This is a genomic window from Rheinheimera sp. B2H12, from assembly GCF_059620065.1.
Map to the genome: position 1 here is coordinate 2,880,723 of NZ_CM184363.1, position 57,671 is coordinate 2,938,393.

Annotated in this window: 40 protein-coding genes and 1 riboswitch (2 of these 41 cut by a window edge); of the genes, 17 read left to right on the plus strand and 23 right to left on the minus strand. The window is 49.7% G+C overall.

What is annotated here, in order from left to right; translation table 11 throughout:
* The 7 genes from AC53GJ_RS12465 to AC53GJ_RS12495 all read right to left on the minus strand — a co-directional run.
* A protein-coding gene (locus tag AC53GJ_RS12465) for an Ig-like domain-containing protein (RefSeq protein ID WP_496728027.1) crosses the window boundary here: on the minus strand, positions 1–5,837 show its 5' portion. 3,850 nt of this gene lie to the left of the window's left edge; the window shows 5,837 of its 9,687 coding nt (coding positions 1–5,837); the start codon lies at positions 5,835–5,837; its stop codon lies beyond the left edge, outside the window.
* A 243-nt stretch (positions 5,838–6,080) separates the two neighbouring features.
* Entirely contained in the window at positions 6,081–6,548 is a 468-nt protein-coding gene (locus AC53GJ_RS12470; RefSeq protein WP_496728028.1) for a hypothetical protein, read from the minus strand.
* A 6-nt stretch (positions 6,549–6,554) separates the two neighbouring features.
* Entirely contained in the window at positions 6,555–7,670 is a 1,116-nt protein-coding gene (locus tag AC53GJ_RS12475) for a hypothetical protein (RefSeq protein WP_496728029.1), read from the minus strand.
* Positions 7,670–11,095 (minus strand): carboxypeptidase regulatory-like domain-containing protein, encoded by a 3,426-nt coding sequence (locus AC53GJ_RS12480; protein WP_496728030.1) that lies wholly within the window; start codon positions 11,093–11,095, stop codon positions 7,670–7,672. Before AC53GJ_RS12480 ends, AC53GJ_RS12475 begins: the two co-directional genes overlap by 1 nt.
* Before the next feature lie 267 nt (positions 11,096–11,362).
* Positions 11,363–12,004 carry a hypothetical protein gene (locus tag AC53GJ_RS12485; protein ID WP_496728031.1) on the minus strand — a complete coding sequence of 214 codons (642 nt, stop codon included), beginning with the start codon at positions 12,002–12,004 and terminating at the stop codon, positions 11,363–11,365.
* A 762-nt stretch (positions 12,005–12,766) separates the two neighbouring features.
* The gene (locus tag AC53GJ_RS12490; protein ID WP_496728032.1) at positions 12,767–13,978 is read right to left on the minus strand and encodes a hypothetical protein; all 1,212 of its coding nucleotides are present in this window, start codon (positions 13,976–13,978) and stop codon (positions 12,767–12,769) included.
* Positions 13,932–17,123, minus strand: coding sequence for a carboxypeptidase-like regulatory domain-containing protein (locus AC53GJ_RS12495; protein ID WP_496728033.1), 3,192 nt, complete (start codon positions 17,121–17,123; stop codon positions 13,932–13,934). The genes AC53GJ_RS12490 and AC53GJ_RS12495 overlap by 47 nt, the downstream gene beginning before the upstream one ends.
* 624 nt (positions 17,124–17,747) lie before the next feature.
* Between AC53GJ_RS12495 and AC53GJ_RS12500 the strand changes: the two genes are divergently transcribed.
* The gene (locus AC53GJ_RS12500) at positions 17,748–18,317 is read left to right on the plus strand and encodes a YceI family protein (protein ID WP_496728034.1); all 570 of its coding nucleotides are present in this window, start codon (positions 17,748–17,750) and stop codon (positions 18,315–18,317) included.
* Between the two features lie 46 nt (positions 18,318–18,363).
* On the opposite strand, the gene AC53GJ_RS12505 is transcribed toward AC53GJ_RS12500, so the two are convergent.
* The 5 genes from AC53GJ_RS12505 to AC53GJ_RS12525 all read right to left on the minus strand — a co-directional run bounded on the left by AC53GJ_RS12505 (position 18,364) and on the right by AC53GJ_RS12525 (position 26,025).
* Positions 18,364–19,713 carry a YjiH family protein gene (locus AC53GJ_RS12505; RefSeq protein WP_496728035.1) on the minus strand — a complete coding sequence of 450 codons (1,350 nt, stop codon included), beginning with the start codon at positions 19,711–19,713 and terminating at the stop codon, positions 18,364–18,366.
* A gap of 157 nt (positions 19,714–19,870) precedes the next feature.
* Complete coding sequence (locus tag AC53GJ_RS12510; protein WP_496728036.1) at positions 19,871–20,170, minus strand: PilZ domain-containing protein; 300 nt, start codon at positions 20,168–20,170, stop codon at positions 19,871–19,873.
* A gap of 121 nt (positions 20,171–20,291) precedes the next feature.
* On the minus strand, positions 20,292–24,179 hold the full coding sequence (gene hrpA / locus AC53GJ_RS12515) for an ATP-dependent RNA helicase HrpA (protein WP_496728037.1): 3,888 nt from the start codon (positions 24,177–24,179) through the stop codon (positions 20,292–20,294).
* Between the two features lie 168 nt (positions 24,180–24,347).
* Positions 24,348–24,767, minus strand: a complete 420-nt coding sequence (locus AC53GJ_RS12520) for a CBS domain-containing protein (RefSeq protein ID WP_496728038.1) — start codon at positions 24,765–24,767, stop codon at positions 24,348–24,350.
* 145 nt (positions 24,768–24,912) lie between these two features.
* Positions 24,913–26,025, minus strand: a complete 1,113-nt coding sequence (locus AC53GJ_RS12525; protein WP_496728039.1) for an isoaspartyl peptidase/L-asparaginase family protein — start codon at positions 26,023–26,025, stop codon at positions 24,913–24,915.
* Positions 26,026–26,243: 218 nt separating this feature from the next.
* On the opposite strand from AC53GJ_RS12525, the gene AC53GJ_RS12530 reads away from it, so the two are divergent.
* Positions 26,244–26,480 carry an HP1242/YdcH family protein gene (locus AC53GJ_RS12530; RefSeq protein ID WP_496728040.1) on the plus strand — a complete coding sequence of 79 codons (237 nt, stop codon included), beginning with the start codon at positions 26,244–26,246 and terminating at the stop codon, positions 26,478–26,480.
* A gap of 16 nt (positions 26,481–26,496) precedes the next feature.
* Here AC53GJ_RS12530 and AC53GJ_RS12535 read toward each other — a convergent pair whose 3' ends face one another.
* Entirely contained in the window at positions 26,497–27,459 is a 963-nt protein-coding gene (locus AC53GJ_RS12535) for an endonuclease (protein ID WP_496728041.1), read from the minus strand.
* Between the two features lie 158 nt (positions 27,460–27,617).
* Between AC53GJ_RS12535 and sbcB the strand changes: the two genes are divergently transcribed.
* The 13 genes from sbcB (at position 27,618) to AC53GJ_RS12600 (ending at position 40,625) form a co-directional block, all read left to right on the plus strand.
* On the plus strand, positions 27,618–29,045 hold the full coding sequence (gene sbcB / locus AC53GJ_RS12540) for an exodeoxyribonuclease I (RefSeq protein WP_496728042.1): 1,428 nt from the start codon (positions 27,618–27,620) through the stop codon (positions 29,043–29,045).
* A 212-nt stretch (positions 29,046–29,257) separates the two neighbouring features.
* Positions 29,258–30,106 carry a hypothetical protein gene (locus AC53GJ_RS12545; protein WP_496728043.1) on the plus strand — a complete coding sequence of 283 codons (849 nt, stop codon included), beginning with the start codon at positions 29,258–29,260 and terminating at the stop codon, positions 30,104–30,106.
* Between the two features lie 248 nt (positions 30,107–30,354).
* Entirely contained in the window at positions 30,355–31,227 is an 873-nt protein-coding gene (locus tag AC53GJ_RS12550; RefSeq protein ID WP_496728044.1) for an HprK-related kinase A, read from the plus strand.
* Positions 31,227–32,366: a nucleotidyltransferase family protein gene (locus AC53GJ_RS12555; RefSeq protein WP_496728045.1), complete on the plus strand. Its 1,140-nt coding sequence runs from the start codon at positions 31,227–31,229 to the stop codon at positions 32,364–32,366. Before AC53GJ_RS12550 ends, AC53GJ_RS12555 begins: the two co-directional genes overlap by 1 nt.
* 82 nt (positions 32,367–32,448) lie before the next feature.
* Positions 32,449–32,550: riboswitch (TPP riboswitch) on the plus strand.
* Between the two features lie 169 nt (positions 32,551–32,719).
* Complete coding sequence (gene thiC / locus AC53GJ_RS12560) at positions 32,720–34,555, plus strand: phosphomethylpyrimidine synthase ThiC (protein WP_496728046.1); 1,836 nt, start codon at positions 32,720–32,722, stop codon at positions 34,553–34,555.
* The gene (thiE, locus tag AC53GJ_RS12565; protein WP_496728047.1) at positions 34,555–36,168 is read left to right on the plus strand and encodes a thiamine phosphate synthase; all 1,614 of its coding nucleotides are present in this window, start codon (positions 34,555–34,557) and stop codon (positions 36,166–36,168) included. The genes thiC and thiE overlap by 1 nt, the downstream gene beginning before the upstream one ends.
* Positions 36,155–36,973 (plus strand): HesA/MoeB/ThiF family protein, encoded by an 819-nt coding sequence (locus AC53GJ_RS12570; protein ID WP_496728048.1) that lies wholly within the window; start codon positions 36,155–36,157, stop codon positions 36,971–36,973. Before thiE ends, AC53GJ_RS12570 begins: the two co-directional genes overlap by 14 nt.
* Positions 36,963–37,178 carry a sulfur carrier protein ThiS gene (gene thiS, locus AC53GJ_RS12575; RefSeq protein ID WP_496728049.1) on the plus strand — a complete coding sequence of 72 codons (216 nt, stop codon included), beginning with the start codon at positions 36,963–36,965 and terminating at the stop codon, positions 37,176–37,178. The genes AC53GJ_RS12570 and thiS overlap by 11 nt, the downstream gene beginning before the upstream one ends.
* Before the next feature lies 1 nt (position 37,179).
* Positions 37,180–37,950 carry a thiazole synthase gene (locus tag AC53GJ_RS12580; RefSeq protein WP_496728050.1) on the plus strand — a complete coding sequence of 257 codons (771 nt, stop codon included), beginning with the start codon at positions 37,180–37,182 and terminating at the stop codon, positions 37,948–37,950.
* The gene (gene thiH, locus AC53GJ_RS12585) at positions 37,947–39,074 is read left to right on the plus strand and encodes a 2-iminoacetate synthase ThiH (RefSeq protein WP_496728051.1); all 1,128 of its coding nucleotides are present in this window, start codon (positions 37,947–37,949) and stop codon (positions 39,072–39,074) included. The genes AC53GJ_RS12580 and thiH overlap by 4 nt, the downstream gene beginning before the upstream one ends.
* Positions 39,075–39,442: 368 nt before the next feature.
* Entirely contained in the window at positions 39,443–39,814 is a 372-nt protein-coding gene (locus AC53GJ_RS12590; protein WP_496728052.1) for a hypothetical protein, read from the plus strand.
* 53 nt (positions 39,815–39,867) lie between these two features.
* A complete protein-coding gene (locus AC53GJ_RS12595) occupies positions 39,868–40,218 on the plus strand; it encodes a hypothetical protein (protein WP_496728053.1) in 351 nt (116 codons plus the stop codon).
* A 26-nt stretch (positions 40,219–40,244) separates the two neighbouring features.
* Complete coding sequence (locus tag AC53GJ_RS12600) at positions 40,245–40,625, plus strand: hypothetical protein (protein ID WP_496728054.1); 381 nt, start codon at positions 40,245–40,247, stop codon at positions 40,623–40,625.
* Positions 40,626–40,724: 99 nt separating this feature from the next.
* Here the strand turns inward: AC53GJ_RS12600 and AC53GJ_RS12605 are convergent, their stop codons facing one another.
* Positions 40,725–42,806, minus strand: a complete 2,082-nt coding sequence (locus AC53GJ_RS12605) for a hypothetical protein (protein ID WP_496732795.1) — start codon at positions 42,804–42,806, stop codon at positions 40,725–40,727.
* A gap of 532 nt (positions 42,807–43,338) precedes the next feature.
* Positions 43,339–43,725 carry a YebG family protein gene (locus tag AC53GJ_RS12610; protein WP_496728055.1) on the minus strand — a complete coding sequence of 129 codons (387 nt, stop codon included), beginning with the start codon at positions 43,723–43,725 and terminating at the stop codon, positions 43,339–43,341.
* 189 nt (positions 43,726–43,914) lie between these two features.
* Between AC53GJ_RS12610 and AC53GJ_RS12615 the strand changes: the two genes are divergently transcribed.
* Both AC53GJ_RS12615 and AC53GJ_RS12620 read left to right on the plus strand, forming a co-directional pair.
* The gene (locus AC53GJ_RS12615; RefSeq protein WP_496728056.1) at positions 43,915–45,201 is read left to right on the plus strand and encodes an anti-phage deoxyguanosine triphosphatase; all 1,287 of its coding nucleotides are present in this window, start codon (positions 43,915–43,917) and stop codon (positions 45,199–45,201) included.
* A gap of 33 nt (positions 45,202–45,234) precedes the next feature.
* A complete protein-coding gene (locus AC53GJ_RS12620; protein ID WP_496728057.1) occupies positions 45,235–46,278 on the plus strand; it encodes a patatin-like phospholipase family protein in 1,044 nt (347 codons plus the stop codon).
* Positions 46,279–46,358: 80 nt separating this feature from the next.
* On the opposite strand, the gene AC53GJ_RS12625 is transcribed toward AC53GJ_RS12620, so the two are convergent.
* The 8 genes from AC53GJ_RS12625 to prpF all read right to left on the minus strand — a co-directional run.
* Entirely contained in the window at positions 46,359–47,819 is a 1,461-nt protein-coding gene (locus tag AC53GJ_RS12625; protein WP_496728058.1) for an aminoacyl-histidine dipeptidase, read from the minus strand.
* A gap of 141 nt (positions 47,820–47,960) precedes the next feature.
* Positions 47,961–50,300: a TonB-dependent receptor domain-containing protein gene (locus tag AC53GJ_RS12630; RefSeq protein WP_496728059.1), complete on the minus strand. Its 2,340-nt coding sequence runs from the start codon at positions 50,298–50,300 to the stop codon at positions 47,961–47,963.
* A 299-nt stretch (positions 50,301–50,599) separates the two neighbouring features.
* Positions 50,600–53,719 (minus strand): efflux RND transporter permease subunit, encoded by a 3,120-nt coding sequence (locus AC53GJ_RS12635; protein ID WP_496728060.1) that lies wholly within the window; start codon positions 53,717–53,719, stop codon positions 50,600–50,602.
* A gap of 3 nt (positions 53,720–53,722) precedes the next feature.
* Positions 53,723–54,877 carry an efflux RND transporter periplasmic adaptor subunit gene (locus tag AC53GJ_RS12640; protein WP_496728061.1) on the minus strand — a complete coding sequence of 385 codons (1,155 nt, stop codon included), beginning with the start codon at positions 54,875–54,877 and terminating at the stop codon, positions 53,723–53,725.
* 136 nt (positions 54,878–55,013) lie between these two features.
* A complete protein-coding gene (locus AC53GJ_RS12645) occupies positions 55,014–56,231 on the minus strand; it encodes a glycerophosphodiester phosphodiesterase family protein (RefSeq protein WP_496728062.1) in 1,218 nt (405 codons plus the stop codon).
* Positions 56,232–56,357: 126 nt separating this feature from the next.
* Positions 56,358–56,864 (minus strand): GNAT family N-acetyltransferase, encoded by a 507-nt coding sequence (locus AC53GJ_RS12650; RefSeq protein WP_496728063.1) that lies wholly within the window; start codon positions 56,862–56,864, stop codon positions 56,358–56,360.
* A gap of 50 nt (positions 56,865–56,914) precedes the next feature.
* Positions 56,915–57,313: a hypothetical protein gene (locus AC53GJ_RS12655; protein ID WP_496728064.1), complete on the minus strand. Its 399-nt coding sequence runs from the start codon at positions 57,311–57,313 to the stop codon at positions 56,915–56,917.
* A 119-nt stretch (positions 57,314–57,432) separates the two neighbouring features.
* Positions 57,433–57,671, minus strand: partial view of a 2-methylaconitate cis-trans isomerase PrpF gene (gene prpF / locus AC53GJ_RS12660; RefSeq protein WP_496728066.1) — the end only. Its footprint extends 946 nt past the window's final position; 239 of the gene's 1,185 nt are visible here — the last part of the coding sequence; its start codon lies beyond the right edge, outside the window — the gene reads right to left on this strand; its stop codon occupies positions 57,433–57,435.

Below are 57,671 nucleotides of genomic sequence, written 5' to 3' on the forward strand. Positions count from 1 at the left end.
GGATTGATTGATAATAATTGCGGCGCTGCCACATCCAAACCACCAAGGGTCCGATAACTCAGCGCTGCACTGCGTAGTGGATGACCCGCTGCATCACGGATACTGCTAAAAGATTCAGTCACCACTGTGTCCGCCTGCTGTAATCCCGTTTTACGCCAGCGCAACTCGCGGTTACCAACCAGGAATTGGATCTCATCGGCTGCCGCCACATCTGTCCACAGCGGGTTCACCGGCTCGTCAAAACGAGCGTGCACTTCCACATTACGAGGCACTTGCTGCTGGCCATCAGCCGGACTGCTGGCTTGCAGCGTCGGTTGTTGATCGTCGACCACCAGTTGCGCCGCAGTATTGAAATAGCTGTAGGTTTCGCCGCCGATGGCATCACCATCCACATCTTTCAAGCCAGTCAACACCCGCAGGTAGTAATTACGGCTGACACTCAGCGGTTGTGTTGGTTTAACGGAGACCCGGCGACCATCGGCACTGAGTATGATATCAGCCGGTACCACTGCCCCGGAGTAATCCGGTCTGAGTTGCACTGTATTGGCATTGACGGTACGACCATCCAGTGGCTGGTCAAACACTAAATCCAGCTGCGGATTACTGATTTCGAGCACTGAGCCCCAAGCCGGGAAATAATTTTGCAGCACAGGTGCACGGCCCGGCACAGACGCCTGACTGCTGCCCGTGGTAAAGCTGCCCCGATAGCTGTACAGCAAATTGTCGTTGCGGTCGCGTAACTGTTCAGGGATAAAGACTTCAATCAGCGCATTGGCTGGTAGCGGTGATTGCGGTTCAAACACCAAGGCTTGATTTTCCGCATCAAGGGTCGTGCGCCCGCGAAGTGCGATACCATTGGCCGCGACATACAGGCTGCCATCAGTGATACTGCCTGCCAACTCCTTGTTAGCATACAGATAAATTTTCTCAGGAGGCAATACATTACCGGCACCATTCAGTGGACTTTGCCGTGCGATTGACGGACGCTGCGTATCATTATTGATAACGGCGGTTTGGAAAGTAAACACGGTATTGGCCAACCTGTTCCCCGCTAGATCCATCAGGTTATTGGTCAACACCACACTGACGGATTTGGCGGATGGTAAGGTACTTTCCAGCGTCAGGATACGGTTATCACTGCTGCGATAAATCGACGGATTTACCCGGTTGCCATCTATAAACAACATTAAATTGTTATTATTGATGGTATTTTCCCGCATGGATTCAGAAAAGGTCAGTACAATAGGTGTATGGGGCCCTATATCCATCTGACCATTGCCCGGCGTTGCCAGCACTAAGCTCGGTGCCGTGCTATCTTGCCGGCTGCTGACACGGAAATTACGCGTGGTATTATTCATCTGATTACCGGCGATATCAGTCAAACCATACAGATAAACAGTAATTTGCGCCTCGGACGGATAACCCTGCAGCGGCGTAAATGTCAGTTGACTGCCTTCAACTTGCCATGCACCAGCAATTTGACCCGACACACCTGACGCAGTCACCTGCAGATTTGTCAGCAATACGGGATCAATCAACTCACTAAACTGCAGCACAATCGCGCTATCCGGATCAACATTACTACTCTGATGGGCAGGTGACATGCTAACTAAAGCTGGCTTGATGCTATCCGGGGTAACTTGATCGCTGGTCTGAAATTGTAGTTGCTGCCGGTTCATCGCGTTGCCGCTATTGTCACAAAGGCCATCAAGTATCAGTTGGTACTGGCGGCTGGCTGCCATGCCTGGCACGGTGAATGTGACCTGGCGCCGATCAGCGCTCAGACTGAAATTGACCTGCTGCACTTCACCGTTACTGCTGAGGCTAATGGTATTAGTATTGAGACATAGCGGATTGAGCGGCTCATCAAATTGGATTAACAATCGGCCATTCACTGGAATGGCGACAGCACCATCAGTGAAACTTTGCGCACGGATCTGGGGTGCCGCTTGATCCGGTAATCCAGCAGTGGTGAAACTCATGGTATGGTTACGAACGGCATTACCCGCTACATCATAGAAGGTTTGATTGTAACTGGTATAAACTGCATAACGCTGATTGGCTTTGAGTTGTTGCTGTGGCGTGATAGTCGCCACTTTGCCATCGGCACTGAATTGCAACTGAAAGGCGACATCCCGGTTTTCATTTTCGTTGTATAAGCGAATGGCGCTGCCAAATACACTGGCAACATCAATGGCTTCAGAAAAGACCAACTGGATTTTTGCTTGTAAGCCAACCTGCGTTGCACCACTGACAGGCGTGACAGTACTGACAGATGCAACAGTGGTATCCTGTTGCTGACCGGTACGGAACTGGATCAGTTTTTCCTGTGCCAGCACATTGCCCGTTAAATCAGTCACTGCGCCGATGTGAAGCACATAATCAGTGTCCGGTTGTAATGGCGCCAGAGGTGTTAAAGTTAACAACCTATTACTATTGCTGATGCTGCGATTGGCAGGGACTTCGACCCCATCTTGCAACAAACGCAACTGACGCATGGATAAAACATTTAATGGTTCGTCAAACAGCGCTTGAAATCTGCTATTCAGCGCCAGCTCAGTCGCACCTGCTGGGATGGATTGGGCAATTAATTGGGGTCCCCGACCATCTGCGGCAAAGTTGGTGGTGAAATAGTAGTAATTGGCATACATTTCGTTTTGGAATAAATCACGGATGCCACTGACATAAAGCTGATGCTGCCGACCTGCCACAAATGCACTGGAAGGTACAAAATGCACTGATAAGTTATCCTCACTGACCGATAAAGTTCCATCGATCCGCTGGCCTGTGGTGTTATCCGTCAGATAGATCCGAGTTGCATTCACCGAATCAGGATTAATCGGCTCGCTCATCAATAGCGTCAGCAACGCATTCAGTGGCACATCGGTGGCCCCAGCTTGCGGCGTAATAGCACTGACGGTTGGCCTGACCGTATCTTCATAATTACCCGTGGTGTAACTAAATTGATAAGGTTGCGCCAACAGATTGCCCGCATTGTCACGCACGCCTGCCACTGTGACTTGATACTGAGTAAAATCCTGCAACAAGGAAGCAGGGGTAAAATAGAGTTCACGCCCTGCTTTTTGTAATCTGATACTGCCTGCAATGGCCAAAGCACCTTGCTGTTTTAAAGTAACGACGCCATCGACGACGGACTTACGTTGTAATGGCTCGTTAAATAAAATCGCAATCCCCTGATTCTCAGGGATATTGACGCTGTCATTGGTCGGATTGGTTGATTCCACCACCGGCGCTGTCACATCAGGATCAAGCGGGTTGGTGCCTTGGGCTAACTCGGTGGCATCTGCGATACCGTCATCATCGGTATCTTTTTTCAGTGGATTGGTACCAATGGCCACTTCACGACCGTCTGACAATCCATCCGCATCAGTGTCCGGATTGTTTGGATCAGTCCCATGCCTGTCTGCCTCATCATCATTACCCAGACCATCCGCATCTTTATCTGGCTGCACATTGAGCCGGACTTGGCTAGATAATGTTGAATTGCCCCCCAAATCCCAGGCACGCAGCTGCACATTAACAAAACGTTTTTCACCAGGTACCTGCCACGGATACACATAAGGTGCTGAAGTATCACTGCCGAGCAGCACTCCATCGATAAGAAAATCGACCTGCCGTACCGCGACATCATCGTTGGCGGTAGCACTGAGCAACACATTCTGCCGTTCGACCACCACATCGCCCTGTGCTGGCGCCTTTAACTCAACTTCGGGTGAAACTCCGGCGGTGTCATTGAGCATCCGATACTGAGCGATAAACAATTTAGTATTGCCGGATGTGCCGTAATCCTGACCAACTACAAAAGATTCTTCGGTGATGTAGGCGTAAGAACCATCCAGTGCAATACCAGTACCGGCATAATCACCAAACCGGCTTAAATCAATAGTACCCTGAAAGACAGGCTGCTCCGGATCTTCAATATTGACGTAAGCCGTGACATTCGGGAAAAGTTGTTCAGCAAAAAATGCCAGTCCATTGGTCAGGGCCACATCCCGTGGCACGATAGCAGCGTCACCACCTGTCACCCGCGGCTGAGCCGGATTGGTTAAATCAACCACCCGATAACCATTACTGTAAGCCGCGACATAAGCATAAGAACCATCAAAAGCGACATCTTTCACCTGACCAAGGTTGACACTGCCCAAGCGGGCTGGAGCCAGTTTATCTGAGACATCAACCGAGACCAAGGCTGAACCTGCCACCACCACCAGCAGATTACTGTCCCCATCCAGTCCATACGCAGTACCCAGCCCCGTCAGATTGCTGGCAGAAACAGGCTCGGACGGATTGGTCACATCAACGATTTCAATCCCGGCGCTACCATTGGCCAGATAAGCATAATGCCCAGCCAGTTGCAGATCCTGCGTCACCCCGTCCGTATCCAGCGCCGACAACAACACAGGTGCAGCCGGCGTTGCGACGTTGATGACTTTCAGACCTTTGTCACCATCGGCAACATAGGCCAAATCGCCCCGCACTTTGACATCAATGGCCACCCCATCAGTGTCTAATTGACCGACAATCTGCGGTGCTCTTCGATTACTGACATCAATAATCTGCAAACCGGCCTGACCCGCTGCTACATAGGCATAATCACCAGCGACATCAACATTGTTGGCATATCCCGGGATGTTAATGGCAGCCAATGCACTGGGCGAAAAGCTTTCGACCACCACCGCCAGTGCCACACTGATATCACCATTGCGAATAGTGACGACCGCATTACCACTCTGTCCGCCAAAAATTTTACCATCTTCAGTCCCAAAACTAATGACAGATAAATCGCTGGAGCTATAACGGGTGCCACGGCTGGAAGATGTGACATCAAGCTGTGAGCCATCAAGCAAAGTCGCAGTCACTTTCAACTGGGTGCTGACTTCGGTATCGACCCCGCTAAATGTCAGTAACACCGTCGGTGGCGTCACCCGCAATGCCCGCACAGCTTTGCGATAATCGACACTGCCGGCATTATTTGGATCGGTCTGGGTCAAAATTTCGACCTGGTCATTCAGGCCATCGCCATCCGTATCCGCCAACACTGGATTGGTCTGGTACTCATTAAGCTCTTTAAAGTCGCTGATCCCATCTAAGTCAGTATCAGCAGTGCTTGGGTTGGTGCCAGCATTAAACTCCGCCAGGTTCGACAAGCCATCTTTATCTTTGTCTTCAAAAGCATCAACCGGATCGGCCGGATTCAAGCCATTAGCCAACTCCCATTCGTCCGGTAAACCATCGCCGTCCTTGTCGCCTGCAGTTTTTACCTGCACCCGCAAAGTTGCTAAAACACCATCTTTACGTGCATTGATAAAAGCGACGCCATTACCACGACTGGTCAGCAGCCCATCAGGGCTGACAGTCACAACCTGAGGATTGGTGGTGGCATAGTTCATCCCGGCACTGGCAGAACTGACGTCCCTAGTCTGGCCGTCTTTATAACTGGCCTGTACTTGTAACTGCTGAGTTTTGCCGATGCTGGCAAATTCCAGCAATAAGTTACCGGCAAAATTGATTTCAGTCGGAATTTTTTCCGGTTCGATAAAGTTGATGGCTCCAACATCGGTTATTTGATTGTTGGCCAAGGTAAAATAATCACTTTGGCCAGAAATGGTACTGCCATCATCTAATAAACAGGTGGCTCTGGCCCGGATCCTGCCCATGTTGACAGGCACGTTGGGCAAAGCCCAACCACCATCTTTACTGACCTGAATGGTTCGGTTCAGGATATTGACGACACACTTTTCATTCAGCTCAACTGCGGCCTGCACTGAATAACTTAGCGTCAATAATGAAACAACCAATAAAGTGATGTTTTTCATAATGCATAATCCATTTTGCTAATTTTAAAGGCTACATTACTCAATTTGTGCCCCCCTAACGACGACAGGATCAGCAAAACAATTGAATAAACGCCAAAGTTGACTCTATTTGGAATAGACTGCGCGAAAAAATTTTTGCAGAAAATTCGCCACAACTTTCATCACGTCATTACAGAGTCGGCAAAGAAAAAATGTGCGAGTAACGGATGTTTGAATCCATAAAACTCGCCATTGCGTGCTTAATTAGATATGTTTTTCAATCTCACTAACATCAATTTTTTTATTTAACGAAACCAATAATTTTATTATTTTTATATCAGTTACAGACTCAAGCCTCGGCACCAAAAAATACGCATCAGATGTATGCAAATAAAAATCAAAATAATGCTCCTGAGAAGATTTTATTACCGACATCGATATTTTGGTAATATCAGACAAATTAAAAGTCTTTAGTACACCATTAACCATAAACTCTGCTTTGAAATCATCAATAAAAACAGAATTTACCTTGTCTCGTTTTTTATAAAAAACTGACAACATGTAACAAAAAGCAAAAGCGATCCCAGGTAATAAATAAAAAAAATAACTCACTGGTCGATTTTGCGAGATTATAAAAATAATTAAAAAAAACATCAGAGAAACTGCAAAAGCCATATTTAGATACTTTTTAGCTATATTTTTATCATCTTCAATAATCGATAGATAAATCACGTCTTGTTAGCTCTTTATTTTATGCAACAAATGCAGTGCAAAATCTTGTTCCAACAGCAGCTCAGCAGCCCCATCACCGTAATAAGCCCAATCAATTAAATACTTCCCTTGCTGGGAAACTGGCAACATAATTAATCGTCGCTGTTTTGAACTTAACACGGTTTGCAATAAAAACACGGTGAGACCTTTATCCTGAAACTTACCAATTACAGTGGCATTTTTTAACTGTTGCAAATCTGCAATAAAAGCGGCTGGCACCTGGTAGAAACGTTCAGGTTTAGCAGACAAGTTCACCGCAGGGATCCCACTCCCTTCGGTTAAATTGGTGGCACAGTCGGAGATAATTTGTTGATACTTTTGTTGCATGGCTATTGATTGATGCTGATCCACATCAAACTCAGCTATTTTCGTCAGACAAGCCAGATTTGGCGCACCAAGTTGCTGCTTCAGATATCTGAGCGCATCTGGTTGACTGTCGATGAACTGAGACTGTTGCTTTCTAACATAAACCTGTAGTGGATCTTGCTGATTACCTGGCGCAGATATCACAAAATCTGCCGTTAGATTGGCACAGGAAGATTGCTTCTGGCCAGTTCTGATATAACTCATAAAACGCGACACTAAATCGACTTTGGCAGCTGACTTATCAAACATTGTGCTGTGCCGGCAACTTGTCATTGTTTCACAGTAAAAAGCGTCCAACAGCAGGCTCTGTTGACCTTGCTGGACATAACTGGTCCAGAACAGCAGATAATTACCCCATCGATAAGCTGATTTGATATCCCAGCGTTCAATTTTACTCAGCGCATCAACCAGACTACGACTTTTGCTCAGTCGCAGTGTGACTTCGGCAGCAGAACCGTCTTTACTGGCATATTGCTGTTGGATCTGGTCGTTGACAGCATTTGTTTTGGCCGCAGCAACCAAATTCGCGATGGCTTTGTGGCCAACGGCAATTTGCTGAGCTGTCGCTTCAGTCATTGCGACCCGCAAAAAACCATCATCGGTATAATCAACACAAGCCTGATCCGCCATAACAGGCATTGCTACACTGAACAATGCTGTAGACAAAGCTGTTAGCCAACATCTATGTAACACGGTTTTTATGCTTTCAACACTCATTACCAGCTCCCGCCCGGATGCAGTTGCATTTGTTCTGTCCAACTGACTGAATATGATTTAAACAATATCTCAAAGCTGCCTGATGCAGTGACCTGCGCGTAGACAGGATTTAATTTAAGAATAAGTAGTCCTGAAGCACCACACTGTGCACCGGATGAAAACGTACCGTTAATAGAACCAGCTAAATTAATACCGGCAAAACCTTTAAAACCGATGGACACTAAGGTCACGCCTTTCTTGCACTTTTCATCTGTTGGGTCTTCACATGAGACAAATTTCATGCTGCCCTGTAATTGCGGCCCCAGATTGGCAGAAAATGAACTTCCAAGGCTGAACGAGCCACAATTTTCTCCCGGGCAATCTATCGCAGTATAATTAACGCTGCCACCTGCATTGATGTTGATATCTGCACCAAGGGCAGATACAAAGAAATCAGCCTTAACGGCATAACCACCGATGACTTTTGGCGGCAGCTCTTTAATGGCCCCCCATGGTACAGTCGCTTTCACTGTACCTTTTACCCCGGCACGGCCATTAAACTTTTTATATGATTTTGCTTCGACCGGATTTTCACAATCCTTACAGCAAGCTTCACCGACCTCCATATTGACCATTAGCTCTGGTGTCAGCTTCGCCTGAAACCAAGGTACAGCGTCAAATTTACGTGAGAAGCCAGTAATTGCATCAATGACAAACTGCGGCGCTGTATTTGAAAAGGTTTGTTTAATTGGACTCGCATCACAATCTGGTCTTTTGCAAACGCCTTTCACGCAACGCAAACAAGATTGTTTCGCAGAACCATCACCACAGGCATTATTTTCTTTAGCAGGTTTTAATTGCTTGTTGTTGCATTCATTACATTTGGCATCTTCTTCACTGATGTCACTGTTACTTTCGACATCAGTCACAGCACCTTGCATACAGCCAGGTTTTTTACAATCGCCTTCAACCGGATCCTTAGCTGGAGCATCACTATCATCAGGAATGGAACCACCACAAGTGGCAGTTTTACAGTCTTCCGGCTGTTGAACTTTCAAGGGCTTTTGATTCTGACCCGGATCTGGCTGACAACTGGTGCCAATACATTTCTGACATTCGGGACAATTTGCTGCAGTGCCTGAACCACCAGGTTGCGATCCACAATGCCAGCCCGCTTTCACAACTCCAACACCTGGATTAGTTTTGATCACAGTCGCGTCTTCAGAAACGGTACCAAGACCGATCGCAACAAACTCTTCCAAATCATGATCATAAGAGTACATTTCAACCTGGGCACCGGCAGCATGGCCATCGACATTGGGCAGGGTTAACCGCGCTGGTGCATCAAACATCGTTCCCGTCGGCTGGATGGTCACAATAAATTGCGGTTGCATCCCATTCGGTGGCGCCATTGGCACTGCAGAGGCATTCACCGCCGTTACCGAGATATACCCTTCCCGTGCTCCATCCGGAAAAGTGACTGAATCCTTAGCAATTTCTAATTTAAAACCAGGATATTTCGCCAGCGTCAACACGACATCCTCTTTTCCGGCGTATACAGCTTCCTTGGTATTGAGTTTCACCATATAAATTGGGGCAGGTAACGGGTTATCGACCCCGGCAATTGTCACTAACCGGAAGCTCAGGCTTGGGAATTCGCCAGCAACGCCAGCAGTTGAGCCGTCGGCTATTAAGTGCACCGGACCCACGGGTACAGAGGTCAGCACAAAGCGGCCGGTAGCATCGGTCCGAGCTTGCCGACTACTGTTTTCCAGGTACATCGTCACTCCCGGGATAGGATTGTCTTGATTATCCAGCACCACACCACTGATTTTAGTCAGACCTGGATCGGCAGCGACAAAAGCACTGGCAGAAAATCCTGCCAGAATTTGTGGTTCTGCCGTATGGTTTACCAAGGTTGCCTGAATTTTTTGCGCATCTAAGCCTTCAAGATCTCCCAACACATAACGCACTGTCGCCCGACCATCGCTATCCGTTGCTACTTCAATACTTTGTTGATTATTTTCAAACTTGCCGTTCCCGCTGACAGTCTCAAATTTGACTCTCGCTCCAGCCACCACATTAGCTCCGGCATCCGTCACCACCGCCACCAACGGCGCTGGCAGCACCTGCCCCACCACGCCACGTTGATTATTGCCCGAGTTAATACTGAGCTTATCGCCCTGAGTGGTGGTCGCTGACGCCGAAAACACCACATCCCCTTCAATCCCTACCGCCGCAACTTTGACTTTATTATTCGCCACCCCGGTGCGCAGGCCAACTTTAAACCTGGTACTCACCACACCCTGTGCATCCGACGTCAGCACCACTGCCCGACCTTCTGTCGCACTGCCCACGGCCACCACACCTGAATCTTGCAGCACCCGGAACACCACCGCTTCCCCTGCCAGCGCCACACCCTGGCTATCCACCACTTTGACCACCAGCGGCTGTGGCAACACCGTATTGATGGCCGCACTTTGGTCTTGCCCCGACACCAGCTCTAACCTTTTACCCACCGCTTGCTGATACACCAGACTGAATTCTTTGCGCTCGGTATTGCCCACCTGATCCGAGGCCACTATCCGGATCAGATTGCTCCCCGCAACCAGCGGCACATTTCGGGCGGCATAACTGCGATTTTTCACTTCCGCCTCGACGCCATTGACCCGCACCTGCGCCTGGCTGGCTTCAATAGTGCCGCGTACAATATCGTTCACCAACCCTGTAATGGTCACTTCTGGCTGATACACCACCTGGCCTTCAGTGTGCGATTCCAGCGTGACATAAGGCGGTGTTAAATCCAGCGACACTGAGACTGTGTCTGTGACTTGCTCTGTGCCAAGACTGGCACTGGCGATGATGGTGTTGTAGCCTTCTGTGACTGTCACTTCGGTACTGAACTGCCCGGATTGATGTGCCACCTGGTTGCCATTGACCACCAGCACCGCATCCGCTTTGTTAATAGTACCTTTGACCAGAACCGGTGAATGCCCCAGCGTCACTAAGGAAAGCGGCGAGGTGATTTTCACCTTCAGTGCATTATCATTACAATCTGGATAATTACCGGCACCATTGCTACAGCCTGGCTGCGCTTGTTCAGGCTGTGGCCTGAACTGGAAGACCTGACTGCCACCGAGGATGGTCAGCGTCAGGCTGACACTGCTGTTGACCGCCAGACTTTGTCCTGTGGCCACCAGCAGTTGATAAGGTCCATCGTTGGTTACACCGGCTTGGTCTTTGAGTTGCACTGTTGGCGTTAAGTTTTGCAGCACCAACCGGATTGGACCGGTTAATGCTGTGGCACTGGTGTTTTTGACCGTTACTTTGACAGTCGCATCCGGCGAGCGGCGGCTTCGCACTGGATTATCAACCTGCACGCTGACTTGATCGCTGATATTGAGCCAACTGGTTGGCTCAGTTGCCGCCGCTGTGGCTGGCCACAATAAGCAACTACAAAGCAAATAGCTCAGCAGCGCACAACTCGGCAAAAAACAGCGAAGCCCTAAACGAAACCCTAAACTTGGTTGGGTTGGCTGCGGCCAAAACCACGATAAAAATCGCGCAACACCAGGGGTCAATCCGGCGCGGGAAATCACATTATCCATCACTGCACCTACAGTAAAAGCTTCCAGTAAAAGCTGCTTGGTCGCACCGTCCCTGGTACTGCTACTGCAAGGTGCGATATCACTTAATTAAAAAATCCGTTGGTATTACAATACTCGCGGTCGTTGCCGTAATCTGAACAGCCACAACAAAGCAGGTAACATTAAAAACATCACAGCAGGAGCCGCAACCTGTTGCTGCCTGCTTTCAAAAGCTAAATTATCCAATGCAAACATATTATTGAAACCATCATTTTCATCGGATAGCTCAAAAGAAATAATAATGTCGTGACCTGCCAACGCAGAAATATCCAACTGCAAACGCTGCGGACTGGCTTTCGCAATCAAGTTGCTGAAAATCAGATCTGATGCCTGACCGGCAGCACTGTACAACGCCAGACTCAAAGAGTCAGTAAACAGGCCGGAACCGCTTTCAGTATCATCCTGACTACGACCGGCTAACATCAAATCAAAAGATAAAAACTGCGTCAATAAAGGTACCGCAATGGCATTACTAAAAGTAAAAAGGCCATTTTCATCGTCGCCCTGCATCAAGACAGCACTTAAAGCGTCAACACCGCTGCCGGTCGATAAAATCGCTTGCCCCTGCACAAACTGTAAACTACCAGAGCCACTTAAATCGACCCAATTGGTAGCACCGGCAGAAAAATCTGCATTCATGATGCCAGCAGATACCGGTAACTGAATGCCTGACAACAGGGCTAGGGTGAAAATTAATTTTTTCAACATACGGCATCCTTTCTCTGATCCTGTGTGAATTAAGCAAACCGCATCGGCTGGTTTGCCGTTGCCCTGTTGCCACTGATCACTTTTTAACCAAGCAAAGGTAGCAAATCAACCGACATAATCAAGGTCAGCGACATGACAATTTTAAGAATTTTCCATTCGACAGCTGCATCGTTTCCATCATCACTTCATGAAAAAGTGACAAATTGAAATTTTGCTTAGATAACGGTTCCAATGAGGAGAGCACTCAAAGGTTGGAACTCAATACGGTTTGAGCGATCGGAGCAGTCGCCAAACAAAAGCTTCACGCAACCGCATTGAGCATGAACAATCTGCAAAGCAGTCGTTGTCATCCTGTTGCCAGGCGAGCAATTGCCGCTTGCGCAGGCTGAAGTAACTCGGATCCATGCCATGCTGTTTTGCAAATGCAGTCTGCGTTAAACCGCTGGTTTTGTGCTGTTCAAGCAGCGCCCGAGCTAAATCAGCGCCAGCCATGGTTCGGATGTTCTGCGGTTCATAAAAAAACCTGCTTGGTGAATGATGCAAACAGGCATGGTGGTTTAGCTAACTGGGGAATATGGGGTTGGTGTTACGCTTACTATCAGACAAACGCAGCCAAATCATCCTCATAACAAACATCTCCAGCTGCGCAGCAATCGCATGGCCATCCGCATTCGCTAACATAATCGCGTTGGCGCATCAAATATCGTCCCTGTCGGCCGAATGGTTACAATAACAATATAGAATTAATATAAAATCATTCAGCTAAATACTTGGCTTATGAAGTGAACGATCACAGCTGAAATTATTTTCAAGGGGTAACTTAAAGAAAGAAAACTTCATGTCTGATTTATAATTAGCGATATGATTATAAACAATAGCCAAATATAAAACATTAGAGAACTGAACCGCTTGTAAATCATAAACAAGTTGCCGTCCGTCACTATCAAACAAGGCAATATTATCTTTTGAATTATTGATTTGCAGCAGCAACCGATCAGAACCTTTACCCTCGACATAACTGGCGAGTTCAATGGTATTTCCACAGCTAAAGTCAGCAATCACCGGCCCTTGTAAGCTTAATTCATTGCTGCGGACGGTTTTGGTCTGCGCATTGGATAACAAAAACTGTTTAGTTTTGTAACCATTCGCAGTTGTTTTTTCAGCCACCACGGCATAATTTGGCCAGCCAAGACTACGGATTGTCATTTTTGCAACCGAATCAAGGGCGGTTTGTTCGAATATCAGTTCAAGCCCTTGTGCTTTAATTTGAAACATGGCAGATAACAAGGCTTGACCTTTACTGCTATTCAATAATATCACTGGGTTTGGGCTGGACTGCAGCGCAGTAACGGCCGTAATTACCTGATCTGCTAACTGCAACCACTGCAATTGACCTTTACTGGCATTGATATTCTGGCGATACAATTGCAACCCCCCCTCTTTCGCAGCAGCATAAATACACTGCTCGGCAGCACAACTGGCATGGGTTGGTTCAAATTCAGTTTTGATGGCTGAAGCGACAGTAAATGTGTGTTTTAATGCATCATATCGATACAGCTGAATATCAGACCCGGTTGCAATCGGGATCACGACGTCCCCCGCCTGGGTTATAGTAAAATCACCGGCCACCAGATGTGCCGCAGCAATGTCACCAACCTGGAGCGACTCAGAGATTTTGCCATTTCGAAAAGCCAATAGCTTAAAAGAATAATCGGCCTGCCCATGATGATTAACTCGCAGCAACGCATAATAACCATCCGCAATGACATTGAACTTTTCAATTTTAACAGCATAACCTTTATAACTTTGTTGAAATACTTGGATTGTTTTTAATTGTTGGGAAGCCGCAAGGTTACAGCAATAACCACAGGATAATACAAACAATAAAACTACCTTTAAAAGATTCAATTTAGTTCTCCGACACTCATTATTTTTTCGGGCAACAATCGCAATGCTGTGTTTGACGCTCTTCATAAGCTGACCGCCCTGCGGCTCTTAGCACAACGTCATACATGATATTGACGGCAGTACCACATTTACGCTGTTCGGTAAAATACTCATCGCAAAGTGGCTGATTAAACATATCAGTCCGGCCAATCAAATGTGCCGGGCAATCCTGAGGATAGCCGCGTTGACATTCCAGACCACCCGCCGCCACCAGCGCATCGTCACACACAGTCCGGTCAGAGCCGCAGGTCTGGTAACACAGATCGTGTTTGTTACAGGATAAGGTCACTTGTGCATGATCTCGCCAACCGATGCCGGGTTGTGGCCGACCCCAGGTAGGTAGACTGACATAAAATTCAAAATCCTCGGCCAAGGCAGTTTCGATATAGTTACTTTCCAGATCTTGAATGCCTGGCCCGGAACAACCATCAATCGGATGTATTAACGTCTCATCCTGCACTCTGTTAGGGCACTGGGCGAGCAATTTAGCATATTCAGCCTGTTTCACCGGCACTGGCTGGCCTTCAAAGCAACATTCGCTGTTGTCCTTGGTTCTGCCGTTAGCTTGATTGGTCAGTTGACCGCTACGGCATTGTTTGCATTTTTCATCTTCTGGTTTAATGTCTTTATCATCATTTTCTTTCGCCAGATCCGGCACCATGCCATCGCAACCCGGCTTTTTACAATCGCCCTTGATGCGGTCTGTTTTCGGCACATCTGCACTATTTTCTTTTGGTCCGCCACAGGTGGCTGTTTGACAGTCTTCCGGCGTTTGCGCTTTTAACGGCACATCTTTTTGCGCCGGATCATTGACACAAGTGGTGCCATCACATTTAAAACAGGTTGGACATTGGGCCGCTGTGCCTGAGCCGCCCGGCTGAGAACCACAATGCCAGCCCGCTTTCACCACCCCAACGCCCGGGTTTGACCGGATTGTCGTGCCATCTTCACTGACCGTACCTAAACCTATGGCAACAAATTCTTCTAAGTCATGATCATACGAGTACATTTCCACCTGCGCACCTATCGCATGGCCATCCACATTCGGTAACGACAACCGAGCTGGTGCATCAAACATCGTACCCGTCGGCTGGATGGTCACAATAAATTGCGGTTGCATCCCATTCGGTGGCGCCATTGGCACTGCAGAGGCATTCACCGCTGTAACCGAGATATACCCCTCCCGTGCTCCATCCGGAAAGGTCACTGAATCCTTGGCAATTTCCAATTGAAAACCCGGATATTTCGTAAGCCTCAGCACCACATCTTCCTTGCCTGCGTACACTGCTTCTTTGGTGTTCAGTTTCACCATATAAATCGGCGCCGCTAACGGGTTATCTACCCCGGCAATGGTCACCAGCCGGAAACTCAGGCTTGGGAACTCGCCGGCAACAGTCGCTGTGGAACCATCTGCCACCAGATGAACCGGCCCCACCGGTACTGAGTTGATGACAAAACGGCCCTGCTCATTACTTTGCGCTTTGCGACTGGTCCCTTCAAGATACAGCGTCACGCCAGGCAACGGATTGTCCTGATTATCCAACACCACACCACTCACTGACGTCTGCCCGGCATCTGCCAGCCTGAACGCCGTCGCATTAAACCCTGCCAGCACGGGCTGCGTCCCTGCTGCATCCAATAAAGTCGCACGGATATGCTGCGCATCTAAGCCTTCAAGATCTCCCAACACATAACGCACTGTCGCCCGACCATCGCTATCCGTTGCTACTTCAATACTTTGTTGATTATTTTCAAACTTGCCGTTCCCGCTGACAGTCTCAAATTTGACTCTCGCTCCAGCCACCACATTAGCCCCGGCATCCGTCACCACCGCCACCAACGGCGCTGGCAGCACCTGCCCCACCACGCCACGTTGATTATTGCCCGAGTTAATACTGAGCTTATCGCCCTGAGTGGTGGTCGCTGACGCCGAAAACACCACATCCCCTTCAATCCCTACCGCCGCAACTTTGACTTTATTATTCGCCACCCCGGTGCGCAGGCCAACTTTAAACCTGGTACTCACCACACCCTGTGCATCCGACGTCAGCACCACTGCCCGACCTTCTGTCGCACTGCCCACGGCCACCACACCTGAATCTTGCAGCACCCGGAACACCACCGCTTCCCCTGCCAGCGCCACACCCTGGCTATCCACCACTTTGACCACCAGCGGCTGTGGCAACACCGTATTGATGGCCGCACTTTGGTCTTGCCCCGACACCAGCTCTAACCTTTTACCCACCGCTTGCTGATACACCAGACTGAATTCTTTGCGCTCGGTATTGCCCACCTGATCCGAGGCCACTATCCGGATCAGATTGCTCCCCGCAACCAGCGGCACATTTCGGGCGGCATAACTGCGATTTTTCACTTCCGCCTCGACGCCATTGACCCGCACCTGCGCCTGGCTGGCTTCAATAGTGCCGCGTACAATATCGTTCACCAACCCTGTAATGGTCACTTCTGGCTGATACACCACCTGGCCTTCAGTGTGCGATTCCAGCGTGACATAAGGCGGCGTTAAATCCAGCGACACTGAGACTGTGTCTGTGACTTGCTCTGTGCCAAGACTGGCACTGGCGATGATGGTGTTGTAGCCTTCTGTGACTGTCACTTCAGTGCTGAACTGCCCGGATTGATGTGCCACCTGATTGCCATTGACCACCAGCACCGCATCCGCTTTGTTAATAGTACCTTTGACCAGAACCGGTGAATGCCCCAGCGTCACTAAGGAAAGCGGCGAGGTGATTTTCACCTTCAGTGCATTATCATTACAATCTGGATAATTACCGGCTCCATTGCTACAGCCTGGCTGCGCTTGTTCTGGCTGTGGTCTGAACTGGAAGACCTGACTGCCACCGAGGATAGTCAGCGTCAGGCTGACACTGCTGTTGACCGCCAGACTTTGTCCTGTGGCCACCAGCAGTTGATAAGGTCCATCGTTGGTTACACCGGCTTGGTCTTTGAGTTGCACCGTTGGCGTTAAGTTTTGCAGCACCAACCGGATTGGACCGGTTAACGCTGTGGCACTGGTGTTTTTGACCGTTACTTTGACAGTCGCATCCGGCGAGCGGCGGCTTCGCACTGGATTATCAACCTGCACGCTGACTTGATCGCTGATATTGAGCCAACTGGCTGGCTCAGTTGCCGCCGCTGTGGCTGGCCACAATAAGCAACTACAAAGCAAATAGCTCAGCAGCGCACAACTCGGCAAAAAACAGCGAAGCCCTAAACGAAGTCCTAAACTTGGTTGGGCTGGCTGCGGCCAAAACCACGATAAAAATCGCGCAACACCAGGGGTCAATCCGGCGCGGGAAATCACATTATCCATCACTGCACCTACAGTAAAAGCTTCCAGTAAAAGCTGCTTGGTCGCACCGTCCCTGGTACTGCTACTGCAAGGTGCAGAAACCTGCGAAGAAATGTGCATCATATCAGGTACAACACATCGTCTAAACTTTTCAAAACAATGGCCAGAACTTTGATCCTCACGCTTAATAGCGCAAGCTTCTGCATCAACCGCCTGCCACGCTGAACGCTTTTGACCCATGAAAGTTAGCAAAGCATCACCCCCTGTCAAGCACGCAGCAACAACAATTTGCCACTGCCGTCAGGTCGCACCGGCAAACATACTGCAGAGTGAACCCCGGCGGGGTTGACTGAATAGATCTGCAGGGTTTCAAAGCAAAACTTTGCTACTCCCCTTCACAGCGGGAAATAATACTAGTTGTGGCCCTAAAGCTTGGTTATGATAACCATCGTTGAAAATAATTGTCATTTAACAGGAGTTTATATGCGTATTCTCGTTGCAGCGCTGGGCCTTAGTGCCGCTTTTACTGCTCAGGCCAACTGGCAGCTTGATCCGGCCAATTCACAACTGCGTTTTGTTTCAGTGAAAAATTCAGTGGTGGCTGAGGTACACAGCCTGAAACAATTATCAGGACAATGGGCCAATGATGGCAAAGTCAGCATCAGCATCCCGGTGACATCTGTTGACACCCTGATCCCAATCCGCAATGAGCGGATACTGGAGCATGTGTTTCAGGCGGCAAAATTTCCAAATATCACCGCAACGACCACTATTGAACCGAAATTACTGGCCGATTTGATGGTCGGTGCATCGATGCAACACAACACCGAACTCGCGCTGACCTTGTTAGATCAAACACAAACGCTACCGGTGCAACTGACGCTGACGAAACTGGCCGATGGTAAAATTCAAGCCAGCACCCTAGCCCCGGTGATAGTCAATAGTGCCAGTTTTAAGCTTGATGGCGGTGTACACAAATTGCAGGAACTGGCCAAGCTGAATGATATCAGCCTGTTGGTGCCAGTCACTTTCAGTGTGGAATTTAAACGTTAAGCAGCTTTTAGTGGTGTGGGGTCGTCGCCGACCCCATTTTTACTTATTAAAACAACCAGTGCGCCATCAAAGCAATCACCGGCAGGGTGATCAAAGTCCGCAGAATAAAAATCAGTAATAAATCCCAAAAGTTAACCGGAATTTTGCTGCCAAGCAACAAGGCCCCCACTTCAGACATATAAATCAGTTGGGTCACTGACAAAGCTGCGATGACAAAACGCGTCATCTCAGATGGGATCGCAGTCACCAGAATTGAAGGCACAAACATATCCGCAAAGCCAACCATAATGGCCTTGGATGCTTCATCGGCAAATGGGATCTGCAGCAATTCCAGTAATGGCACAAATGGCGCCCCCAACCAGCCAAACAGCGGGGTATATTCGGCGACTATTAAGGCAAAAGTACCCACCGCCATAATCACCGGCAGCACGCCAAACACCATATCCAAGGCGTTATGCACACCTTCTTTCAGCGTCTGCCCCAAACCCGGCGCCTGACTGGCCCGATGCAGACCATGCTGACAAGCCCGCCGCCAGACCGAATGCTGATCAAACTGACCGCCTTCTGCCTGCATCTGATCTATCCCAGTGATATAGGTATCCTTTTTCCGGCTCAGTGGCGGTAAATAGGGCAACACAATAGCCGCCACAACACCAGCCAGACAGATAGTGCCGTAAAACTGCACAAACATATGCTCCAGCTTGACCTGGCCCAGCACCACCAGACAGAAAGTAACTGAAACGGCAGAGAAAGTCGTGCCAATCACTGCCGCTTCGCGGGCCGTGTAATAACCAGCTTCATATTGTTTACTGGTCAGCAAAATGCCAACACTACCATCACCGAGCCAGGACGCGATACAATCCACCGCTGAGCGACCTGGCAACCGAAACACTGGCCGCATAATTTTGGTCATCAAGGTGCCCACCAGCTCGAGCAAACCAAAATTGAGCAGCAAGGGCAGTAACAAACCGGCAAAAACAAAAACGCAAAATAAAATCGGCATCAGATCAGCAAATACTAGACCGCCGGTCGCTTTACTGGTGATAAATTCCGGGCCTGTGTCTGTCGCGACCAGCAGGATAAACAGCGCGCCAATCAATCGCACCGTCAGCCAAATCCAGCCGGGACAAAATAGTTTTTGCCAGAAACTGTCAGTGGCTGGCGGATGGCGCCGCACACTGCAGCCAAGAGTTAACAGCGCAGAGCTGACGACAATGCCGGTTAATAACCACGGCATCCAGCCGGCCAACGCACTTTTCAGGCTATTGGCAAGCATCGCCACCGGAATAGTCAAACCTTGCTCGGTGGTAATCGGCGTCATAAATAAAAATAAGCCGAGTAATGAAGGAATAACCAAGACTGCCAGGTTACGCCAGCTGAAATAATGTTTTGTCATGTAATAGTTCTTCTACGAAATTGAGCCTAAGAGTAATGACTTTAGTGGCTAAAGTCACTCACCCTTGCTGCAGTGCCTGCGCGGTTGCTTATAAATGCAGCGAGCCGGGGCAGTCATTGCTGCCGAACGGCTGACATGATACGAAATAATACGGTTTTTAATTTAATTCGATAAAGGACAATCCGAGCTGGTAAATATCTTCACCTTCCTGAGCGCAGCGCACTACTTTGGCATGTGCATCCAGCGGCGCAATACTGCTGTTGGTCGACTCCAGCCGTAAGTGCAGCAGTGTCCCCATTTCCAGCGGCTCGTCCACTTCAACCTGCATGCCATTCGCGCTGAGATCCCGACAGATGCCTGACAACACCCGGCCTGATTCCGGATCGTTAATCATCATTTGCACTTCAGTGTTCACCATCATCCGAAAATAGTGACGTTTATCGTTTCGACTCAGCATGACATCCCCTGCCGCTTAACAAAAACCTGCCTTGTTTATAATAGTTTCACCCGCTGCTGTAAAGCGCTGTTTGCAGTTTGCCTGCGCCTCAGCCAGCGCAGCACTGGCAACAACAGCGCTGTTATTTCAGCTCTTGCACTGCCAGTAACACCCGTTTGGCTGAGATCGGATATGGCGTACCGAGCTGCTGAGCAAACAAGGATACTTTCAGCTCTTCGAGCATCCAGCGGATGGCTAATGCTTCTGCGGGGATCAACTTACCGGAATATTTCCCCAGCAGCGCCTGATAGGCATCACTGGCTTTTTGATACTCGTGCATCATTAACCGATCGCGCTGCGGATCCACCGGCAGTTTTTCCAGTCGTTTTTGCAACGCCGCCAGATAACGCCGCACGTCATCAAGCTTGGCCGCACCATGCGCTGTGACAAAACCTTTAAACAACAAGCTATCCAGTTGCAACTTAATATCAGCATTGGCGTATGCCAGCGCCAAATCGAGCCGGCCACGCAATTTCTTCGAAACATCATGTCCAATGGTCAGAATTTGCTCGACTTTCAGCGCAATACTCACCACCCGTTCACCGATATCGGCCCGGACCTGGTCACGCAACTGGCGAAAATCTTCATCACTTTGTGGCCAAGGCGCTTCAGTCACCAGACTGTCGATACCGGCCGCAATACAGTCATCAATCAGCTCCAGCACTTTGCCAAACGGATTAAAATACAAGCCAAGTTTGGCTTTATTCGGCAGGGATTCCTGCAGATATTTCACCGGCGACGGAATGTTTAATAACAACAACCGACGTAAACCCAAGGCGGATAACTGTCTGGCCTGCTCCGGATTATCCAGCAGCTTGATGGAGACACTGTGTTTATCGTCCACCAGTGCCGGGAAAGCTTTAATTTCATAGCCACTTTGAACTTTGATGTATTCACGGGGTAATTCACCAAAGCTCCAATCCGTCAGCCGGTCTTGTTCAATGCCCTGCTCGGCAACGGCGCTCAGCGTCTGCTGAACCTTGCCTTGTAGCTCTTGTTTTAACAAATCCAGTGAACGGCCTTGTTTGAGCGTGTGCCCCTGGTCATCCACCACCTTAAAGTTAAATTTAAGATGCGGCTCCAACAGCGTCAGCTCAAAACTGCCATCCGGGATAGTGATGCCACTCATCCGTTTCAACCGCTGACACATCACCTCCAACAATGGCCCTTCGCTTGGCTGCATACTTTGCAGCAGCGCGTCGGCATAGTTCGGCGCTGGCACAAAATTGCGACGCAATACTTTGGGCAATGCTTTAATCAAGGCCACCAGCAATTCATGCCGCAGCCCCGGGATCAGCCAATCAAAGCCTTCATTTTTTACCTGGTTGAGCAGTGTTAGTGGAATAATCAGGCTGACACCATCATCCGGCGCGCCTGGTGAAAAATGATATTCCAGTGGCAGAGTCAGATTGCCCTGCCGCCAGAACTCCGGATAACTGTCGGCTGTGACAGCTTCGGCACCATGTTTTTTTAAGCTATCAGGATCAAAATTGAGATATTTCGCGTCTTTTTTCTGCTGCTCACGCCACCATTTCGCGAAATCGACGCGGTTATTGGCAAATTGCGGCACTTTTTCCGCATAAAAACCCGCCAGCGTTTCTTCATCCACCAAAATGTCGCGGCGACGGGATTTATCTTCCAGTTCAGTTACATCGTCAATCAAGCGCTGGTTATGCGCCAAAAAGGCTTCTTTAGTGCCAAGTTCCTGATTCACCAAGGCTTCGCGGATAAACAGCTGATGACAAAGCGCCGGCTCAATTTTGCTGTAAAGCACGGCTCTTTTCGCAACAATGACCAGACCGTATAAAGTCACCTGTTCGTAGGCAATAACGGCACCACGTTTTTTCTCCCAATGTGGCTCACTGTAGCTACGATTAACCAGATGCTGCGCCAGCGGTTCAATCCACTCCGGCTCAATTTTGGCAAGGGTTCTGGCATACAAACGGCTGGTTTCGACCAGTTCGGCGCTCATCACCCACTTGGGTTTGCGTTTAAATAAACCACTGCCCGGAAACACATAAAAGCGACTTTGACGCGGCCCCAGATAATCGCTGTCGACATCACGAGTCCCAATCTGCCCCAGTAAGCCGGTTAATAAACTGCTGTGAATGCTATGATAATCAGCCACCTGCTCGTTCAGCTTTAGCTGAAGTTCCTGCACCACTTGTGACAACTGACCGAATAGATCCTGCCATTCCCGCACCCGTAAATAATTCAGCAGCTCCATTTTGCACATTCGGCGGAACTGGTTATTGCTCAGCGCATCTTGCTGTTGTTGCAGGTAATCCCACAATTTTAAATAGGTGGCAAAATCTGAGTCCGGATCGGTAAAACGGCCATGTAATTCATCGGCTTTTTGCTGTTTATCGAGCGGTCTTTCCCGTGGATCCTGGATCGACAAAGCCGCCGTGATCACCAGCACCTCACGCAAACAATGGTTACCGGCAGCGGCTAAAATCATCCGGGCCAGTTTGGGATCAACCGGCAAGCGGCTGAGTTGTTTGCCCAAGGGTGCCAATTGCAGCCCTTCCTGCCGGCCCGGTGTTAACGCACCCAGCTCTTCGAGCAACTTGATACCGTCATTGATAAAACGGCTGTCCGGCTTTTGTAAAAACGGGAATTGTTGAATGTCGCCAAGACCGAGCGCCAACATTTGCAAAATGACCGAGGCTAAATTGGTTCGCAGGATTTCCGGATCGGTAAATTCAGGCCGGCTGAGGAAATCCTCTTCGCTATACAACCGAATACAAATACCGGCGGCCACCCGGCCACAACGACCTTTACGCTGATTGGCGCTGGCCTGACTGACCGCTTCAATCGGCAGTTGTTGCACCTTGGAGCGATAACTATAACGGGATAACCGCGCTGTCCCCGGGTCAATCACATACCGAATGCCCGGCACCGTCAGAGACGTTTCTGCCACGTTTGTCGCCAGCACAATACGACGGCCCGGATGGCTTTGGAAAATACGGTTTTGTTCGGCCGCACTTAATCGGGCATAAAGCGGCAACACTTCGGTGTGCGGCAGCTTTTGTTTTTCCAGCGCATCGGCGGTGTCGCGAATTTCGCGTTCACCATTTAGGAAAATTAAAATATCGCCCGGCGGTTCGCGGTACAGCTCATTGACGGCATCAAAAATCGCTTGCAGTTGATCGGCATCTTTATCTTCATTTTCAGTAGCTGGCCGGTAACGCACTTCCACCGGATAAGTGCGGCCTGACACTTCAATCACAGGTGCATCGTTAAAATGTTTCGAAAACCGCTGCGGGTCAATCGTCGCCGATGTGATGATAATTTTCAGATCAGGTCGTTTTGGCAATAGTTGCTTCAGGTAACCTAGCAGAAAATCGATATTCAGACTGCGCTCATGCGCTTCGTCGATGATGATGGTGTCATATTGATTTAAAAAGCGGTCTTGCTGAATTTCTGCCAGCAGAATACCGTCCGTCATCAGCTTAATATGCGATTGTGGTGAACTGTGATCGCCAAAACGGATTTTAAAACCAACCTGCTGACCGAGCTGGCATTGCAGTTCATCCGCCAGTCGTTGCGCCACACTGCGCGCCGCCAGCCGTCTGGGTTGGGTATGGCCGATAAAACCTTTGATACCACGGCCGAGTTCCAGGCATATTTTCGGCAATTGGGTAGTTTTACCTGAGCCGGTTTCACCGGCCACAATCACCACCTGATGCGCCGCAATGGCGGCTTTAATATCTTCACGCTTGCCAACCACCGGCAGCTCGGCCGGGTAACGGATCGCCGGCAGACTTTGCTGGCGCTGCTGATATAAAGTTTTTGACCGCAGGATGTCCTGACTGATTTTTTCCAGTTGTGCCTGCTGCTGCGAAGAAGGCAGTTTTTTCAGACCATGCAGCCGCTTGCGCAGACCAAATTGATCTTTGTTCATACAATGGGTTAATTCAGCGAGTAACGCCGCAGCGGACTCCACTTGTGCAGGTACAACAGTCAAAACAACACCCTCATGCTGGCAAGGGCGGTATGCTAACTTGTTTGGCAGGGCAAAATCCAGCAATGCCGCCGTTTCAGTGCTCAAAGACTGGGTCATACCACCACGGCAGTCTGAATTGCAGTAGTTGGTTACGACAGTGCGATGGCGGTAACTGGATCAGAACATCAATCAACTCACAGCGCGATAATGGGAATGCAGTTCCTGATCTATCGCTCTGAGCACATCGGTACGGCTGATCACGCCAACCAAGACCCCATTATCATCGACCACCGGATAAATCTTCGGTTTGGCACCAAGCATTTGCTGCGCCAAATCAATAATGCCGGTATAAGGTTTCACCGTCAGTACTTCAGTGCGCATCACATCACGGACATGGGCACTGACCTGATCATGATAAGAAGACAATAACATCCGCTGCAGACAATCTTGCTCTGATAAAAATCCGACCACTTTTTTGTCTTTGTCGATGACAGGTCCGCCCAGCTGACCAGCATCTGTTAATAAATCAACCGCAGTTTCCAGCGTCATCTCTGCGGTAAAAGTGACGGGATGGAGATTCATCTGATCGGACACTTTAAGTAAATTCATCTACGCCCCCTTGGTTTTGCAGCTATCACCAGCACGCCTGATGTCAGGGTCAACTCAGGCCAACCCCGACACAACTGCTGGACTGAAACTAAGCCTAGTGCAAAATCCGACAAACCACCAAACAGCGGCAAAGGATGGTTCCGGATCAGGGTTGGCTCTGCTTTGCCGGCGTCTGTGCAAAAATTGCCACTTCCGCAGTCTGACCCTGACTGCGTTTGGCGCGATACATGCCTTCAGTATTAAAAGGCCAACTGATATTGCCCTGCCTGTCCATCACGATCACGCCGCCGCTGCCCCCGAGTGGTTTCAGCTCTTGTTGGATCACCTGTTCGGCCGCTACAGCGGCACTGATGCCGGCATATTTGACCCGTGCGCAGATATCCGCCGCTACCCGATAGCGGATAAAAAACTCGCCGTGGCCTGTTGCTGACACAGCACAACTTTGATTATCGGCAAAGTTGCCGGCACCTATCAGCGGACTATCACCAACCCGACCATAACGTTTAGCCGTCATGCCACCGGTCGAAGTGGCGGCTGCCAGATTGCCCTGTTGGTCCAGTGCTACAGCGCCGACAGTGCCCATATTCCACTCTGCTGACCACTGCGGCGACAGTCGCAGCTGGTTTTGCTGTGCAGTTGACTGCACACTTGCTTGCTGCGGCAGTTTCTGCTGTTGTTGATCAATCAGTTGCTTGGCTTTTTGCAGCGCTTGCCAGCGAAATTCAGTATCAAAATATTGATTTGGTACCAGTTGCAGCCCCTGATCTTTGGCAAATAATTCTGCCCCCTCACCAGCGAGCATCACATGTTCGGAGTTTTCCATCACAGCACGGGCCAGCAACACTGGATTTTTCACCGTCCTGACCCCGGCCACGGCACCGGCTTGTAAGGTATCACCACGCATCACCGACGCATCCAGCTCGTGGCCGCCTTCATAGGTATAAACAGCCCCTTTACCGGCGTTAAAAAGCGGTGAATCTTCCAGTATCAACACAGCAGCAGTCACCGCATCCAGACTGCTACCACCGCTCGCCAGCAGCTGATAACCAGCATCGACGGCAGCTTTGAGGGTGGTTTCATAGGCTTGCTGCTGTGCAGGCGTCATCGAAGCCTGGTTTATCGTGCCAGCGCCGCCGTGGATCACAATGCCATAACGGCTGGTGACAGTGTTGGACTGGACTGGCGCTGTGGCAACAACTGGCAAGGCGGTGCTGGCCAGCACCCAGGTGATGACAGGATAAAAAAATTTTACGTGCATCTGTTTGCTCCGGCGGGCGCTGCATTGAACAGCTTGATCATTGTTAATGCGACCACTGTTACGCTGAAGTCGGCCAGGATGCAACCGCTGGCCAGCACAATGCGGCTGACTGCCAAAAGTTTGCGTCAGATCAAGGCACCGCACTTGGACAAGCTCTAGCATCGGTTCTATTCAGTTGGCCAATTGCGGCAGCTTGTTATCCATCAGGAGATTGCACCATGAGTCTGGAAAAACACGATTTAGTCCACGAATTCCCGGAATTACGCGACCGTATTCATCAGTTAAAAACCACAGATGCCCACTTTGCCAGGTTATTTGCAGAATATCATCAGCTCGACCACGAAGTGCACAGACTGGAACAAGGTGTTGAAGTCAGTTCAGATAGTTATCTGGAACAGCAGAAAAAACACCGGCTTGCGCTGAAAGATCAGTTATACAGCGCCCTAACGGCCTGAGCCTGCTCAAAGCAGATTATTGACAATTTTTTGCTTTGCGAAAACCGGCCTGTTGCGCTTGCTGTTCAGAGCTAAACCAGCGCCGGTTTTTCTCGCTGATCTGGGTAAAACCCGGGCAATGCGACAAATGATACAGCTGGCTGTTTTGATTACCCAGCACTTGCCCTGTTGCCGGTTTGCTCGCTACAGTGACTGAATTGGCCACAGACGGTGATCTGCTGTGCGCTTGCTGCTGCACGGCATCTTGACTTGCCAAACCGTAACGGGTTGGCTGATAGCCAATAAACCACTCGCGACTACCGGTGACAAAATAATTGGGTTGTCCCATCTGCTGTGCTATGCGTTGCTGCAACTGCCGCTCGCGGTCATCCACCGGATCGGTCTGGTGCCAGTTCAACATTAATTGTTGCTGAGCCCGGCTTAATTCAAAGCCATATTTGTCTGCCATATAAAAGTAAATCCGCGCTATATCACCGCGAATTTCAGCCCGGGGCTCGGCCAGTTTACGTTGAAAATCAATCCGGATCGGACAAGCACCATGTTGCGGCCGAACATCTGGCAGCAAGGCAAACGCAAAATTAGCGCGATCGCCATTCACTTCACCAATAGCAGGTTTAAGATTAAACAAATCCGCTTCCATCCGCCGGAACAAAGGATCTTTGTTGCCACATTGCTCGCGACCGCCTTGCTGCCAACAAGCCAGGGCTTTACCAAACTGATGGGCCGGTACCACATGTTCCCACTCAATTCTATTGGCTCTGGGGCCATTTTTACGCACCTGATAACCACAGCTGGTTAAATCAGCAATGCCTTTACCGCCTTGCCAACGCAGGGGGCAACCACAATAAAAGGTTTCACTTTCGTCACTGTAAATGCGCTGCGCAACTCTTTTCGCCTCGGAAAAATCATCCGGTGCCGCCTGTAAAGCAGTCACCACCACACTCAGCACCAACAGTGCCAACCAACGCCCTAACTTCATTTTATCACTCTTGTTTTGCAACAGACTGCAGTGCACTGCCACTTCCGGCCCCGGATTATGCCACAGCCTGCCTCCAGGTTAAATTACGCAGTGCCGATTTGCCTTGCGACCGCTTTGCCTTATACTGCCCGCATTTAGCGAAGCTGACAGGTTTGATTTTGGCTGCAACATTCTATTTTCACGATTATGAGACCTGGGGGGCGGATCCAAAAAAGGACCGTCCTTCTCAATTTGCCGGTGTCAGAACTGACGTTGAGTTAAATCCACTGGGCGAAGCGCAGATGTTTTATTGTCAGTTAGCGCCAGATTATCTGCCGCACCCGGCAGCGGCTTTGATCACAGGTCTGACACCACAACTGTGCCAGCAAAAAGGTCTGCCGGAAGTCGAGTTTATGCAGCAAATTCTGGCGCAATTTAGTCAGCCGGACACTTGTGTGCTGGGCTATAACAGCTTACGGTTTGATGACGAAGTCACGCGTTACGGTTTGTGGCGCAACTTTTTTGACCCCTATGCTCGCGAATGGCAGCACGGTAATAGTCGCTGGGATCTGATTGATGTGGTGCGTGCCTGTTATGCCTTAAGACCAGAAGGGATTGAGTGGCCACTGCGCGAAGATGGTAGTCCAAGCTTCAGGTTAGAAGATCTGACTAAAGCCAATCAGCTCAGCCATCAACATGCGCATGATGCCCGTTCAGATGTTTATGCCACTATTGCGATTGCTCAACTGGTGAGACAAGCACAACCGAAACTGTTTCAGTATTTATATGAGCTGCGCAAAAAGTCTCAGGTGCAGGCGCTGATTGATGTGGCTGGCATGACGCCGCTGGTGCATGTGTCGTCAAAATTCCCCGCCGCTCAGGGCTGTTGTAGCTGGATAGTGCCGCTGGCTTATCACCCGACCAACAAAAATGCAGTGATTTGCTATGATTTGCAGCGTGATCCAAGGCCATTACTGGCGTTAAGCCCTGCTGAACTGGCCGACTTGTTATATCGTAAAACCATAGATCTGGCCGCTGATGAAGTCAGACCCGGCTTAAAACTGGTGCATTTGAACAAATGTCCGGTGCTGGCCAATGCCAAAACGCTGTCTGAAGCAAGAGCCACAGAGCTGGGTATTGACCGTCAGGCTTGTCTGGCGCATCTGGACTGGTTAAGGCAAAACCGCCAGGTCCAACAAAAAGTGCTGGAAATTTATCAGTTGGAGCAGGCTTTTAAAGCTGAATCTAACCCTGATTATCAGTTGTATCAGGGCTTTAGTAGTGACGCCGATAAAGCATTGATGCAGAAGTTACATCAGATGCCAGCGGAACAGCTTGGCAGCAGCGAGCTGTTGTTTCAGGACGACAGATTCAATCAGCTGTTGTTTTTATTCCGCGCCCGCAACTACCCACAGACGCTGACCCATGCAGAAATGAGTAAATGGCAGCGTTATTGTCACGATAAGTTAACCTTGGGCGTAGATAATCCAGCCAGGACTGTGGAAGACTTTATGCTGGCGCTGGAAAATGCCGCTGAAACTGTTCAGGCTGATGAGCGTAAAATGAAAATTTTGCAGGCGTTATATCAGTTTGTCGGTGCGGGTTGAAACTGTGCTGGCGTTAAAGTTGACCAGCTGTTTCACATTCTGTTTTTATTGTGTAAGATATCAACAGTAACCAGCAGACAAGGGTGTCAGTCTGCTTTACAACCGATAATCTAGGGCGCCAATAGCTAGGAGCAAAGTCTTCGCAATCAAAGACTTAATGATTTGGCCAGCTTTTTGCATAAACTAATCGAATTGGATTTCGAGGTATCAAGATGAACCAACAGCATGAATCACAAAACACAGAACTGAATCCACAGCCTGAAGTTATTCAGGGCGAAGCTTCAGCTCAGCTGTCGCGCCGCAAGTTTTTAACCCGCGCCGGTGCTGGTTCATTACCTGTCATCATGTCATTACAAAGCGGTTCGGCCTGGGGTTGTGTTGATCTCACCTGTTCGCCAGGTCATTCCAGCATCAGTAATACCCGTTCTGCCGTGGCTTCAGTGCAAACGCAGAAAAATTACAAACAAAAAGGCTTTACCAAGCCAAACTGGTCCACGCTCAATACCATTAGCAGAGTGTACTCGGCTGACTTCAATGACTATTTGCTGTGGGATTATTATCGCGGTACCAGTGGTTACAGCGCTTGTCTTTACAGCGCAAAACAAAGCAACAAAAACATTTTGTGCACCAATATGAATCTGTCAACCTGGCTTAGCACGGTCAAAAATGCGGTTTATACCAAATCAGGCAGTAGCTATAGTAAATATTCCGGTGTAACAGACAACAGAGCCCCGACCCTAGATTCACAACGCGTGATCAAGCCTGCCATCTGGAATGGTCAAATCCTGAAAAAAGGCACACCTCTGAGTCATATTTTTCCGGGTATGACGGGTAACTTGGAAAATTTTGCCAGCCATACTTATAAATACATTATCGCGGCATTTATCGGCGCTTTGTGGGAAAGACACGAAGAGTACAAGCTGGCGAAAAATATTCCGAATAAAACCATCTGTTATCCGGAACCACAGGTCATTATCGACGCTTACAAGAAAATAGCTGGCAACACTGTTAAATTGCGGGATATGAATACCTTATTCCAATATTACTCAACTCCGGCTTAAGGCGTTTATTTGGTTTTTTATCCTGATTATGTGAAGGCACTGGGCATCAGCGATGATGATGTCCAGTTTCAAACCACTGACCACTCCGGTAGCCTAGTGTTTAATTTATTGACACATGAAACTTGGGTTGAAACCGAGTCAGCCAATATTAGCCTTGTCGATGCACCTGCAACAACCGGCCACAGTCCGACTGGCTGTTCGTCACCTGCAGGTTTTGCTGCGTTCAACACTGACGATGATGCAACTTTATGCTGAGCCTGTCAGGACAGAATCAGCAATTTGTGCTGCATACCCAGCCATTTCGCTTTCAGATCCGCAGCAACAGTCCATCCTTAGTTTCGCAACTCAGTCAGTTATACCCACCGCCACTGCTCAGCGACAGTGACGACGACAATATTATTGACTTTGTTGTTGATTTTAAAAAAAATATGCTTTCATTGAGTCAGGATTATGCCTTTCGTCTTGGCAGTCAGCATTTTCGGTTTACCCCGCTAGCGCAACAACTCAGTGTGCTGGAATGGGGCATGAACTGGTGTATTTCGTCCTATCAGAACCGTTATTTATGTTTGCATGCCGCGGTACTCGAACATGATGGCCGTTGTCTGATTTTGCCAGCCCCGCCGGGCTCTGGCAAAAGTACATTATGTGCCATTCTGATGCTGGAAGGTTGGCGTTTGTTGTCCGATGAACATTGCCTGATTGACCCGTACAGCGGTTTGATTGTGCCTTGTGTGCGGCCTGTCAGCCTGAAAAACCGCTCTTTAACGGTGATCCAACAGCGATATCCAGCGGTGCAACTACAAGGCATTCAGCAGAATACCTTTAAAGGCACTATGGGCTATTTACCGCCCACAGCCTTATCCTGGGCCGGGCGTACTGACGCAGTGAGCCCTGCGATGGTTATTTTTCCTAAATATCAGCCGGATGGTAGCGGCGTACAGCTCGAAGCGATGGCGCAATCGACATTGATGCTGGAACTTGCCGTCAATAGTTTTAATTACAGCACCCTTGGCCAAAACGGCTTTGAAACACTGAGCCTGCTCGCCGCCCAGTGTCCGGGCTATCGGCTGACCTATACCGACACCGAACAAATGTTACAACAATTACAGGCCCTCTGGTGATGAAAGCGCAGCAACCTGCCCAGATCAGTGATCCTTGTTTGCGGTTTTTTCACCAACCAAAGGCTTTTATTGCGCAGGCCAGCCACGCTGACTGGACGTTATTATTGCATCTAAGCCGTGATCAAGCCCTGCTCGGCTCTATGTATGCACTATGCCAGCAACAGCAATTGCTGCCACTGTTGCCGCCGGTGGTGCACGACCATTTTTGGTCTGGTTTTGTCTATGCCGAAAAACAAAAAGTGACGCTGGTGCAAGAGTTACTAGAACTGGAGCAATGTTTTGCCGGAGTCAACTACCCTTGTGTTTTCGTCAAAGGCTGCGCTTATCGGCTTGGACTCTATGGTTTTGCCAAAGGGCGAATTTTCTCCGATATTGATTTATTAGTACCATCGGCCCATTTTGCCGATGCACTGGCCAGATTGCAGGATGCCGGTTACCTGGAATTTGAAATTTCCGATTATGACCGGCGTTATTATCAGCGCTGGTCACATCAAAACCCACCACTGACCCACTTTTTACGCGGTGCCGGTATTGATTTACACCATCATATTTTCCCGGTGTCCTCACGGGAAAAAATCCTGGTCGAACCTTTGATTGCCGCCGCCGAACCTTTAGCGCATTCGGTGTTTAGTTTGCCTGCACCGGCTTATCTGTTTGTGCATGCCGCCGTACATCTGTTTTATCAGGAAGAAAGCCACAAACTGGTGAAAGATTTAGTCGATTTACAGCAGTTGTATCTGGAAGTGTGTCAGCGCCAATCCGTGACTGCGATAGTCGAGGCAGCAGAACAGTGCCAGGCACAGGCAGCGGTTTTTTATGCGCTGGATATGTTGCAGTGGTTATTTCAATTGTCCATTCCGGCGGCTGAATTACAAACCTTACAACCTTATGCTTCCCATCGTCGCCGCCGCTACATCCGGTTTTTGTTGCAACAACTGCTGCAAAAACAGGCATTCTGGCATCGCAGCGCGCATCTGCTGTGGTTTATCCGTGGGCATTTGGTAAAAATGGGTCCAGCCACTTTGCTGTATCATACGGTGGCGAAAGCACTGTTACAGTTTAAATTAAATCAAAAAACATCTAAAGAACAACAACTTGCAGATGAACAAACCAGACCGCATGACGCTGGTCAACTCTAAAACATCCACTGTGCCGCGGCCTGACCAGCGGCAAAACCCCGTAACAAGCTTGCATTTGCCAAATTAAAGTCTTTATACTCATCGCCACTTGTCGGAGTGCCCAGTTGGGCTGAGACCGCGTTCTGCGGGATCCGTTGAACCTGATCAGGTTAGAACCTGCGAAGGGAACAAGGGTAATGTACCCCTGCTTTGTGTCAACCCCTGGTGCGCCCGCCTGGCCTGACACTGCATGTTGCCAGCATCACTGCTGGTGTTGGATTGCGCTCAGCAACTCTTGCTGGCACTGATCCAACCATATCCTCTCGACTCCGGACAAGCAATTTGATTAACCCATTGGTTTATTAAGGATTGCTATGTCTACTACCCATACTCCAAACCGCCGTGTGCTGCGCCAGCAAGCCATGCAGAATATTCATCAGTTACAGCCTTATCAATTTACCGGTTCCAGCCGTACTTACCTGACGGCAGCACCTGGCATCCAGGTGCCTTGTCGGGCGGTACAATTGTCTGATCCGGCGCAAAGTCAGGTGTTGTTATACGACTGCAGCGGCCCTTATGGCGACAGCAGTTATCAGCCGGATGTTCGCCGTGGCTTACCAGCAGTGCGTGCAGACTGGGTCGCCGGACGGCAGGATACCGAGTTGGTGACCCGCAGCTATCAGGACCCGGATATTGAACTGGAGCAATGGCCAACTGAATTTGCGCCACAATGCCGCCGCGCTGCAGCGGGGAAAACCGTCACTCAGTTGTATTATGCCCGCGCCGGCATCATCACCGATGAGATGAAATTTATTGCTTGTCGTGAAAATATGGCACGACAGGATTTAGCGCAGCAACAAGACAGTCGCCTGCACAGTCAGCATCCGGGACAAAGTTTTGGCGCCCGTATTCCGGCCTTGATCGACGCCGAATTTGTCCGTGCTGAAGTAGCGGCTGGCCGCGCCATTATTCCGTTGAATATCAATCATCCGGAAGCAGAGCCTATGATCATTGGCCGTAACTTTTTGGTCAAGGTCAACGCCAATATCGGCAACTCAGCGGTCGGTTCCAGTATTGAAGAGGAAGTCGAAAAACTGATTTGGTCAGTGCGCTGGGGCGCGGATACCGTGATGGATTTATCGACAGGACGGCGTATTCACCAAACCCGGGAGTGGATCATCCGCAACAGCCCGGTCCCTATTGGCACAGTGCCGATTTACCAGTGTCTGGAAAAAGTATCGGGCCGGGTGGATGAGTTAAGCTGGGAATTATACCGCGATACTTTACTGGAGCAGGCGGAACAAGGGGTCGATTATTTCACTATTCATGCTGGTGTGCTGAAAGCCTTTTTACCGCTGACCGCCAAGCGGCTGACCGGCATCGTTTCACGCGGCGGCGCTATTATGGCGCAGTGGTGCGAAAGCAAGCAGCAGGAAAATTTTTTATATCAGCACTTTGCGGAAATTTGTCAGATCTGTGCTGCTTACGATATTTCGTTATCGCTGGGTGATGGACTCAGACCTGGTTCTATTGCCGATGCCAATGATGAAGCCCAGTTCGCGGAGCTGCGCACCCTCGGCGAACTGACCAAAATTGCCTGGCAGTATGATGTCCAGGTGATGATTGAAGGTCCGGGACATGTGCCGATGCATCTGATTGAAGCCAATATGACCGAGCAATTAAAGCATTGTCATGAAGCGCCATTTTACACCTTAGGCCCGCTCACCACAGATATTGCCCCTGGTTATGACCATATCACCTCAGGTATTGGCGCAGCGCTGATTGGCTGGTATGGCTGTGCCATGTTGTGTTACGTCACGCCAAAAGAACATTTGGGACTGCCGGACAAAGAAGACGTGAAACAAGGTCTGATCGCCTACAAAATTGCGGCCCACGCCGCCGATTTGGCGAAGGGCCACCCGGCCGCTCAGCTTCGCGACAATGCTTTATCGGCGGCACGTTATGATTTTCGCTGGCAGGATCAGTTTAATCTGTCGTTAGATCCAGACACCGCCCGCAGCTATTATCAGCAAAGCAGTCAGGGTCAGGCGGATGAACATGCCGAATTCTGTTCGATGTGCGGGCCAAAATTCTGCTCAATGAAACTAAATCAACAACTGCGGCAACTGGCAACCCCGGTCGAGGCCGTCAGGCCTGTGTCTGCTGCAGCCACAGCAGAAGCGGCACCAACCGCAGCGGAGTTGTTGTGATGACGGCCCGCTCTTGCCAAGCCGGGACCGGACTTTCAGAATCAAATGCAGCGCCACGGCCTATCGTCTGGGCCATCGGCGGCAGTGATAGTGGCGGCGGCGCCGGTATTCAGGCTGATTTGCTGACCTTAACCGATCTGGGTTGTCACGCCTGTACCCTGATCACCGCCGTCACCGCGCAAAATAGCCAACAGGTCAGCCTGGTCGAGCCGGTCGATAGCCAAACTCTGTTGGCCCAATTAACCGCGCTCAGCACGGATTTACCGCCTAGGGTGGTGAAAATTGGCCAAATTCCGGCGCCAGCCCAGGCCGAAGTGTTGTTGCAATGGCTCGCCGGCCACAAAAGTCAGCTCGGCTTTGTGGTGATTTGGGATCCGGTGTTGGCCGCCACTGCCGGTCAACAACTGTCTGATCTGGGCCGGCCACTTTGCCTGCAATTGCTGAACTGGGTGGATATTCTGACACCGAACTGGCATGAACTGGCGATGCTGACCGCCTGCAGCGAGACCAGGCTCAGCCAGTTGATCACAGAATTAACAAACAGCTCGACTCCACAACCGGCAAGCTTGGCTGAGCTGCTACCAACCTTTCGCGGCCACTTATGGCTCAAAGGCGGCCATGCCCCCACCACCGGTGCAACAGTGCAGGATTTGCTGTTGAGCTGTCTGCCGCAACAGCGGGAAGTGCTGCAAATACAAGCCCCCCGCTTGCAAACCAGACATCAGCATGGCACCGGCTGCACCCTCGCCAGTGCGCTGGCGGCGGCCCTGGCGCGCGGTTATGAACTGACAGATGCCCTGGTCGTCGCCAGAGCCTATTTGCAGCAAGGTCTCAGGCTGAGTTACGCCACGGGTCAGGGGCCGGGTGTGCTGGGCAGAGCCGGCTGGCCAACACAGCCAGCCGATTTCCCCAGCTTGCTGCCGTTGCCTCAGCCGCAAGCAGTGGCTGCTCGTCATCATTTGTCCTTTGCCAAACTGACACATCCACTGGGTTTATACCCGGTGGTCGATGACATTCAGTGGCTAAAAAGATTGCTGCCCCTTGGCTTGCATACCATTCAGCTTAGACTGAAAAATTTAAGCCAGGCAGAGCTGCAACGACAAATATCACAGGCGGTGGCCTTTTGCCGCGATTTTGATATTCAGCTCTTTATCAATGATCACTGGCAACTCGCCATTGAGTATCAGGCTTTTGGCGTGCATTTAGGCCAGCAAGATTTAGCCAGTGCGGATTTAGCCGCCATCGCAGCCGCAGGCTTGCGGCTTGGCATCTCAACCCATGGTTATGCTGAACTTTGTCAAGTGCTGCACCTGCAGCCCTCCTATCTGGCGCTTGGACATATTTTCCCAACCAACACCAAACAAATGCCGTCCAAACCACAAGGTGTTGCACGCCTGGCGAAGTATGTTCAACTCTGCGATAAAACTCCGACTGTCGCCATTGGCGGTATTCAGTTGGCAGATATCCCACCATTGTTGGCCACCGGCGTGCAAGGTATTGCCGTGGTGTCGGCTATTACCAAAGCAGCGGAACCAGAAAAAGCCTTGTTACAACTGAAACAGGCTTGTCAGCGTGGTTTGACTTTTGCCGGAGAGCCTTATGCCAGTCATTAATAAATCGTCGCTGACCAGGCCAGCACATGGCCTGACGCCCCCCCCTTTGTCCGATCAGGAGTTTTTATATTTCAGCCGGCAACTGTTATTGCCCGACTGGTCAGAAGCACGCCAGTTGCAATTAAAACACAGCCGGGTGCTGGTTGTTGGCATCGGTGGGCTCGGCTGTCCGACAGCCAGCTATCTGGCAGCGGCGGGAGTCGGTGAACTCTGGCTGGCGGATGGCGACCAAGTCGAGCTGAGTAACTTACCTCGGCAGATGTTGTTTCAGCACAGCGACCTTGGTCAGAACAAGGCGCAAGCCGCCGCCCGGCGTTTACAACAGCAAAATCCATTTGTGCGCTGTAAACCACTGCCGCAGCAATTGACCCAAAGTGAGCTGCGTTCGCTATTGCCGAAAGTGGATCTGGTGATCGATTGTACCGACAACCAAGACAGCAAACTGGTACTGAACAACCTCTGCCAGCAATTACAAAAAAGCTGGATTGGTGCAACTGCGACTGCCTATCAGGGCTACAGCTGGCTGTTACACCCGGGCAGGGGTTGCCTGCATTGCCTGGGACAAGATGTGCCCTTAGCCACCGGCGGTTGCCTGACGCAAGGTGCTTATGCGCCGCTGTTGGCGCAACTGGCAAGTCAAATGGTCAGCACAGCGCTGGATTTGTTATTACAACAGGCCGCTAGCCAAAATCAGTTGCAATTGTATCAACATGCAAAGCGCCAGTTTATCCGTTGTACTTTCACCCCCGATCCGCTCTGCCCGATCTGTGGTGTATCCAAAGAGGAAGCCAAAGATGGCCGTTGAAACCACTATCGCTATTTATCTCAACACTGTGGAAACCTTGCTGCCCGCAGACATGACAGTCGCCGCTTTGGTCCAGGCGCAAGCAGTTGACCAACCAGTCGCAGTGGCGCTCAATCAGCAAGTGCTGCCAAAACGTTTGTGGGCCAGTACCACACTGCAACGGCAGGATCAGGTGCTGTTATTTCAACTGGTGGCAGGAGGTTAATATGCTGCAGCTTGCCGGACATACCTTTTCCAGTCGATTATTACTGGGCAGTGGCAAATTCGCCAGCCCGCAAATGATGCAGGCTGCCGTCACAGAAAGTGGCACTCAGTTAGTGACACTGGCGCTCAAGCGGTTAAAACCGGGGGAAAAAAGCTTAGATCTGGTCGCGCCACTGCAACAGGCCGGCGTACAGTTATTACCCAATACCTCAGGCGCTGCCAATGCCAAAGAAGCCGTATTTGCAGCTGAACTGGCGCGGGAGCTGTTACAGACCAATCTGCTGAAACTGGAGATACATCCGGATCCACGTTATTTGATGCCAGATCCTGAAGCCACCTTACAGGCGGCACGGCAACTGGTTAAACTGGGGTTTGTGGTGCTGCCTTATTGCAGCCCGGATCCGGTACTCTGCTTACGTTTGCAAGAAGCGGGTTGCGCCGCCGTGATGCCATTAGGTTCGGCGATAGGTTCGAATCAGGGATTACAAAACCGGGCTATGCTGGAAATTATCATCGAACAAGCCAGGGTGCCGGTGATTGTTGATGCCGGTATTGGTCAACCTTCGCACGCTTGTGACGCCCTGGAAATGGGAGCGAGCGCGGTACTGGTCAATACAGCCATTGCCACTGCGGCGGATCCGGTACGGGCCGCTTATGCCTTTAAACTGGCAGTGGCGGCCGGGCTGGCAGCCCAGCAAGCGCGCTGCACTACACCGCTGCGCCAGGCCAGCGCCACCAGTCCGGTGGATGCATTGATGGCCTATTTACCATGAACCAAGCCAGCCCTCACCCCACGTTTAGCACAGTGCTGGCTAATTTAGCGCAAACAGATCTGCTGCTTACCCCCTACACAGCTGCTGATGTCCGCCGGGCATTACAGCAGAGTCAGCCTGAATTGCATGAGCTGATGGCGTTGCTCAGTCCGGCGGCAACCGAATTGCTGCCAGAACTGCTGCATAAGGCCAGCCAGCTCACCCGACAGCATTTTGGCGCGGCGCGGCAATTGTTTGCGCCGTTATATATGTCGAATTTATGCGCCAACGAGTGTACTTATTGCGGATTTTCGATGAGCCAGGCGGTCAAACGCCGGGTGCTGAACTCAGACGAACTGCTGCAGGAGGCGCAGGCCGTCAAAGCCATGGGCCATGATCAACTGTTATTAGTTGCGGGCGAGCATGAACGAAAAGTCGGCATGGCATATTTCCGCCAGCAAATCCCGTTATTACGACCGTTATTTAGCCGTCTGATGCTGGAAGTGCAACCGCTGGCAACGCATGAGTATCTGGAACTCAAGCAACTTGGGATTGATACTGTACTGGTCTACCAGGAAACCTATCAGCCAACGGCTTATCAGCAATATCATTTAAAAGGCAAAAAAACCGACCTGATCTGGCGGCTGGATACACCAGATAGGCTTGGTCAAGCAGGCATCGACAAAATTGGTTTGGGTATTTTGCTGGGACTGGCCGACTGGCGTACGGATGCACTGCGCCTGGCAACGCATCTGCGTTATTTACAGCAGCACTATTGGCGCTGTCAGTTCAGTCTGGCGCTGCCCCGGCTCAGACCCTGCAGCGGTGGCATCACGCCTGCGATTGAGATCTCAGATCGACAACTGGTGCAGCTTTATGCCGCATTTCGTATTTTTGCTCCTGAAGTTGATTTAACTTTATCGACCCGAGAACCGGCGCAACTGCGTGATTTATTGTTGCCACTGATGATCACCAGCCTCAGTGCCGGTTCAAAAACCCAGCCTGGCGGCTATCAGGTCGCACCGCAAAGTCTGGAGCAATTCAGTATTGATGATGACCGCAGTCCGGCTGAAATGGCGCTGCGGCTGCAACAATTGGCGTTGCAACCAGTCTGGACCAACTGGCACCCGGCGTTAGGGCGTTAACAGAAAAAGTAGCGCGTGTTACGCTTTGGTATATGTTTGGCTGGTTTTAAGACAGAGCAGAGTCCGCGCTGTGCGCACCACGGCCTGTGTGATACTCTCGAAGCAGGCGATAACGCCCTAGCAAGGTCGGCCAAACGCTAGCCCTGGGGCAATCAGGGGACTCACCCGCCCTTCATGACCATGCCCACTTATAAAATAAAGCTTAGCTGCGTCTTTCGCTGGCTGCCGAGCTGCTCTTAGTACCATCTATACAGTGCAAAGACCAAAGGTTCTCATCAACACAGTAAAAAACAGCTGCTTCTGTGGCCACTTTCGGTATAATTCACTTTTTAAACATTTGTAAAGGTTATTACAATAAAGCAAGGTGTTTGCAGTCATTGTGGTTCTGTTTTGAGCTCTGGCTCTGTACTGTGGCCAAGACGGCAACCAGCAATAGTGCCGAGGCTGTGGCTGCTCATGTGGCATCTCAAATTCAGTATCCGGCATTCCCTAGGTTGCAACAAGCAGATGATGTCGAATCAATGCGACAACTCGAAGGCATGGATGAGGTAAATATGCCATTGACGGACCCATTCTTTGGCGAACTGGATTGGCGGCATGACTGTAAATTCAATTGTCTGAATGCGCTGGCTATGGCTGAGTTGCAGCATTATGTCGATACTTTTGCAGGTGATCATCATTCATTATCCAGACTGCTATATCAGCGTGATGGCGCAAGCTGGCAAGTGTATCCGGGCTGATGTGATGCCCATTCCAACCTAAAAACAGAAATTACACACAAGGAATGATCCTAATGAAAAATGTACTCGCAGCAACCTTCGCTGCAATAATGCTGTGTGCAAGTTTTGCCAGCCAGGCTGATTTGCAAAATTGCGAGAATCTTTATGTCGGCCGCATATGGGTAGAAAAGGGTCATGGCCTGAGATCTGTGGTGTTACTCACTCATCCAAGCAATACCAGTGGCTCTTACTGGACGCATTTAGCCGGCTGGACATCTGCAGAAAAAGCGCACGCTTTATCGATATTCACTGCGGCTAAACTGGCAGGTCACAGAGTTAATGTCACGACCTCTGAGGCGGATGGCTGCGGTATCAGCAAAGCTGGCACTGAGTTAGTCACAGTGACTATGGCGACCAATCCCTAATCCATTCATCGAGAAGATACAACACTATGCAAAAAACAATCAGATATGTTAAAAAAATGCTAGTTATCACAACATTGTGCAGCTTTCAGACCTTAGCAGCCACCAGTATTTGTAACGGCACGGTAAAAATGCTGTCTTATCATGCCGATAACAGTTTTATGATCCAACTGAGCGGCATGAATGATGCGGTATTATTTTGTGATCCACAACAGGTTTGGAGAGTCACCGGCACCCCTTACACCACCGGACCTGAAACCTGCAAAATGATGTATTCAACCTTTTTAGCAGCGCAAATGGCGGGCAAAACGATCACAAATATGTATTTAGATGGGGATAACGCCAACGGGAGCTGTAATAATTTTGTCGCCTGGGCCCGCGTCAATATTCGTCACTACCAATTAAATTAGTCTGGTCATCCATAATATAGGCATGGCAAGCACTGCCATGGCTGTTTGTGTTCAGCTACGGATATTCGAGCGCCGGCCAGACACCGGCGCTCTGCAACTTTAGTGATCTGACGCCGGCGTTGGCTCTTTTTGCCGCACTGGACTGTTCAGTGAAATCACTTTGGTTTTGCTAATCCGATGCCGGTAAATTTCCCGCAGATACTTAATGGCTTTAATCACACTTTCTCGACTGAGCCTGATATCGTTGATCGAAATAAATTTATCTTTATTGGCAATCAGCTCACGGTATTTCTTTTCATACATCGGCTTAATGGCGTACCAGTTGGTATCGAGAATTTTGGCCGGGTTTTCAAACTCGTTCAGCATTTGTTCGACCGACGCTTCATCAAAAAATTCGGCTTTAATAAAGTCGACGATGGCATGGTCCAGTTTTTCATCAAATCTGTAGTTGTCTTTGGCAAAACAACGTTTGATAAAGGCCACAATCAGGGTCAGGAAATCATCACTCAGACACGGACTTTTCACAATCAGCGTGGTCAGCGAAATATTGGCCGATGCGCCTATCACTAAGGCGTAACGTTTTAAGGTGGTATTGGGAAATAAGCTATTTAAATGCGATTTAAGCCGGTTCAGATCCATAAAGGATAACTTATAATCCTTCGGTAACGACACAATGGATACCACGGAGGAGCAGTTTTTGAAAAAGTGCAGATCTTTCAGTTCGGTCGCGTTGTAGCCGTTTTTAACATAACTGGCCAGTGTTTCACGATAACGTCCAGATTCAATTGGCAATAAACTTATACCTTCAATCGCTTGGGTGACTTTATTAAAGTGTGGTAAATCTATTGAGCGGAAAAACAGATCGTCAATGTTTAGCCCCTGGTTATTTTTATCAAATAATTTGTTCAGTTTATCGGCAGGACCTGGTGCCGTCGTCGGCACGACAGATTCAGCATAAGCCACCGCCACAGGCCCGGCCAGACTCATAAATAAATCGTTGGCATCGAGCCGGATGGTTTCACCGATATCAATACCTGCCCGGCGGAAATAATTTTCATCGTAATCTGTCGTCACCGCCTGCGCCGTTAAAATATTAAAAATCTGCTGTGAAATATACTGATTGGCATATTTCTCCATCGCATTGACATCAATATGCTGGATATCACCGTCATCAGTTTCTTCAGCATAACGCATAATGTCGTTTGAAATCAGCATCATAGCATTCCACGGCCGGATGCGGTGCATCACACTGGATTCACTGCTGTCTTCATTATCAAAGTTGTAGGAAAAGTCCCATTCTTCTGCCAGATACTTGCATAACAGCCGGCCGGCATTAATATGCAAAGCTTCGGACATTTCTACACCATGGTCAGAAATATTCGGCAGGATACAGATACCGCTGGTAAAAATAGGTTCAAATACAAAGGAATGGCCACGATTTTCCGCATCTTCGGCCAGTGGTCTGGTGTCAAAGGTTTTGCTCATATAGGCGTATTGCTGCGCCAGACCGAACTCCGACGCCATCCCTGAGCCAGTACCACCGCCGGCGCTGAAAATATAAAAATACAGTCTGGACTGATTGGCTTTAATACCACAGGAATCAATCAGATAGGAGTGGGTAAATTTCCAGTCCGGATTGGAAAAACGCTGAGTGTCTTTATTGAGAATAATTTTCGCCAGATACTGACCCAGAATCGGTGCATTACCAGCGCCGCCGGCATGAACTTCCGACAAATCCATAATTTTCATTTTGGTGTAATCGTGTAAGAAACCACTTTTTTCACTTTTGTGCGAAAAACGGATCCGCCCTTCGATATCTTTGTCTAAATCTCCCAGCATCACCAAAGGTTCAATCAAAAACACCGGTTTGACACTATGCTGACCAGATAAGTGCAAACTGCGTTTGATCCAGCGCATCGGCCGGTATTCCTGCTCTCTGGTTTGTTTTTCTTCGATATTAAATTCATTCAGATAAAAGTTACGGGCGTTATAGACCAAAGATGCCACATCAAGGGCGATATTCGAACCGCAGCGGCCTAGACCAATTAAGCACACTGAGGGAAAGTTCTGTTTCTTTTGCCCAAGATTTTCATGCTCCTGCGAGCTGAGCGGAAAAATACTGTTCCGCAGCGCATCGAGGTTGGTCAGAATTTTGCCCAGATCACGCTCAGTAAAATACATATAACGGTCACTGGCAAAAGAAGTGTTTTGATGTTGTGGATTGGCTGAAGCCACCGCGGCAACCGGCGCTGTGACAGCGGCGGCAGTCACCCCGTTGCCCACTGCCGAGCTGGCGGCAATTTTACTGCTGAACTTTTTTACCGAGACAATCTCATCATTGTCATGATCATTTGGGGTGACTTTATTGGCCATAAGGCTACTTCCTGTCCTGGGCGATTATCGAATTCAGATGGGACTAACGCCTTAAAAGGTAGCAGGAATAGCTGCTAATACAATGTTCTGTATAAAAAAAGTGCAAATAACTCCAGAAATGACTGACCCAAATTTGCCATATTTGTTGAAAGCACAATCTACCGTGTTAGCAGCGGACTGCGCGAAAATTGCCTGCGGTTATGTATGTCTGCCATTGCAGGTGGCGAGCAGCATAAACCAAACAGCCAACGCGCTAAGCTATGACTTAGCAACAACTGGTGTTACTGGCCGGCAGCAGTTCCGCCAGCCATAGCAGACAACCTTAGCAATTTACCGAAGCTTAAGCTGCATGGTGCTGACGTTGATTGAGCATGGTCACTGTATTTTCTGTGGCAGCTGCGCCAGAAGATGCAGTTTGTTCTGCAGTACTGCTGAGGGTCGCAGTTTCAGCATGCGCTGACTCGGTCGATTGTTCATTTTTTTCTTTTTTCACAGTTTTAGCTTTGGCACCAAGCGCTTGTAATAATTCATCTTTGTGTTGTGCTAAGTAGAATGCCAACTGCTCTTGTTGCTGCTCATCAGCCACCAACTGACTTTGTGCTAACAAACTGAATAAGTCATCTGCCATATCCAGCATCTTGTCATAAGCATCTGCTTCACTTTTGGCAGCAAAAGTCATTTTTTCTACTCCATTGCGTTCGACTACATATTTTACGATCACAGCCATGATAAGTTCGCCTCTGTTTCAACCATTGATTTGATACTGTGTATTTATACAGCACCAAAAAGCAAGTTGTCCAGTGGTTGGCTGAAAATAACTGGATATATTTACAGTTATTCAGTGCTTCGTTGCCGTCGACCGTCACAGTATTTTCACGTAGCATAGCTTGACTGCATTCCAAGGAAGCCATCCATTATGTCCATCTGGCAACTGAGACGACAGACAGAACACAGCAACAGACCGCATGATCAGCGCAGCCCCTGGCAACGAGATAAAGCCAGGATCCTGCACAGCGCGGCATTTCGCCGCTTACAGGCAAAGACCCAGATCATGGGCGTCGGCCAAAACGATTTTTATCGCACCCGGCTGACCCATTCGCTGGAAGCGGCGCAAATTGGCAGCGCCTTAACTGCCCAACTCAGAAAACAGCTCACCTTTCAGGGAGACTCTGCAGAATTATTGGCGTTATTACCAGAGGATAGTCTGATCGAAGCTTTATGTCTGGCGCATGATATTGGCCACCCGCCTTTTGGTCATGGCGGTGAAGCTGCATTAGATTTATGTATGGCCACTCAGGGCGGCTTTGAAGGCAATGGCCAAACGCTGCGGATTGTCGGCAAACTGGAACCCTATACGGCAGAAGGCGGCATGAATCTCACCCGCCGCACTTTACTTGGTTTGTTGAAATACCCCATCTTGCAACCTGAGGTACCACCGCCCGTGCTGCCACAGAGTGGCCCGCACAAGCCCTGCAAAGCTGTGTTCCGATTGGATCAGGATTTATTGGACTGGATTTTATCGCCGCTGAGCCAGGCTGATCGGCTGCTATTCCAACGGACAGAACAGCTGGCACAACCCCCTTTTGTGAAATCCTGCTATAAATCGCTGGATGCATCCTTGATGGAACTAGCGGACGATATTGCTTATGGTGTGCATGATCTGGAAGATGCCATTGTCACCGGCACTGTCAGTCTGGCACAGTGGCAACAGCAACTGGCGTTACAACAAACCGAACTACCGACTGATTCATTTGATTTTTTACAGCAAACCGGCACTTTGCTATTTAAAACAGAACATTATTTGCGCAAGGATGCCATTGGTGCCCTGGTGAACCGGCTTATCACCAGTGTCCAGTTGCAACTGGTGCTGCCGGAAGCTGCGGAACCTTTGCTCAGATACAATGCCTGCCTGCCACCGGCCGAGCAACAGTTACTACAACTTCTCAAAACCTTTATTTATCAGCAGCTTATTTTACAACCTGAACTACAGCAACTGGAGTTTCGCGGTCAGCACATCGTCAGCCAGTTATTTGCTGCCTTCAGTACTGAGCCAATGCGATTATTACCACACAATAGCAGGCAACGTTATCAGCAATTAGCCTTGCAACAACAAGGTGAGCGGGCGGTGTGCGATTATCTGGCCGGTATGACGGATGAATATGCCGAACAGATGTTTCAGCGCTTATTTGGCAGGCTTGGTTGACCAAGCCGCTAGTTTTCAACTTGAGGAGTCATTTTGTCTTTCCCGATCCAAATTCAGGCTGGTGCCGAGGCGCTGGCCAGGATCCGCCAGCATGGCTTGCGCGCTGATGATGTCAGTATGCTGGTCGGTGCTAGCGGCGGTCCGAAGTGGTTTTGTCTGTATGGACTTGATCAATATTTTACCAGCGAGTTTTTTGCCGCCAGGCAACAGCCATTACAACTGCTGGGCAGTTCCGCCGGGGCCTGGCGTTTTGCCTGTTATGGCCAGCAAGATGCCGCTGCGGCCTCAGCCCGTTTTTGTCAGGCCTATCGTACTTTATGTTATGCCAAAGACGCCAGCCGCTCTGAAGTCAGCGCTAAATCGCTGGATATTTTACAGGCGATTTTCCCAACTGCCGACCATATTCAGCAGGTAATTGAAAATCCTACATTCCAGCTTCATCTGGTGGTGGCAAAAAGTGGTCGTATCACAGGACGAACATCCAACGCCGCCTTGCTGGCGAGTCTGACACTGGCCGCCGGGGTGAATCTGCTCAGTCGCCAGCGGCTGGGCTGGTTTTATCAGCGGTTATTGTTTCAGCACCCCTTTTCTGCTGCGAACCTAGCGGATCTTGCGGATCTACCGACCCGGCGCCTGCAACTATCGCGCGATAATTTGCTGCAAAGCCTGTTAGCCACTGGAGCTATTCCATTGGTGATTGATGCTGTGACTGACATTGCTGGCTGTGGCGCTGGTCATTATGTCGATGGTGGTATCACCGACTATCACTTTGACTGGCCTTTTGTCAGCGACGGTTTGATTTTATACCCGCATTTTTACTCAAGCCTGAGTCCGGGCTGGTTTGATAAAAGCCTGCCCTGGCGGCAACGGCGCACCGCACCCAGCAGCAAACTGGTGTTGCTCAGTCCGACGCCGGCCTGGGTACGCAGTTTGCCTTATGGCAAAATCCCGGATCGAAAAGATTTTACTCAGCTCAGTGATCAAGCCAGGCTGAGCTATTGGCAGGAAGTGACTGAACGCTCGTTTGAGCTCAGCGCAGCATTAAAAGCCGGCAATTATCAGCTGACGGGTTGGTGACAGGCGGCTGGTAACAGGCCACTGGGCAACGGATCACCAACAAAGCGCGGGGCGAAACTGGCTCCGCGCTTAATATGGCATTAACTGCGTGCTGGGATCCGGGCCAGTACGGCAATCAACAATTGCCAGTATTGACCAACAGTGCTGATCTGAACCATTTCATCCGGCCCGTGCGGGAAACGAATGGTAGGCCCAATCGACACCATATCCATCTCTGGATAAGGTTTTTTAAATAAACCGCATTCCAGGCCGGCATGGATCACCATAATCACCGGCTCTTTCTGATAAATGTCCTGATAGGTATCGCGCACAATGGCCATCACAGGTGACGCCGGATTTGGTTTCCAGCCCGGATAACAACCGCTGAATGCCACTTGTGCCCCCGCTAACGCCGCCAGCGATGTTAACATTGCCTCGACCTGTTCACGGCCACTGTCAATCAGCGAGCGGATCAGGCAAAGCACTGTAACTTGCTCTGCGCTGGTAGTGACCACACCGATATTCAGCGACGTTTCAGTCACTCCCGGCACTTCATCACTCATCCGCATCACGCCATTTGGACAGACATTCAGTAAATGCAATAATTGCTGCTGCAGTGCTGGCGAAAACACCTGCGCTGGTAAAGCGGTTGGTTGTAAAGTCAACCGCAGCGTAGGCTCTGCCAACGCCAATTCCTGGCGCAATAATTGTTCAAAAGCCAACACCGCTTGTTGTAAAGCGTCAATCTGGCTGTGCGCCACTGTCAGGATAATGCTGGCTTCCCGCGGAATGGCATTACGCAAAGAACCGCCGTTAAATGCTGCCATTGCCAGTTGCAACGGATTGGCATAAGACTGCATAAAACGGGTTAATAATTTATTGGCATTGGCCCGGCCTAAATGAATATTGACGCCGGAATGGCCGCCTTTCAGGCCACTGATGCGAAGCTCAAATGCGGTCTGATCTGCAGCCACGGCTTGCCAACTTGCAGCCAGACTGAACTCGGCATCGACCCCGCCGGCACAACCCATATAAATTTCGCCTTCCTGCTCGGAATCAGTGTTGATCAGAATTTCCGCTTCCAGCAAACCAGCTTCCAGACCAAAAGCGCCGGTCATGCCCGCTTCTTCGTCGACGGTCAGCAATACTTCCAACGGTCCATGCGGCAGATCCTGACTGCCTAAAATGGCCAGCGCTGACGCCATCCCAATGCCATTATCGGCACCTAGCGTAGTGCCTCTGGCTTTAACCCAGTCACCATCGATATAAGCTTCAATTGGATCTTTAGTAAAATCATGCACTTTGTCGGAATTTTTCTGCGGCACCATATCCAGGTGAGCTTGGATCACCACAGTTTTGCGGTTTTCATACCCTGGACTGGCTGGTTTTTTGATAATTAAATTGCCAACTTTGTCTTCCAGCACCGTCAGGCCCAGATCTCTGGCCCAGGCCTGGATATGCTGGCTTAATGCTTGTTCATGTTTAGATGGATGGGCAATGGCACAAATTTGGCTAAACCACTGCCACAACGGCTGCGGATACAACGCGGTTAAATCAGACACAACAACTCCTGAAGCAGACAAGGGAACAGTCATCATTCTACCAGTCTGCATGCGTGAGTAAAACGCTTGTCCATCGCTTAAAACAAACAACCCCGCTACTGCGGGGTTGTTTCATCTACACAGTGTTCAATACGCAGCAGCTTAGAAACCCAGGCTGATGGTCATACTGACGGTACGTTCAGCACCTAATAAATAAGCACCTTCACTACCACCACTGATATAAGAGCGGTCAGTCAGGTTATTCAGCAGCAGTGCCACATCCAGTGAGTTGATCAGCAGATCGCCGGATAAAGACTTCTGATAACCAAAATACAGATCCCATAAGGTATGTGCTTTAATCTGATCACGGTTCCAGACTGAGGTATTGCCAACAAAACTATGTTTGGCGGCACCATAGTATTCGCCCTGATACTTGGCATTGATACCGGCACGGTAAGCATCGCGCTGGTAATTCAAACCCAAAGTCATCATCTGCTCTGGAATACCGGCAATCATCTCACCTTTTTTGTATTCAATGATGTTGGCAGCTTTACCATCGGCACCTGTCGCCACACCCAGCACGTCATCTGAGTAGGTCGAATCATTCAGCGTGAAGGTGGTGGCCAAGCCTAGAGTATCCGTCAATTGCCAGTTCAGGCTACCCTCAAACCCTTGTGAATCAACACCGCCGATGTTGTCATAATCACCATCACCGACCGCATCATAGTTTGGCGTACCGTCAGCCTTGGTCTGGTAGGTCAATAAGGCAACGCGGTTATCAAATTTCACTTTGTAAACCGTGGCTGAGGCGCGGATGTCGCCTGCCTGATAACGCAAACCTAAGTCCAGGTTATCCGCCGTTTCTGGTTCGATTTCAGTCAGCTGGGCTGCTTTTTTCTTCTCCAGCGGCTTGTCTGAAATGGCTTTGAAATTTTGCGAGAAACCGGCAAATACTTCCAGCTCAGGACTGATTTGATAAACAAAACCAGCACTTGGTAACAGATCTGAGTCGCTGTTTAACTTGTCATGACCACGACCATTGAGGTTATCGGTCCGTTCCACATCCACCAGATATTGCTGTACGCCTAAAGTCAGTTGCAAATCACCCAGCGTGATTTGATCCTGCAAATAAGCTTTCATCACTTTATTGCTGTAATCATCGTCAAACTGAACCCAGTATGGCGTTTCATCAAAGTGGTGATAAATTTTCGCATCAATCACGGCATGCCAATCGCGGATCTGGTTGCGCTCTTGCTGCTCAACCCATAAACCGGTACGGATCTGGTGCGAATCCAATTGCCATTGCAGGTTGGCTGTAGCGCCAAAACGCTCTTTTTCATAGTGCGTGTGGCGATAAGAAGACACCCGTTTGGCACCAGTTACATCTGCTTTTGGATCCAGAATTGGCTGGCCAGCTTTATTCACATGAGTAAATTTAGTGGTCTTCACATCCCCTGCGGTAATACGGTTACCTTTGGCATCCACCACATAATGCTGGTAAGGCGGTAACCAGTCACCACGGCCATTTTGCAAATGGGCATAAGGCGTGATCGATAATTCTAAATTGTCGGCCAGGAAATAGTCGGCTTTGACATAAGCCAGGGTATTTTCCCGCAGCGTCGACCAGGCTTCAGCAAAGTTTTGATCAATATCCGGATCGCCAGTCCAGGCGCTGGTTAAACCATCCCAGCGTGGGGTCTTGTTAAATTGCGCTAACGACACCGGCTGGTAGTTATCTTCATGCGTATCATCATAAGACAAGCGTGCTGTGTATTTACTGCTGTCGAATTCAGTGACAGATTTGGCTTCAAAGTGCAGACGATCACTAAAACCATTGCTGCCGGTACCGATCCAGCGGTTGTTAAAGCTATCAGACAAACTGACATAAGCGGTGGTGTTGCCAAAAATCTGGCCGCTGTCATAACGTAAATAATCTTTACGGGCATTAAAACTGCCCTGGGTATGGCCAAAACGGGCGCTTTGCTCGGCTTCTGGGTTGCTACTGACAAAGTTAATAGTGCCGCCCAAGGCATCCAACGAAGCAGACGCGATATCAGAGGCACCCTGACCTACTTCAACAAAAGCAGTGTTTTCACTGTCCAGATAACGGTTGGCTTTACTGCCACCGGCATAGGCCGAGCCACCATTTGGCACACCATCCACAGTAATACCTAACTGTTGGTCAGCACGGTCGATGACAAAACCACGCATACTGATAGTTGTGGTGTAATCATCGCCACCAAAAGCATCGCCTTGGGAGACATTGACGCCAGGCATATTCTGGATCAAATCCATCACGTTGCCGATTGGCGCTCTTTGTAATTTCGCCATATCGTCGGTGGCATTGTTGGCATAAGCCACTTTCTTGCCGGTCACCGACACAACTTCCATTTCAGCTTCAACAGCAGTTGTTTCTGCCAGAGCCAGAGCTGGTTGTAATGCCAGCAGTAATCCTAAAGTGATTGGACTTAAGCGAGTGGATAACACCTTGATATCTCCCAAAATTACACCTGTGTTGTTGTATGGTCGGACAAGTTCCGACGGCGGCGTTATTTTCGGTGACTTTGATGACTGGAATATTTCCAGAATGTTACAAATTAAATATTGTTAGCAAAAATGTTTAATATTTACGCAACTTTATTTTGCTGTTTTCTGTACAAGCTCAATTGTTGCAACAACAGGTGTCATCCCCAGTGGCCATGCAGCCTGATATATTCCCGACTGTGCGGCTGGTCCATCAATACAAAAAAGGCCTGAATCATCAGGCCTTTGTCATGTATTCATCACAGCAGTAGCTGCAGTTATTTGCCAGTCATCACTACGGCATGATGACGAGCAGCATTGCGCCGCGCCAACCAGGCTTTTAACCGGCGTTTACGCGATTCCAGACTGTAATAGAAAGTCGGCACCACCAATAAAGTCAGCACTGTCGAAGTAATAGTACCACCAATCACCGCAATACCGAGCGGCCGGTAAAAACCTGAACCTTCACCAATGCCAATCGCCACAGGTAGCATCCCGGCCACCAGCGCAAAAGTGGTCATCAGGATAGGTCTTAACCGCTCGCGACCAGCCATAATCAAAGATTGTTCCAGCGTAGCGCCTTCAGTTTCTTTTTTCTTAGCACAGTCGATCAGCAAAATGGCATTTTTCACCACGATGCCCATCAGCATCACCACCCCAATCAGACTCATCAGATTCAGCGTGGATTTAAATGCCAGCAGCGCCAGTACGACACCTATCAGTGACAATGGCAACGACATCATAATAGAGACAGGCGCCAGGAAACTGTGGAACTGTAGCACTAAGATAAGGTACATCAACACCACCGCCAGTCCAAGTGCACTGAAAATACTGCCGAACACTTCATCCTGATCACGCGCTTCACCGCTGACCATTAAATCGTAACCTGGTGGGAAATCAATTTGCTTCGCTAGTTTCATCGCATCAGCATAAACCTCACCAAAGCTACGGCCTTCAATGTTGGCGCCAACGGCCATCATGGTCTGCCGATCCAAATGCTCAATCAGAGCTGGGCCTGTGCCTAAACTCACGGTTGCCACTTGCTCCAGCGGGATCATAGCGCCGGTTTTGCTGGACAACAGCGGCAGTTGCTCCAAATCCTGCACTGTAGCGCGTTCTTCTGGCCGGATCCGGACAAAAACGTTACGGGTTTCACCATTGGGATCAACCCAGTCGCCCATTTCAGAACCGGCAAAAGCCAAGCGTAAGGCATTAGCCGCATCATTCATTGATAAACCTAAGCTAGACGCCAGACCGCGGTTAAATTCAACCTGTAACTCTGGTTTTGGATCCTGCGCCGACAAGCCAACATCCACAGCACCAGGGATATTTTTCAGTTTGGCCATATAATCCAGCACTATGCCTTCTAATACCCGGGTTTCCGGACCACGGAACTGGATCTGCAGCTTTTTACCATCACCACCGCCGCCATTCAGATTGGCACTGACGGTAAATTCAGCACCGATCAGACTTTTCACCTGACTACGAATTTCGGTGGCGACCTGCTCAGCTGAGCGTTGGCGATCTTTCTCCGGCACCAGCCGGACAAACACCTGGGCTCTGGTAATATTGCCAGAAGTACCGACTGTGGTCTGGGTGTACCTGTGCTCGGGTAAACGCTGGGTAATTTCTGCCACCTGCGCTGCTTTTAACCGGGTATATTCCAGACTGGATTCCGATGGTGCTCTGATTTGCACGATAAAACCACCATCATCGGTTTCCGGCATAAAACCAGAACCACCCACAGTAGCCTGTAATACAATAGCACCGACAAAGCTGGTAAAGGCCAGTGCCCACATTGATTTACGATGCTTAAGCGCCCAACTGATCAGTCTGGAATATCGTTCTGCCTGACCATCAAACCAATGATTAAAACGGGCAAACACTTTACCCAGGCCGCGACGTTGTTTGGTCTTGTCATGGTCTGGATCATGCCAATAAGCCGACATCATCGGATCTATGGTAAAAGAGATAAATAACGATACCAGCACTGAACAGGCTACTGTCAGACCAAAGGGTTTAAACCATTGACCGGTCATGCCATCCAGAAAAGCGATCGGAATAAACACCGCCATAATAGACATCGTCGTCGCAGTCACCGCCATGCCAATTTCTTTGGTGCCTTCTCTGGCAGCCGTCATATTGTCTTTACCCATTTCCATATGCCGGACTATGTTCTCCCGCACCACGATGGCATCATCAATCAGCACACCTATCGCCAGCGACAGTCCCAATAAAGACATAAAATTCAGCGTAAAGCCGCAAGCCCAGACTGCAATAAAAGACGCCAGCACTGAAGTCGGTAACGCCAGTGAGGTGATTAACGTCGAGCGCCAGGAATTCAGAAAGACAAAGACCACGACTATGGTTAATAAAGCGCCAAGACCTAAGGCTTCTGTGACATTGCGCATACTGGCGGCCACATCTTCACCCTGATCCCGCACTACCACCAGTTCCACGCCTTTGGGTAAAGTGGGCGTGATGGTGGCAAGAGCGGCTTTGATGTCATCGGTCACACTGATGGTCGAGGCTTCGCGGGCCTTGGTGATATCAATCCCAAGGGCTTTTTTGCCGTTAAAAAATGACAAGCGGCGCTGTTCGGCCCCGCCATCGACAATTTCAGCAATTTGGCCCAGCCGAATGGCCTGATCGCCATTTTGTTTCACCACCATCTGCTGAAATTCGCTGATATCTTTCAACCGGCCCTGCAAACGAATACTTTGTTCCTGCAAACCACTCATCACCCGGCCAACCGGTGCCGCCAGATTCTGGTTCCGCAAGGCATTGGTCACATCCACCGCTGACACTTTGGCTTCACGCATGGCGTTACTATTGAGGAAAATGGTCATTTCCCGTTCCAGTTCGCCTTCCAGTGACACCAGGGCGACACCAGGAATACTGCGCAGTTGCCGGCCAATGTCGATATCCGCCAGCCGCGATAATTCCAGCGGGCTGAGTTCATCAGAAGAGAGCGCCAATGACATCACAGGCTGTGCATTCGGATCGGCTCGGTTGATAAAAGGCTCTTTCATCTCTGCCGGCAATTTGTCACGCACGGTAGCAATACTGTCTCTGAGTTCCTGCGCCGCCGCAGTTAAATCTTTGTCAAACTCAAAAACCACCACAATAGTCGCGCTGGAATCTCGGGCGTAAGAGCGAATTTCCCGGATGCCCTGAATCGTCGACATCGAGTCTTCGACCCGATTTAATATTTCCCGCTCAACCGTCTCCGGCGATGCGCCCGGATAAGGAACATTCACCACCAGCACTGGCGGTTGTACATCCGGGAATTGATTGGTTTTTAATTTGGTTAAGGCAAAATAACCAAACAACATCAGCGCTATGGTGACAACCACCACCACCAGCGGTCTTTTGATACTGAAATCAGATAAAAACATATCTTAATTCCCCGCCAGGGCTGTACTGCCTTTGCCAGGCTCTGTGGCACTTTTCTCCAGCGTGCCAGCAACAGCCGGCGGCAGAACCACCTTCACACCATTGCTGATAGCACCTTGTGGGTGCCGTAAAATTTGCACACCGGCACTGACGCCGGATAACAACTGCACTGTACCCCAACGTGGGTCCCGTGCGCCTATGGTCACTGCAGTTTTTTGCAAAGTGTCGCCATTCAGTTGCCAGACAAAATGATGATCACCTTCCTGCACCAGTGCCGATGGTGGCACCATCAGGCTCTGCGTCATCGCCACACTAATAAAACCTTCAGCATACAAACCTGCGACCAGGCTTTCCTGCTCGGTGATGCTGACAAAGACTTGTACCTGACGGGTCATTTCATTGGCTTGCGGATTAATCCGTTCAATCTGACCATGAAACTGCTGGTTGTAACCATTGACTTTAAAGCTCACTTGTTGCCCGACTTTGACCTGGCCGACCTGATCTGCGGCAATAAAACCTTCAAATCTCATGCTGGTCGGATCGATCACCACCATCAGCGCTTTACCAACCTGGGCGGTATCTCCAGCCGAGGTTTTGCGCTCCGCCACAACGCCGCTAAAAGGCGCCCGCACCGCAGTCCTTTCCATTTGCTGCCGGGCTTCGACCAGCCTGGCTTTGGCGGATGCTAATTCTGATTGGGCTTGATTGGCTTTAATTTCAGCCGCTTCCAATACTTCTGCCGTCACCAGATTTTGCCGGTGTAATGATTGCATCCGGCGTAACTGTTTAGCCGCTTGGTCTGAAGTGAGCAGCGCCGACCGTTCGGCTTCTTGCGCTGACATCAGCTTGTCGCGATAGGTGGTTTGATCCAGTTGCACCAGCAATTCACCGGCTTTTACTAAATCCCCATTGTCTTTGGGCACCTGGGTCACTATCCCTGACACTTCAGCATTAAGTTCAGCCTTAATCACCGGCTGTAAAGAGCCAGAAATCATCGGTCCTTGACTGAGTTCACCAGTGCTGAGCTGATATAAATCAGCCGCCAGCAAACTCAGCGGCGGGGCCTGCTCTGTCTCGGTGTCGGTAGCGGTGGGTTCACCACAGCCGCTGAGCATAATGCTCAGCACTGCGATACTAATAAAATGTAATTTATGATTCATGTTCGACCTGTCTGCAGTATAGTTTTTTAATTTTCTAATAATTAGAATCAGTCTACTGCATTTGTAAACAGGGCCGGAAGCTAAAACAGTAACAAGGTATGACAAAGATACAATTACGCCTTACGACCCTTTTCACTCAGCGACAAGCAACAGCCCTGGCTTTAAATGCAATATCCGGAAAATCGGCAAACACGCCATCAATGCCCTGCCGGAACAACCACTCTAATTCAGCTTGCATACTGACGGCCTGACCAGATTGATCCGGCAGTAAATAGTTTTGCTCCTGGCGGAATGTATAAGGATGAACCTGCAGTCCGGCGGCGTGCGCCTGTTGTAACAGCGGCATTGTAGCGCCAACCTGGGGATACAAATTCTGCCGCCATGGCCCGATGCCATCGGCATAACTGGCCACAGCCGGTAATCCGGTGATACTGAGCAACTGACCATAATGAAAACCTGGTTTGGTCAGCCCCGGTAAAGCCTTGGCCAATTGCACCAGTGCCGCAGGTGCTGTCGCGGTAGCTTGTTGCAGATACACCAGATCATAAGGTTCGGAAAAACTGTCTTTGGGCTGTAAATACTGCTGCTGAGTATCGCCAAGCAACTGGATCAGCTTAATTTTTTGTTGCAATGCTGATGGTAACGCCGGCAGTAACTGATACCGTAACTGCAGTAAATTACTCACTTCAAAAGATTGAATATACACAGTCTCAGGCAACATCGCCTGGGACTGCTGCAAAGCTTCGACCAACAGAGCCGTGATATCTAACCCGATTGGCTGCCCGGATATAGTCCGGCCAACGCTGGCAAAATAAGTCGGATGTTTGGTTTCGATATAAAGGTCTATTGGCTTTAAACCGGTTTGGCTGCGACGCTGTTCATTCTCCCGCACCAGCAGTTGCAAAATTTCGGCGAAGGTGACAATTTGAAACTTACCATCAAAAGCCGCACTGTCAGGCCTGAGCGCCGGTAAGGTTTCCTTCAGTCGCAGTGTTCTGAGCTCTGCCAGGGTAAAATCTTCACTGAACCAGCCTTGCTGCCAGATGCCATCAATTTGTTTGCGCGTTTTGCGGCTGGCAAATTCAGGCCGGCTGGCAACATCTGTACTGGTACTCAGCTCATTTTCATGCCGGGCAATCAGCACACCGTCCCGGCTTGGCACCAAATCGGTTTCAATAATATCGGCACCTTGTGCGATGGCTTTTTGATAAGCCGCCAGACTATGCTCAGGCAAGTATCCACTGGCGCCGCGATGGGCAATCACCAGGGGACTGGCTTGACAGCCGGCAGTCGCAGCAACGCTGTTGACTGTTGCAGGCAGTAATAACGCCGCAGAAAGTAATAACACAGACATTGTCATCCTATTGTCTCAGGCAAGAAGTTGCAACGCAGCCTAAGCAGCGCAGATGACAACCCTATGACGCTGGTATGACAAAATAGCAATAGAGAGCAACAACTCTGTGCTCAACCACTGCCGAAGTTAGATCCAAAGCGTTTTTTGCAGATACAGAGCCTGTTGACCGCTATAACTGGCTAAATGCTGCTGTGCCTCGGCCGAGATTGGCTGCAACAGGCTAAAGCCTTGTAATTGCCAATAAGAAGCCGAATTTTGCACAGCCACCAATGCCAGTTGCCGGAGTCCCTGTTGTCGGGCAAAGCATTCAGCGTTTTGTAATAACGCTTTGGCAACGCCCTGCCCTCTGGCATCACTGCTGACGGCCATATCGTGCAAATACAGACAATCAGGCTGGGCTACAGCCGCAAAATCAGCTGCCAACGGATTCACTTTGCCGATTAATGAAGGGTAACAGAACAAGTAGCCCCATAATTTGTCATCAAAACAAGCCACCCAGCAACTGTGCGAAAATGCCAGAAAACGGCGTCTGATTAAATCTGCTGGCTCAAATAATTCAGCCGGATAACAACGATCCTGCAGTTTGACCACCGCCGGAATATCGCTGCTTTGCATTAAACGAATTAACATCATTTGACTACAGAAGGTGGCACCACCTTCTGTTCCTCCTGGCGACGACGCTATTATTCCAGACTTTTTAATAAGGTTTGATCCAAGCCATTACCGCTCAGTAACTTCACCACCGCCTGACAATGCTCAACGGTAAAATCACCTTCGTTAATCTGCGCGTTTAGCGCATCCCTTCTCTTTCTAACTACATCACTGATCACACTGGCATCAATACTGTTTTTAGTTTTGGCATCCAGTTTAGCCAGCCAAGGATACAACGACTGCTCGGCGGCAAAAGCAGCTGGTCGCACTGAAGGATGAAAATCTTCGCAAGCATTCAGATTTAACAGATAAAAATGCAGATAGCCTGCCACTGTCACTAATTTATAATCCTGATCTGCCGCTTGCACCGAAGTGGTGATGCCTGCCGTGAAGGCACTGCACAATAATGCGCCCGCTAACCATTTTTTCATTGGATTGGTTCCGTCTCTGCTGATAGGTCTGCCACCAATCTAAACAGAAATACCAGCTTTTGCAACTGATGTAGCTAGGGAAAGCAGCTACGCTCTTCCCTGCCATACCGCGACTTCACTCACACGACAGGTACCCGCACCCAACCTTCCATCAACACCCTGGCACTACGACTCATGCTGGCTTTTTTCACTTGCCACTGACCATCCACCAGCACAGCCTCAGCACCGACCCGCAAAGTACCGGACGGATGACCAAAGCGCACAGCAGTGCGCGCACCGCCACCGGCGGCCAGATTGACCAAAGTGCCCGGAATAGCGGCAGCTGTGCCAATGGCAACGGCAGCTGTGCCCATCATAG

Coding starts and splice junctions, on each gene's coding strand:
- AC53GJ_RS12475 (WP_496728029.1), bottom strand. CDS start 7,670: ATGAGTGTTGAAAGCATAAAAACCGTGTTACATAGATGTTGGCTAACA.
- AC53GJ_RS12485 (WP_496728031.1), bottom strand. CDS start 12,004: ATGTTGAAAAAATTAATTTTCACCCTAGCCCTGTTGTCAGGCATTCAG.
- AC53GJ_RS12490 (WP_496728032.1), bottom strand. CDS start 13,978: ATGAAGAGCGTCAAACACAGCATTGCGATTGTTGCCCGAAAAAATAAT.
- AC53GJ_RS12500 (WP_496728034.1), top strand. CDS start 17,748: ATGCGTATTCTCGTTGCAGCGCTGGGCCTTAGTGCCGCTTTTACTGCT.
- AC53GJ_RS12505 (WP_496728035.1), bottom strand. CDS start 19,713: ATGACAAAACATTATTTCAGCTGGCGTAACCTGGCAGTCTTGGTTATT.
- AC53GJ_RS12510 (WP_496728036.1), bottom strand. CDS start 20,170: ATGCTGAGTCGAAACGATAAACGTCACTATTTTCGGATGATGGTGAAC.
- AC53GJ_RS12520 (WP_496728038.1), bottom strand. CDS start 24,767: ATGAATTTACTTAAAGTGTCCGATCAGATGAATCTCCATCCCGTCACT.
- AC53GJ_RS12525 (WP_496728039.1), bottom strand. CDS start 26,025: ATGCACGTAAAATTTTTTTATCCTGTCATCACCTGGGTGCTGGCCAGC.
- AC53GJ_RS12530 (WP_496728040.1), top strand. CDS start 26,244: ATGAGTCTGGAAAAACACGATTTAGTCCACGAATTCCCGGAATTACGC.
- AC53GJ_RS12535 (WP_496728041.1), bottom strand. CDS start 27,459: ATGAAGTTAGGGCGTTGGTTGGCACTGTTGGTGCTGAGTGTGGTGGTG.
- AC53GJ_RS12545 (WP_496728043.1), top strand. CDS start 29,258: ATGAACCAACAGCATGAATCACAAAACACAGAACTGAATCCACAGCCT.
- AC53GJ_RS12550 (WP_496728044.1), top strand. CDS start 30,355: ATGCTGAGCCTGTCAGGACAGAATCAGCAATTTGTGCTGCATACCCAG.
- AC53GJ_RS12555 (WP_496728045.1), top strand. CDS start 31,227: ATGAAAGCGCAGCAACCTGCCCAGATCAGTGATCCTTGTTTGCGGTTT.
- thiC (WP_496728046.1), top strand. CDS start 32,720: ATGTCTACTACCCATACTCCAAACCGCCGTGTGCTGCGCCAGCAAGCC.
- thiE (WP_496728047.1), top strand. CDS start 34,555: ATGACGGCCCGCTCTTGCCAAGCCGGGACCGGACTTTCAGAATCAAAT.
- AC53GJ_RS12570 (WP_496728048.1), top strand. CDS start 36,155: ATGCCAGTCATTAATAAATCGTCGCTGACCAGGCCAGCACATGGCCTG.
- thiS (WP_496728049.1), top strand. CDS start 36,963: ATGGCCGTTGAAACCACTATCGCTATTTATCTCAACACTGTGGAAACC.
- AC53GJ_RS12580 (WP_496728050.1), top strand. CDS start 37,180: ATGCTGCAGCTTGCCGGACATACCTTTTCCAGTCGATTATTACTGGGC.
- thiH (WP_496728051.1), top strand. CDS start 37,947: ATGAACCAAGCCAGCCCTCACCCCACGTTTAGCACAGTGCTGGCTAAT.
- AC53GJ_RS12595 (WP_496728053.1), top strand. CDS start 39,868: ATGAAAAATGTACTCGCAGCAACCTTCGCTGCAATAATGCTGTGTGCA.
- AC53GJ_RS12600 (WP_496728054.1), top strand. CDS start 40,245: ATGCAAAAAACAATCAGATATGTTAAAAAAATGCTAGTTATCACAACA.
- AC53GJ_RS12605 (WP_496732795.1), bottom strand. CDS start 42,806: ATGTATTTTACTGAGCGTGATCTGGGCAAAATTCTGACCAACCTCGAT.
- AC53GJ_RS12610 (WP_496728055.1), bottom strand. CDS start 43,725: ATGGCTGTGATCGTAAAATATGTAGTCGAACGCAATGGAGTAGAAAAA.
- AC53GJ_RS12615 (WP_496728056.1), top strand. CDS start 43,915: ATGTCCATCTGGCAACTGAGACGACAGACAGAACACAGCAACAGACCG.
- AC53GJ_RS12635 (WP_496728060.1), bottom strand. CDS start 53,719: ATGTTTTTATCTGATTTCAGTATCAAAAGACCGCTGGTGGTGGTGGTT.
- AC53GJ_RS12640 (WP_496728061.1), bottom strand. CDS start 54,877: ATGAATCATAAATTACATTTTATTAGTATCGCAGTGCTGAGCATTATG.
- AC53GJ_RS12645 (WP_496728062.1), bottom strand. CDS start 56,231: ATGTCTGTGTTATTACTTTCTGCGGCGTTATTACTGCCTGCAACAGTC.
- AC53GJ_RS12650 (WP_496728063.1), bottom strand. CDS start 56,864: ATGATGTTAATTCGTTTAATGCAAAGCAGCGATATTCCGGCGGTGGTC.
- AC53GJ_RS12655 (WP_496728064.1), bottom strand. CDS start 57,313: ATGAAAAAATGGTTAGCGGGCGCATTATTGTGCAGTGCCTTCACGGCA.